General features: G+C 41.4%; 48 protein-coding genes and 2 pseudogenes (1 of these 50 only partly in view). 28 read left to right on the forward strand and 22 right to left on the reverse strand.

Annotated features, from left to right (window positions below):
- Nucleotides 1-102 precede the first annotated feature (102 nt).
- The 3 genes from IQ274_RS21815 to IQ274_RS21825 form a co-directional block, all read right to left on the reverse strand.
- Complete coding sequence (locus tag IQ274_RS21815) at nucleotides 103-897, reverse strand: RICIN domain-containing protein (protein ID WP_194143392.1); 795 nt, start codon at nucleotides 895-897, stop codon at nucleotides 103-105.
- 362 nt (nucleotides 898-1,259) lie between these two features.
- A complete protein-coding gene (gene glgP, locus IQ274_RS21820) occupies nucleotides 1,260-3,824 on the reverse strand; it encodes an alpha-glucan family phosphorylase (protein ID WP_194143393.1) in 2,565 nt (854 codons plus the stop codon).
- Nucleotides 3,825-4,394: 570 nt separating this feature from the next.
- Entirely contained in the window at nucleotides 4,395-4,718 is a 324-nt protein-coding gene (locus tag IQ274_RS21825) for a hypothetical protein (protein WP_163927665.1), read from the reverse strand.
- 542 nt (nucleotides 4,719-5,260) lie between these two features.
- On the opposite strand from IQ274_RS21825, the gene IQ274_RS21830 reads away from it, so the two are divergent.
- The 4 genes from IQ274_RS21830 to IQ274_RS21845 all read left to right on the forward strand — a co-directional run bounded on the left by IQ274_RS21830 (nucleotide 5,261) and on the right by IQ274_RS21845 (nucleotide 10,458).
- Nucleotides 5,261-5,425: a hypothetical protein gene (locus IQ274_RS21830; protein WP_159402498.1), complete on the forward strand. Its 165-nt coding sequence runs from the start codon at nucleotides 5,261-5,263 to the stop codon at nucleotides 5,423-5,425.
- Between the two features lie 649 nt (nucleotides 5,426-6,074).
- Nucleotides 6,075-6,776, forward strand: a complete 702-nt coding sequence (locus IQ274_RS21835) for an acyltransferase (protein WP_163927666.1) — start codon at nucleotides 6,075-6,077, stop codon at nucleotides 6,774-6,776.
- A 502-nt stretch (nucleotides 6,777-7,278) separates the two neighbouring features.
- Nucleotides 7,279-7,395: a photosystem II reaction center protein I gene (locus tag IQ274_RS21840; protein ID WP_041566417.1), complete on the forward strand. Its 117-nt coding sequence runs from the start codon at nucleotides 7,279-7,281 to the stop codon at nucleotides 7,393-7,395.
- A 195-nt stretch (nucleotides 7,396-7,590) separates the two neighbouring features.
- Nucleotides 7,591-10,458, forward strand: a complete 2,868-nt coding sequence (locus IQ274_RS21845) for a DUF3769 domain-containing protein (protein ID WP_194143394.1) — start codon at nucleotides 7,591-7,593, stop codon at nucleotides 10,456-10,458.
- A gap of 107 nt (nucleotides 10,459-10,565) precedes the next feature.
- On the opposite strand, the gene IQ274_RS21850 is transcribed toward IQ274_RS21845, so the two are convergent.
- The 3 genes from IQ274_RS21850 to murJ all read right to left on the reverse strand — a co-directional run bounded on the left by IQ274_RS21850 (nucleotide 10,566) and on the right by murJ (nucleotide 13,422).
- Nucleotides 10,566-10,841, reverse strand: coding sequence for a hypothetical protein (locus IQ274_RS21850; RefSeq protein WP_194143395.1), 276 nt, complete (start codon nucleotides 10,839-10,841; stop codon nucleotides 10,566-10,568).
- A 219-nt stretch (nucleotides 10,842-11,060) separates the two neighbouring features.
- On the reverse strand, nucleotides 11,061-11,573 hold the full coding sequence (locus tag IQ274_RS21855) for an outer membrane beta-barrel protein (protein ID WP_114083513.1): 513 nt from the start codon (nucleotides 11,571-11,573) through the stop codon (nucleotides 11,061-11,063).
- Nucleotides 11,574-11,817: 244 nt separating this feature from the next.
- A complete protein-coding gene (murJ, locus tag IQ274_RS21860) occupies nucleotides 11,818-13,422 on the reverse strand; it encodes a murein biosynthesis integral membrane protein MurJ (protein WP_194143396.1) in 1,605 nt (534 codons plus the stop codon).
- A 393-nt stretch (nucleotides 13,423-13,815) separates the two neighbouring features.
- Here murJ and IQ274_RS21865 point away from each other — a divergent pair, with 393 nt between their 5' ends.
- Nucleotides 13,816-16,833 (forward strand): GAF domain-containing protein, encoded by a 3,018-nt coding sequence (locus IQ274_RS21865; protein ID WP_194143397.1) that lies wholly within the window; start codon nucleotides 13,816-13,818, stop codon nucleotides 16,831-16,833.
- A gap of 72 nt (nucleotides 16,834-16,905) precedes the next feature.
- Here the strand turns inward: IQ274_RS21865 and IQ274_RS21870 are convergent, their stop codons facing one another.
- Both IQ274_RS21870 and IQ274_RS21875 read right to left on the reverse strand, forming a co-directional pair.
- A complete protein-coding gene (locus tag IQ274_RS21870; protein WP_163927672.1) occupies nucleotides 16,906-17,412 on the reverse strand; it encodes a pentapeptide repeat-containing protein in 507 nt (168 codons plus the stop codon).
- A 92-nt stretch (nucleotides 17,413-17,504) separates the two neighbouring features.
- Nucleotides 17,505-19,025: an LCP family protein gene (locus tag IQ274_RS21875; RefSeq protein WP_163927673.1), complete on the reverse strand. Its 1,521-nt coding sequence runs from the start codon at nucleotides 19,023-19,025 to the stop codon at nucleotides 17,505-17,507.
- 115 nt (nucleotides 19,026-19,140) lie between these two features.
- Between IQ274_RS21875 and IQ274_RS21880 the strand changes: the two genes are divergently transcribed.
- The 5 genes from IQ274_RS21880 to IQ274_RS21900 all read left to right on the forward strand — a co-directional run bounded on the left by IQ274_RS21880 (nucleotide 19,141) and on the right by IQ274_RS21900 (nucleotide 24,616).
- On the forward strand, nucleotides 19,141-20,262 hold the full coding sequence (locus tag IQ274_RS21880) for a mannose-1-phosphate guanylyltransferase (protein WP_163927674.1): 1,122 nt from the start codon (nucleotides 19,141-19,143) through the stop codon (nucleotides 20,260-20,262).
- Between the two features lie 78 nt (nucleotides 20,263-20,340).
- Entirely contained in the window at nucleotides 20,341-20,628 is a 288-nt protein-coding gene (gene yidD / locus IQ274_RS21885) for a membrane protein insertion efficiency factor YidD (RefSeq protein ID WP_163927675.1), read from the forward strand.
- Between the two features lie 30 nt (nucleotides 20,629-20,658).
- The gene (locus IQ274_RS21890; protein ID WP_163927676.1) at nucleotides 20,659-22,302 is read left to right on the forward strand and encodes an ABC1 kinase family protein; all 1,644 of its coding nucleotides are present in this window, start codon (nucleotides 20,659-20,661) and stop codon (nucleotides 22,300-22,302) included.
- A gap of 497 nt (nucleotides 22,303-22,799) precedes the next feature.
- Entirely contained in the window at nucleotides 22,800-23,780 is a 981-nt protein-coding gene (locus tag IQ274_RS21895; protein ID WP_194143398.1) for an ABC transporter ATP-binding protein, read from the forward strand.
- A gap of 47 nt (nucleotides 23,781-23,827) precedes the next feature.
- The gene (locus IQ274_RS21900) at nucleotides 23,828-24,616 is read left to right on the forward strand and encodes an ABC transporter permease (protein ID WP_194143399.1); all 789 of its coding nucleotides are present in this window, start codon (nucleotides 23,828-23,830) and stop codon (nucleotides 24,614-24,616) included.
- Nucleotides 24,617-24,689: 73 nt separating this feature from the next.
- Here IQ274_RS21900 and IQ274_RS21905 read toward each other — a convergent pair whose 3' ends face one another.
- The gene (locus IQ274_RS21905; RefSeq protein ID WP_194143400.1) at nucleotides 24,690-26,570 is read right to left on the reverse strand and encodes a serine/threonine-protein kinase; all 1,881 of its coding nucleotides are present in this window, start codon (nucleotides 26,568-26,570) and stop codon (nucleotides 24,690-24,692) included.
- Between the two features lie 334 nt (nucleotides 26,571-26,904).
- On the reverse strand, nucleotides 26,905-27,741 hold the full coding sequence (locus IQ274_RS21910) for an alpha/beta fold hydrolase (RefSeq protein WP_194143427.1): 837 nt from the start codon (nucleotides 27,739-27,741) through the stop codon (nucleotides 26,905-26,907).
- A 372-nt stretch (nucleotides 27,742-28,113) separates the two neighbouring features.
- On the opposite strand from IQ274_RS21910, the gene IQ274_RS21915 reads away from it, so the two are divergent.
- The gene (locus IQ274_RS21915) at nucleotides 28,114-28,761 is read left to right on the forward strand and encodes an MOSC domain-containing protein (RefSeq protein ID WP_194143401.1); all 648 of its coding nucleotides are present in this window, start codon (nucleotides 28,114-28,116) and stop codon (nucleotides 28,759-28,761) included.
- Between the two features lie 55 nt (nucleotides 28,762-28,816).
- Here IQ274_RS21915 and IQ274_RS21920 read toward each other — a convergent pair whose 3' ends face one another.
- The 5 genes from IQ274_RS21920 to IQ274_RS21940 all read right to left on the reverse strand — a co-directional run bounded on the left by IQ274_RS21920 (nucleotide 28,817) and on the right by IQ274_RS21940 (nucleotide 34,219).
- Nucleotides 28,817-29,737, reverse strand: a complete 921-nt coding sequence (locus tag IQ274_RS21920; protein ID WP_163927681.1) for a bestrophin family protein — start codon at nucleotides 29,735-29,737, stop codon at nucleotides 28,817-28,819.
- Between the two features lie 469 nt (nucleotides 29,738-30,206).
- Nucleotides 30,207-30,605 carry a VOC family protein gene (locus IQ274_RS21925; RefSeq protein WP_194143402.1) on the reverse strand — a complete coding sequence of 133 codons (399 nt, stop codon included), beginning with the start codon at nucleotides 30,603-30,605 and terminating at the stop codon, nucleotides 30,207-30,209.
- A 650-nt stretch (nucleotides 30,606-31,255) separates the two neighbouring features.
- Entirely contained in the window at nucleotides 31,256-32,158 is a 903-nt protein-coding gene (locus IQ274_RS21930; RefSeq protein ID WP_194143403.1) for an SIMPL domain-containing protein, read from the reverse strand.
- 101 nt (nucleotides 32,159-32,259) lie between these two features.
- A complete protein-coding gene (locus IQ274_RS21935; protein ID WP_163927684.1) occupies nucleotides 32,260-32,637 on the reverse strand; it encodes a hypothetical protein in 378 nt (125 codons plus the stop codon).
- 517 nt (nucleotides 32,638-33,154) lie between these two features.
- The gene (locus IQ274_RS21940) at nucleotides 33,155-34,219 is read right to left on the reverse strand and encodes an NAD(P)/FAD-dependent oxidoreductase (protein WP_194143404.1); all 1,065 of its coding nucleotides are present in this window, start codon (nucleotides 34,217-34,219) and stop codon (nucleotides 33,155-33,157) included.
- A gap of 329 nt (nucleotides 34,220-34,548) precedes the next feature.
- Here IQ274_RS21940 and IQ274_RS21945 point away from each other — a divergent pair, with 329 nt between their 5' ends.
- The gene (locus IQ274_RS21945; RefSeq protein WP_194143405.1) at nucleotides 34,549-35,391 is read left to right on the forward strand and encodes a hypothetical protein; all 843 of its coding nucleotides are present in this window, start codon (nucleotides 34,549-34,551) and stop codon (nucleotides 35,389-35,391) included.
- Nucleotides 35,373-36,701, forward strand: coding sequence for an O-antigen ligase family protein (locus IQ274_RS21950; RefSeq protein WP_194143406.1), 1,329 nt, complete (start codon nucleotides 35,373-35,375; stop codon nucleotides 36,699-36,701). The genes IQ274_RS21945 and IQ274_RS21950 overlap by 19 nt, the downstream gene beginning before the upstream one ends.
- Before the next feature lie 444 nt (nucleotides 36,702-37,145).
- Here the strand turns inward: IQ274_RS21950 and IQ274_RS21955 are convergent, their stop codons facing one another.
- A complete protein-coding gene (locus IQ274_RS21955; RefSeq protein ID WP_167306184.1) occupies nucleotides 37,146-37,310 on the reverse strand; it encodes a DUF6888 family protein in 165 nt (54 codons plus the stop codon).
- A 238-nt stretch (nucleotides 37,311-37,548) separates the two neighbouring features.
- On the opposite strand from IQ274_RS21955, the gene IQ274_RS21960 reads away from it, so the two are divergent.
- The 5 genes and pseudogenes from IQ274_RS21960 (at nucleotide 37,549) to IQ274_RS21980 (ending at nucleotide 41,754) form a co-directional block, all read left to right on the forward strand.
- The gene (locus IQ274_RS21960) at nucleotides 37,549-38,070 is read left to right on the forward strand and encodes a Ycf51 family protein (RefSeq protein ID WP_163927688.1); all 522 of its coding nucleotides are present in this window, start codon (nucleotides 37,549-37,551) and stop codon (nucleotides 38,068-38,070) included.
- A gap of 598 nt (nucleotides 38,071-38,668) precedes the next feature.
- Complete coding sequence (locus IQ274_RS21965) at nucleotides 38,669-39,859, forward strand: iron-containing alcohol dehydrogenase family protein (RefSeq protein ID WP_194143407.1); 1,191 nt, start codon at nucleotides 38,669-38,671, stop codon at nucleotides 39,857-39,859.
- On the forward strand, nucleotides 39,856-41,067 hold the full coding sequence (locus IQ274_RS21970) for an aspartate aminotransferase (RefSeq protein ID WP_163927690.1): 1,212 nt from the start codon (nucleotides 39,856-39,858) through the stop codon (nucleotides 41,065-41,067). Before IQ274_RS21965 ends, IQ274_RS21970 begins: the two co-directional genes overlap by 4 nt.
- Nucleotides 41,068-41,093: 26 nt before the next feature.
- Nucleotides 41,094-41,318: pseudogene (locus IQ274_RS21975) on the forward strand (ArsR/SmtB family transcription factor); the annotation flags it as partial.
- A 292-nt stretch (nucleotides 41,319-41,610) separates the two neighbouring features.
- Entirely contained in the window at nucleotides 41,611-41,754 is a 144-nt protein-coding gene (locus IQ274_RS21980) for a hypothetical protein (RefSeq protein ID WP_163927692.1), read from the forward strand.
- A gap of 179 nt (nucleotides 41,755-41,933) precedes the next feature.
- On the opposite strand, the gene IQ274_RS21985 is transcribed toward IQ274_RS21980, so the two are convergent.
- Together IQ274_RS21985 and IQ274_RS21990 are read right to left on the reverse strand one after the other, a co-directional pair.
- Nucleotides 41,934-45,674, reverse strand: a complete 3,741-nt coding sequence (locus IQ274_RS21985; RefSeq protein ID WP_194143409.1) for a PAS domain S-box protein — start codon at nucleotides 45,672-45,674, stop codon at nucleotides 41,934-41,936.
- A gap of 1 nt (nucleotide 45,675) precedes the next feature.
- On the reverse strand, nucleotides 45,676-45,930 hold the full coding sequence (locus IQ274_RS21990; RefSeq protein ID WP_114082362.1) for a helix-turn-helix domain-containing protein: 255 nt from the start codon (nucleotides 45,928-45,930) through the stop codon (nucleotides 45,676-45,678).
- Between the two features lie 656 nt (nucleotides 45,931-46,586).
- On the opposite strand from IQ274_RS21990, the gene IQ274_RS21995 reads away from it, so the two are divergent.
- Nucleotides 46,587-47,627, forward strand: a complete 1,041-nt coding sequence (locus IQ274_RS21995) for a 1-acyl-sn-glycerol-3-phosphate acyltransferase (RefSeq protein ID WP_194143410.1) — start codon at nucleotides 46,587-46,589, stop codon at nucleotides 47,625-47,627.
- A 112-nt stretch (nucleotides 47,628-47,739) separates the two neighbouring features.
- Here IQ274_RS21995 and IQ274_RS22000 read toward each other — a convergent pair whose 3' ends face one another.
- Nucleotides 47,740-48,201 carry a GNAT family N-acetyltransferase gene (locus IQ274_RS22000; protein WP_194143411.1) on the reverse strand — a complete coding sequence of 154 codons (462 nt, stop codon included), beginning with the start codon at nucleotides 48,199-48,201 and terminating at the stop codon, nucleotides 47,740-47,742.
- 268 nt (nucleotides 48,202-48,469) lie between these two features.
- On the opposite strand from IQ274_RS22000, the gene IQ274_RS22005 reads away from it, so the two are divergent.
- From IQ274_RS22005 to IQ274_RS22040, 8 genes are all read left to right on the forward strand, one after another.
- Complete coding sequence (locus tag IQ274_RS22005; protein WP_012411376.1) at nucleotides 48,470-48,976, forward strand: hypothetical protein; 507 nt, start codon at nucleotides 48,470-48,472, stop codon at nucleotides 48,974-48,976.
- A 225-nt stretch (nucleotides 48,977-49,201) separates the two neighbouring features.
- Nucleotides 49,202-49,528: a DUF6464 family protein gene (locus tag IQ274_RS22010; protein WP_194143412.1), complete on the forward strand. Its 327-nt coding sequence runs from the start codon at nucleotides 49,202-49,204 to the stop codon at nucleotides 49,526-49,528.
- Nucleotides 49,529-49,754: 226 nt separating this feature from the next.
- Complete coding sequence (locus IQ274_RS22015) at nucleotides 49,755-50,999, forward strand: ABC transporter substrate-binding protein (protein ID WP_194143413.1); 1,245 nt, start codon at nucleotides 49,755-49,757, stop codon at nucleotides 50,997-50,999.
- 7 nt (nucleotides 51,000-51,006) lie between these two features.
- Nucleotides 51,007-51,957 carry a branched-chain amino acid ABC transporter permease gene (locus IQ274_RS22020; protein ID WP_163927698.1) on the forward strand — a complete coding sequence of 317 codons (951 nt, stop codon included), beginning with the start codon at nucleotides 51,007-51,009 and terminating at the stop codon, nucleotides 51,955-51,957.
- Between the two features lie 14 nt (nucleotides 51,958-51,971).
- Nucleotides 51,972-52,574: a Uma2 family endonuclease gene (locus IQ274_RS22025; protein WP_194143414.1), complete on the forward strand. Its 603-nt coding sequence runs from the start codon at nucleotides 51,972-51,974 to the stop codon at nucleotides 52,572-52,574.
- A 15-nt stretch (nucleotides 52,575-52,589) separates the two neighbouring features.
- A complete protein-coding gene (locus tag IQ274_RS22030) occupies nucleotides 52,590-53,543 on the forward strand; it encodes a branched-chain amino acid ABC transporter permease (protein ID WP_194143415.1) in 954 nt (317 codons plus the stop codon).
- A 31-nt stretch (nucleotides 53,544-53,574) separates the two neighbouring features.
- Nucleotides 53,575-55,101, forward strand: a complete 1,527-nt coding sequence (locus IQ274_RS22035) for a GMC family oxidoreductase (RefSeq protein ID WP_194143416.1) — start codon at nucleotides 53,575-53,577, stop codon at nucleotides 55,099-55,101.
- Nucleotides 55,098-55,868 (forward strand): ABC transporter ATP-binding protein, encoded by a 771-nt coding sequence (locus IQ274_RS22040; protein WP_194143417.1) that lies wholly within the window; start codon nucleotides 55,098-55,100, stop codon nucleotides 55,866-55,868. Before IQ274_RS22035 ends, IQ274_RS22040 begins: the two co-directional genes overlap by 4 nt.
- Nucleotides 55,869-55,883: 15 nt before the next feature.
- On the opposite strand, the pseudogene IQ274_RS22045 reads toward IQ274_RS22040, so the two are convergent.
- The 3 genes and pseudogenes from IQ274_RS22045 to IQ274_RS22055 form a co-directional block, all read right to left on the reverse strand.
- A pseudogene (locus IQ274_RS22045) lies at nucleotides 55,884-56,222 on the reverse strand (transposase); the annotation flags it as partial.
- A complete protein-coding gene (locus IQ274_RS22050; RefSeq protein ID WP_194143419.1) occupies nucleotides 56,128-56,475 on the reverse strand; it encodes a hypothetical protein in 348 nt (115 codons plus the stop codon). The pseudogene IQ274_RS22045 and the gene IQ274_RS22050, both read right to left, overlap by 95 nt.
- 93 nt (nucleotides 56,476-56,568) lie before the next feature.
- Nucleotides 56,569-57,408, reverse strand: a complete 840-nt coding sequence (locus IQ274_RS22055) for a DUF4351 domain-containing protein (protein WP_194143428.1) — start codon at nucleotides 57,406-57,408, stop codon at nucleotides 56,569-56,571.
- 219 nt (nucleotides 57,409-57,627) lie between these two features.
- Between IQ274_RS22055 and IQ274_RS22060 the strand changes: the two genes are divergently transcribed.
- A protein-coding gene (locus IQ274_RS22060) for an ABC transporter ATP-binding protein (protein WP_194143429.1) crosses the window boundary here: on the forward strand, nucleotides 57,628-57,671 show its beginning. 688 nt of this gene lie beyond the right edge of the window; only the first 44 of its 732 coding nucleotides appear in the window; the start codon lies at nucleotides 57,628-57,630; its stop codon lies beyond the right edge, outside the window.

The following is a 57,671-nucleotide window of genomic DNA, read 5'->3' on the forward strand; positions in this document are numbered from 1 at the left end:
CTAAAATTTAGGACTCAACATCAGTAAGTAGGTTTATGCCGTCGTAGACATCACTCTATATCCTCATCAGGCTATTAAGCAACGCTTTAATTCAAGACTTAACTACACAGCCTCAAATTTCCATTTGTGGTGATCGACGTTTTGTTTTGTCCATTGATCGACATTTGCTCCATCTTCATGCTTGCCACCATTCACCTGTAGAGCTTTGCCACTATGCTTGGCAATTATGTAGAAATAACCATTACCGGCATCTTCTAGCAGCCATTTGTGGTGATCGACGTTTTGTTTTGTCCATTGATCGACATTTGCTCCATCTTGTTGATTGCCACCATTTACCTGTAGAGCTTTGCCACTATGTTTGGCGATAAGATAGAAAGAGCCATCACCCGCAGCCTCTAACCGCCATTTGTGATTATCTTGTACTGCCTTAACCCATTGCAGGACATTGGCTCCATCGGCGGTACTAATACCAGACACAGCTAATGTTTTGCCGCTATGTTTGGCAATTAAATAGTAGTCTTTTTCTGCGGGAGGTAATGAGGATGTAGCACTTGCAGTTGAAGAAGTTGTAGAAGTTGTAGAACCAGAACCGGGATAGAATCCATAAGCAATCCAGCCAACAACTTCAGATGCATGACTGCCATCGCTTAAACTTGTATCACCAATGAGTTCATCTATACGGATTTCAAAACCTAAACGAGTCACATTTCGGATTCTTAAATTAGGTGTAGTAGTACCGTTGTAGGTTTGGGTCTTGGGGATAATTACCACTTTCTTATCTTCAGAAAACGGCACATCAAATATTACTTGATGCCAAGTATTGCTGGCGCGATCTGCATCCAAAGAGGTAATTATTCCAACACGTTGATCTAAAAACAGAGAGCTTTGTAAATCCATTGTTTTGCTTCCTAAATAATGATGTTGTTTGTGAAAAATGTTTAGAAACACGCCCTATCAATCCACAGTCTTTATCAGCACAATAGCTGACACAAGATATTAATCTGTGACAAAATACTATTGCAGAGATGTATAGATACTAAGTGAAAGTATCTTATTTGATAAAGCTGGGATGGATTGGTTTTAAAAGTGTTAATAATAAATTCTCACTTTTGTCAGAAAAATGCAAGGACACTTAAGACATTTAAGAAACAAATATTTAAGACATTTAAGACATTTAAGACATTTAAACTAAAAAAAGGCGTTGCTAAACTGAAATCAGCAACGCCTAATATTTTGTATTCAAAAACTATTCAGTAGTTTTATTCTGCCCAAGCAATCAACCTTGGTTCATAAGGATTAGCCAGATTTGGATTTTTCGGCAATACACGCAAAGACAAGCCCTGTAAACCAGAAGCGGTATAAGTAATATTACCCGTGTAAATGCTCAATTGCTGTGAATCTTCACCTTGGTAATCCATCACCACTGTTACAGCGTTGACAATCTCACCATTGGCATCGATCGCACCTTGATATAACTCCACCTGCACATCGTCATTGGTCAAGGTTGCTAAGTCAACTTTGGCTTTGACGGCAACAGTTTGGTTAACTTCAATGTCTGAAGCTGCCGATACATCAACATCTTTGATTTTGATGTTGAACCACTGTTCGCCCAGTTTTTCTTTCCAAGCAGCTAGTTCTTTGGCTGGGGCATAGTTATCCACAGTCAGGGTATGATAGCGATCGCTGGCCGGAAAATAAGCCCTTTGTGCATATTCTCCTACCATCCGCGCTGTATTAAAGAAGGGACAATTCAACCGAATTGCATCCTTCATTTTGGCAACCCACGGACGGGGCAAACCATCAGTATCCCGGTGTTCATAAAATAGTGGTACAACTTCCTTCTCTAACAACTCGTAGAGAGCATTTGCTTCCACTTCATCTTGGTAGTTAGGATCGTCGTAATTCTCTCCATGTCCAATCGCCCAACCTGTGCGGACGTAATCAGCTTCATCCCACCAGCCATCTAGTACACTTAAATTCGGTAATCCATTCATTGCCGCTTTCATACCACTGGTACCAGAGGCTTCCCGTGGACGACGCGGTGTATTTAACCAGATATCGCAACCCGCAACCATCAATCGGGAGATGTGAATGTCGTAATTGGGAACAAACACTACCTGTTTTTCTAAATGCTGTTCGCGGATAAAGTGATTGATCTCGCGGATCAGTTCTTTACCGGGAATATCCTTAGGATGTGCCTTACCAGCAATTACGAATTGCACTTTCCGGTCTTTGTTAGCCAGCAGAAGCCGCTTAATCCGATCCAAATCACGCATCCAGAGGGTGGCGCGTTTGTAGGTGGCAAAGCGACGGGCAAAGCCGATGGTGAAAGCGTAAGGATCTAAAACTTCTTGGGCTTGGATAATTTCGGAAGCGGAAGCGCCGCGATCTGTTAAATGCTTAACCAAATGCTCCCGTACATACAAAATCATATCCAAGCGGCAGCGTTCGTGATTGCGCCACAATTCTTCATCGGGTATAGCATCCATCCGATCCCACAATGGGCTATCTGGTGGTGCTGATGACCAATTTGGCCCGAGGTAGCGATCGTACAATTCTTGAGTCGATTTCGCCACACAACTCCGAGCATGGACACCATTAGTAATTGCTGCGATCGGCACTTCTTCTACTGGTACTTTCTGCCACAAGCCCTGGAACATTTGCCGCGACACTACCCCGTGGAGTTGTGCAACACCGTTAGAAAATGTTGCCATTTTCAAAGCCAGCACCGCCATACTGAAAGGCCCAGATAAATCACCTGTATTCTCGCGCCCCAGTCCTAAAAATTGCTCTTTGGGCAACCCAAATATCTCTGCATAGTACCCCAAATAGTGCAGCATTTTGTCGGGAGCGAATAAGTCAATCCCTGCTGGTACTGGCGTGTGGGTAGTAAAGATATTACTGGAAGCCACCACCTGTTTAGCTTGGGCATAACTCAGCCCTTCTTCCTGAATCAGCAAGCGGATGCGTTCTAGGGCAGAGAAGGCGGCGTGGCCTTCATTCATGTGGTAAGCGGTGACTTTCAGCCCCAAAGCTTTGAGCATTTGCACACCACCGATCCCCAGCATGATTTCCTGGTGGATACGCATATCAATGTCGCCACCATACAGCTGATCTGTAATGTCGTGGTCGTAAGTGTTGTTGGGTTCAATATTGGTGTCAAGCAGATACAAGGGAACAGTTCCCACCTGTACGCGCCAAACTCTAGCGTATACCTTGCGTCCTGGATAATCTACCGCAATCCGTAGCTCTGAACCATCGGCATTACGCTCTAGATGCAAGGGCATATTATAAAAATCATTGAGCAAGTAGCGTTCTTGCTGCCAGCCATCAGCATTCAGATACTGAGCAAAGTAGCCTTGCTGATACAGCAAACCTACACCGACAAGCGGTAGCCCCAAGTCACTAGCAGATTTGAGGTGATCTCCCGCCAGAACTCCCAAGCCCCCAGAATAGACGGGTAAACAATCGACAAGTCCAAATTCCGCCGAAAAATAGGCGTAGCATTCTTTTGGTTTTTGCTCCCGTTGTTTTTGATACCAGGTGCGCTCTTGTAAATAATCGTCTAACTGACGGTCAGCTCGATCCATTTGCGCTAGAAAGCCTTCATCTTCGACAACTTCCAAAAGCCGCGATTGCGAGATAGTACCGAGCATCAACACTGGATTGTGATGGCTAGACTCCCATAGGTCAGAGTCTAAGCGACGAAATAAATCTTTGCTCTCAACATTCCAATCCCAGTGCAAGTTATATGCTAACCGCCGCAGTGGTTCGAGTCGCGGTGGTAGTGAAGGGGATACGTTAAATGTGCGAATTGGCTGCATAGGTTGGCAAAACTCCAAGTTTAGTTATGGTTATTGTTTACTGTCTTTACCAATGTTGCCAATTCTTTATACTGTAGTTTGTGAAGAAGCGATGACTTTGTTAAGCATTGAGAATTCTTTTTAACATCGTTGCTAAAGTTTACACCAAGGTGTTTCTAATTCTATGCATTACTCTCAGCCATATACTTGGTATATTAAGATTTAATCATTGAGTGGTATGTATCACTGAAAAAAATCTAGTTTTGAATAAATAATTTATATTTTTTTTAGTATTGCTTCCGGGGATCAGTTCTACTGTCTTGGCTAAGGGTGAAATTTCCTCGTAGCTGTTTCCACAAAGGTTAAATTTTTAATTATTTTTTAATAAAATTGTGCTAAAAAATAAGCAGCTATGATTCTTAGGTTAGGGATTAGTTTGAAAAGATGTGATCCAAAGTAACCCATGTAGACATCACTTAAAAGAGGAATGCGTAAAAATAATACCAAGGAGTTAACTAGGAAAAGCGTCGCAAACTACTTGGTATAAATTTTGGATACTAAATCAGGAAAATAAATTCTTAGCGTGTTATCTTATGAACCTAGTGAAGGCTGATCTTTGGTATTTTTTGTCATTGACAAAGCTACAGCAGCTGCATAAGCAATCTCCGCTGCCATTTGATAAGCAAGTTTGATACTTGATGAAGCGTCCTTGGCTTTAGGAGAAAGAGAAGCTTTTTTTCGGCGCGACTCTTGTTTGATATCACCCGCTACAATAGCTCGCTGTAAAATGATCCAGGCATCTAGGTCTTCTGAGTCATAATTACTTTGAAGTTGCGATCGCAGTTGTTCTTCGGCTACAACACTCAGATAGCCGCTATTTAGAGCTTCTTGGACAATTTCTTTAATTAAAGCCATAATTTGAACCAAGTGTGTGAGTTAAAACCGATACCTCAATGTGGTCAATTTGATGTTGTTTTGTGGACTTCTCCTGGAAACTAAGCTAAATTTTAGCTTTCTTTACAATAAAATTTATAATGAGTAACACCAAGCACGCATCACCCGCTTGGCTCACCCGAATGGGTGATTTACAAATTTTTAGATATAAGTAATAAGGAAGAGGAAAATTTTCAGCTTTTTAACGAAGAGGGTGTCATCAGTATAGTAGATATCATTCTGAGTTGAACGCCCAATTATTAAATTAATTGGACAAGCAAAGGTAGAAATGTAGACTAAAAGACAATTAACATCTGTGATCATTTTTAAAATGACCGTCCTCCAGGAATTTTATCTAAGTGTATAAAATTATTTAAGAGTAGCGATAGCTCCATAAAAAAAGTTAGCTAATTTACAATATTCTCATCACCAATCAACTTATTTATTAAGAGTGTTCCACTAAAAATAAAATGTGTTATTGTTAAAAACAACTGTTATTAAAAACGATTCATGTAATTACAAGCATGAATTTGCTAGTCTGTAAATCATCTGTGTGCAACATGATTGGAGCAGCATACTCTAGAAATTCGTTGCAAGAAAGCCGTCATAGCAGTCGGGGAAGCGCTTACTTGTTTGCACCGATGGTCAACTTCAATGTGATGGCTGATGTAGGGGATAATCCACCCTAATTGGGTTTTTTGGGGCAATAATACCCAATTAGACCCAACAATAATTACATTGTTATGCTAGGCAGAAATTTTATCTAAATTTTTGAATATAGTCTAGTTAAATGTATTTTTTGTTGCAACATAGCTTGTGGAACTGAGTTGTTTTAAAAGACTAAAACCGCCTGATAGGAAGTAGCCTCAAGGCAAACAACTCAATCCCTAGTTGCGTAACAAGCTTTGCAAATTTGCCAGATAACCAAAACAGTATCCTATCTAAACCAACCAATTTACCCATCAGATAATTTCATAGTCTGGGGTTTGACCCTGTAATGCACTAAGATTTTTTGTTAATTGCTCTGGTGAAAAAGAAGCAAAGTTTTTACATGCCTTAACTGCTACAAAAGCTTCTATAGATCCAAGGTAGTTGTGTATATCAAGTGGGTAATTCTAACACACCTAATTTCAAGAATTGCTCACATAGTTAAAGCCAGACTGGAGGTTTTCCAAATTATGGAAAACCATCTAAAAATATGGGTAAATTCAGGTAATACTGCCAACTAAGTTTAACGTATTAAGAAATACGATATCTCTTAGTATTGGCAGAAGATTAGGATACAGGCAAAAAACTTTCAATACTGTCAACAACAATTAATTGAAGAGATATGTAGCCATGCCTAACGAGCAAGACTTTTCCAAATTGCAGCGTGTGCAAGAACTTGTAGTAACTACTGTGTTAGGGGATCTTCCTACACTTATTCTGGGGCCAAAGTTGCGTAGTTTAGGATATCGGAGTATTTTTGCCCAAATAGGCAGCCCAGTTTATATTCAAAATGGTGTTGAATTCAACGGTGCTTCTTGTATTGAGATAGGCAGTGGAGTCTATATTTTCAAGGGTGTACGCATGGATGCTAGAGGACACAAAAATAATAAAATTCATCTAGGCAATAGAGTAGCTATTGAGCGTAACGTTGATATAGGGTGTTTGGAAGATACGTGTATACATATTGATGAAGACACCTTCATTGCTCCAAACGTATGTATTGAGGGGCCAGGAGACATTAAAATTGGCAAACACTGCATGATTGCTGCCCACTCCGGAATATATGCCAATAATCATAATTTTGCCGATCCGATGGAGCCAATTAAATACCAAGGTGTTACTCGCAAGGGAATTGTGATTGAAGATGACTGTTGGCTAGGTCATGGAGTAACGGTATTAGATGGCGTTACCATTGGCAAAGGTAGTGTTATTGGTGCGGGAGCAGTTGTCAATAAAGATATTCCTCCTTTCTCTGTTGCTGTAGGTATACCTGCACGAGTAGTCAAAAACCGAATTGGCAAAGACCTAGTAAAAGTTCAAACTGAGAAATAGGGAATGGGACAGGGGGCATGGTAGCTATCAATACGGTTCGGATAAGCATTTTTTACTTTCATTCTGGTCTGGGGAATGGGAAAGTGGGATACCCTTTGGGGATAAGGGGCGGGGGTAAAGGATAAAGGATGTATTCAAAACCTTTCCCCTTTTCCCTTTCCCCTTTAACCGAACCGTATTGTGGCAACTATTTCCCATAACCTTTATTTAATATGTTGCCTTTGGGAAGAAACTTTTGCTGTCAGTTAACGTCACGAACTGGAGTAAGCAGTTTCTGAGTTATTTTTAAGGGCATCTAAAAGTCAGACAACTGACATTTTGCACTATTCTCAATAACTGTAGAGTAGGTACTGCTAGTCCCTAGTCTCTAAGTGCCCAGTCCCATGTCCCCACAGTCCTCTAAAAAAGGGACGAGATTTGGGTAATATAAAGTAGCTATCTTTTCTGCATGGCAGATCCTCAAAGAAAAGCTTTCTTTGTTTTACCCGTTGGAGATATTTCTATGCTGACTTTAAAAATCGCTGTTTATATTGTTGTTGCCTTCTTCGTAACTATCTTCATCTTCGGATTTTTGTCGAACGATCCTGCTCGTAACCCCGGCCGTCGGGACTTAGAGTAAAAGGGCGATAAATCATCCGCGACTTTGGAAGGCGGAAAATACTAAACGCCACAGAAACTTACTAAGCGAAATTTAGTAAGTTTCTTCCTCCAGGTAGCTTGCTGTAGGTAGCAGAAGGCGACAGTCGGAAGGCAGAATGTATGTTTATCCTTCCGTCCGTCATTTGGCTGTTTGTTAGCCCGATTTTGCTCAAATATGCTTCATCCAGTTCTGCCACCCAATCCGCCTCCTATCCTCGAATCTTTACAACCTGTAAATCCCACCTCATCTGCTAGTCATACAAAGTTTCTTTCAGTTGTAGAAACTGGAATGCAGGAAAAGACAGACAAATCCAAGCAGTCCAAGGATTTGGCTGAGTTGTCGATTTCGGGTGACACCAAAAGTAATTCGCCATTGCCAACTCCCATCAATTCAAATCAGGATGACTCAGTAGTTGCCGAAACTTCCTCTGTCCCCCATCCACCAGAAACCTTCCCACCAGAAATTTCCCCCATTACCGACTCTGGAAGTGCTGAACTTTTGGGGAAATCGCTGATGCTTGGTTATCCAACGCAGGAGATTAAAACCTCTAATGGCCAAAGTCCGAGCGTCGAACGCCGCCGCTCAGAGCTTCTCCTAAGAGCGGCGTTACGCAAACGGGAGACGCAAACAGAAGCCACTACATTGCCAAAAAAAGTTGGAGCGGAGCCTTCCCGAAGTGCAAAACTTGAATCTTCTCAAAAACTCGGTGAGCGAGGTCTAACGACAAGCCGCTTTGCGTCTACGCTAAATCCCAATTCTATTGCTAGAGAAAAACAAACCTTTTTGGACTCTCTACGATTTAACTATAGGGTCTCTCCAAGTCCCCTTATCGCCCAATCTCCGCCTTCTATTCCAGTTGTCCCAAAGGTTACAACCAGCAATAAGTTAGTTGAATCCAAGGCGGAAATTTTAGCTAAGAAGTTAGCCCAGCAAAAACAGCTAAGTGACATTACTGCGCCACAGTCTTCACAAAAAGACAATATCTCTCTATCTGCTGCCGATCTTGCACCAAGTTCTCAATCAGTACAAAATTTTATAAAATTCCAGTCTCGTAATCCGACAAAGCAACTCCCAACGCCCATCACTGTAGAATTCAGTTCCCAAGTCCAACAACAAACTCAAGCGCCAACATCTACACCACCAGTAAATACCACCAATCAGCCACAAGCACCAGCTAGCAAACCGCCAGCCCAACCGAGAATTGTAGAAGTCACTTCAGATCGGCAAGAGTATGACGAGCAACGGCGAATTATTACAGCTGTTGGAAATGTAGTTGTGCGATTTGATGGGGCGGTGGTGGATGCCGATCGCTTGCAAGTTAATTTAGACAACTTAATTGCTGCGGGGGAAGGCAACGTAACTTTAACCAGGGGCGATCAGATACTGCGTGGACAACGCTTTACCTATAACTTTGTTCAAGATAATGGAGAACTCTTAAATGGTAGAGGAGAAATTTATGTGCCCTCAGCACAAACAGATTTTGCTTTCTCACCCATAGATGCAACTACTGGTGGAGTAACAAAACGTCCGCCTAGCGATCGCATTAGAGCCAATCAGCCCCTTTCTGGTGTAAGCAGCCCTGGACAACTTGATTTTACCGTTGGGGGTCAGGCTGATGCTAGCAACCTTTCACCCCCGAAAACAGGAGGTGTAGTCAATCGGCTCAGATTTGAAGCTGAACACATTGACTTCTATCCGCAAGGCTGGCAAGCAAGGGATGTCCGCATCACCAACGATCCGTTTTCGCCTCCAGAACTAGAGTTACGCGCAGATACAGTAACTCTGACACGAGAAACACCCTTGGTAGACCGCATTAGAACACAGCGACAGCGTTTGGTATTGGATCAAAGAATCTCCTTACCAATTCCGGTGAATCAGCAGACGATTGACCGCCGGGAGCGGGACGTTACACCTGCAATAGTTTCTCCCGGCTATGATGGAGATAAGCGGGGTGGTTTGTATATTGAGCGTGGCTTTCCAGTGATCGATACAGAGAAGACAAGTTGGACTATCACGCCTCAGTTACTAGTACAGAGAGGTGTGCAAGAAGGTATAGGTAACTTAGGCTCACTGTTTGCTGTCAAGACAAAGGTAAATTCTGTTTTGAGTCCACGAGCAGTAATTGAAGGAACTGGGGAGTTAACCAGTTTTGACTTAGACAAGGTGGAAGACAATTTGCGGGTGAATTTGGGATTGCGTCAGATAATAGGCACTTCCCTTCCCCATCTCTTGAATGTGCAATATAATTACCGCGATCGCCTCTACAACGGTACTCTCGGTTTTCAAACTGTCCAGAGCAGTTTTGGGGGCATTATTACCTCTCCTGTGATTCCTTTAGGAAAAAGTGGCATCAACCTCACCTATCAGGGAAGCGCTCAGTATATCGATGCCAATACCGATCGCCAAGACTTACTAGAACCCATACGCGAAAACGATCGCATTTCACTAGGTCGTTTCCAAGCTAGTGCTGATCTCAGTACTGGGGTGTTACTGTGGCAGGGAAAACCATTACCGCCCACTGCCACCGAGGGATTACGATACACGGCTAACCCTGTAGTTCCTTACTTGCAAGCGATCGGTGGGCTTACTGGCACTACGAGTTATTACAGCAATGGTGATAACCAAAGCACCCTAACTGCGAGAATTGGTTTACAAGGACAAGTGGGTCATTTTTCTCGCCCTTTTTTCGACTATACCGCCTTTAATATTAGTTTCTCTCAAGGCTTAAATAACGGATTATCACCCTTTTTGTTCGATCGCTCCGTTGATAACAAAGTTTTGACTGCTGGGATATCACAGCAAATCTACGGCCCTTTTCGCTTAGGCTTTCAAACATCTGTTAACTTGGATACTGGTAGAGAAACCAGTACTGACTACATTTTAGAATATAGCCGTCGCACCTATGGCATCACCTTGCGTTACAATCCAGTCTTGGAATTAGGCGGCTTTAGCATCCGAATTAGTGATTTTAACTGGGGTGGCGGCACTGATCCATTTTCTGAAGTTAAACCAGTAGTAAATGGTGTGCAACAGAGTTATTAATAAGAAGGATTCAGAATTCTGAATTCAGAATTCTGAATAACCATCATCAAGTTGTTAAAATTTATGTTTGTGGAAGAATAAATCCGCATCGGGTTGAAAGTGCAGCCTCACATAGAATCGGTATAAGGAATCGCACAGGTTGATGCACCACCAGGTATTCTCAGGTTGGCATAGTCGCCGCTTAATTGAACACGTGAAGGTGGTTGGTGTAGGACTGCACAGCATCTTTGAACTGCGGCTTGATATTCTCGCCATTGCTGACGGATGGCAATACTGGCAGCATCGTTACCTAAGTCTGAAAATCTTAGCCCAGCCCGAATTAGCCAAGATTCTACATCAGTTGTTTCACCCAGTATTTCGGGAATGGCATTAATCTTTTCCATGAGTAATATCTTTTATGCATATTTAAAATTGGCCATTTAACTTTAAGAGAAACTATTGATAATAACCAATATAATTGGTTATCAAAATCATAAATAAAAATGATTAAAAATATGTCATATCTGAGTATGGATGCTCAGATATGACAGAATAAATTCTATTACGGCTGGTAAACATCATTCCTTTAGCTTGCGAATAGGCTGTCTCCTAGCTCGTAATCACTAGAAGCGATAGCCTAATCCAGCTTGGAAGCTGACAGCATCAGCATCACTGTTTCTGTAGGCATCAATGCCCCATTTAGTATCGCCATAAGCAATGACATTATTGCTAACTTCTGATTCAATACCAAGGGTAACTACAGGTGCATTCTGATTCCCCAATGGGGTTTTTTGACCTTCGTCAGTTACAAAAGAATAACCACCACCGAAGTAAACGTTAGTGTTTCTGGCGATCGGCGCATCGTAAGTCACGATGGGCATAATTGCAGCAGCATCACCACCATACAGTACAGAACCCCGCAGTGAAACAGGTGCATTGGGAAGGGCGTAACGTCCTTGAATATTACCGCCAATTTGTGATTCATCGTTTCCTTGTCCGCCACTGGTTGCACCAACTGCAACACCAGCACCAATATAATTACCGTTTGTACCGGCTGTTTGAGCAGAAGCAATTCCTGCCGAGAGGACAATGGAAGCAACAGCAAGTGCAGAGGCAGCTAATTTTGTAAGTTTCATAGAATTTTTCTCACTAGAGTTAGGTAAAATCAATGTTCTCTAGTACTAGAATCTCTTTTTTTACAAAATGTAACCTCGCACACCTGGTTCACCCAAGTGGCTGAATTATTTCTCACCCACTTGGGTGTAACAACTGAAATAACGCGATTCTTAGAACCCCGCTTCCATTCCTCTCTCCGTTTCGGGGAGAGGCTTTGATTGTTGCTCCCTAGGGGTTAGGTTTGAAAGAAAGTTGCACACGGCGTTATTTCTTCAAAAAGCGTTGACGTAGACGAGATATAAAACTATTCACCTCTGGTATTCTCATCCAGGAAGCGATCGCAGCAAACACTGCAATCCCCACAAAGCCAGATACACACAACTGCAACACTAAAATCAATAAACCCGTTTTACCTAGTAATTGCTGAGAACCAACCAATGTCCCATAGCTTGCTACCCCAGCTACCACGCTCCCAGCAGCCAAACCCAAAATCGGCAAACCCCACTCACGCCAAGGTAAACCATTGAGTTTGCGATCGAGCAACCACAACAGCATTAACATTGAGCTACAATTTACACCCACTGTTGCTAACACCAAACCGGGAGCGCCAAAAGGTTTAACGAAAAACCAATCTAATAAGATATTGAGCAAGATGTTAAAAATACTAATGCGAAATGGTGTCTGTCCATCGCCTAAAGCGTAGAACACCCGCACCAAAACATCACGTCCCAAATAGACAAACATCCCAATTCCATAAGCGACTAGCAAGGATGAAACTAGCTCTGTGGCTTCTGGCTTGAAAGCACCGCGTTCATATACCACCTGCACAATGGGTACAGATAATGCCACCATCAGCGCCCCTAGCGGTAGCATCGTAAAGGCAGTAAGTAGCAGTCCTTGGCGAATGCGTAATTTTAAATCTGGCCAATTTTCGGGGCCGGCAAGTTTGGCAAATATCGGTAACAGGGGCAGTAAAATGATATTAGAAATAATCCCTAACGGAGTTTGAACTAATAAATTCGCATAGTTAAATCCTGCCGCCGCACCAGGAATAGGACTAGCAAAATAAAGGTCAGTGGCAACATTAATTGGCATCATCCCAGAGGAAACTGTTGCCGGAGTCATGATTTTAATCACTTCTTGAACGCCTGGGGATTTAAAATCAAACCGCAGGCGTAATGTGCCTAATCCTAACCGCCACTGGACAATTAACTGCACTAACCACTGGAGAATTGCTCCTGCCAAGGTTCCCCAAGCTAAAACCATTCCCCCGATTAAAGCGTACTCCGGCTTAATAATATCCTTGCCCAGTTGCATCGCTAAGATAGCAAGACCGCCAACAACGGTAATACTGGATAATAAAGGGCTAATGGAGAGTAACCAATATTGATTGGCTGCATTCAGAGTACCGAAGCCGATGCCAATTAAACCAGCAAATAAAGCCATTGGTGCCATAATGCGGAGTTGCTGAATAGCGATCGCTCTGGTTGTCTCTTCCAAACCATGACCGACTATATCAACGATCGCATCCGCAAATAAAACTTGAGCAACTGTCACCAGCAACAGTACTCCAGCCACCAGTGTTGTCACGGTTTCCACTAAAGGAGCCGCTTCTTCTCGCCGCCGCTTGGCTAAAACGCTGACAACTGCACTGTGTAATGGCCCATTTACACCACCGAGTAAGATCAATAGAAAGCCAGGGATAATATAGGCGTAGCTATAGGCGGTAGCAGCAGCACCAACACCAAAAGCCGCAGCGATCGCTTGCTGCCGCACTAAACCGAAGACTTTACTAATTAATGTGGCTGCGGCAACAATGCCAGCAATTCCAGCGAAAGAACGAGAGGGTTTTTGGTCTTGTTGTGTCACGAATAATACCCGACAACTCTTACAGAGTGCATACTTTAAAACATTTAACCTGAAATTCCGCAGTCTGTCAGGTAAATTTTGGCAAATCAGTCATTAGTTTATAGTCATTTTAAGTGCGATGCCTGCGGGGGGCAGAGCGAAATTAATCGAATTAGCTCTTAGTAAGGGCTAGAGCCGCTTACTACAAACCTTGAATTATTCATGTCTTTTGTTGTACACAAGCCAAAATTATTTTTTAAACCATTACGAGGATAGATCAAGAAAGGGGAACTATAACAATAGCCAGCTTCTGGGAAATAGTTGAAAACTGTAAAAATTTGCAGTTTGTCATATTTTTGACTCATGAAGTTTGGTATTAGGAACCCTTGTATAAAAACGATATAATCCAGAGCAATGGAACCCAATTCAAATTTCACAGAAAATCAACTTCTATTGTCAAGCGCTCAACTTCAAGAGCAACTAGATCAACAAAAGGCTCTGGCGAGTGTAATTGTGCGAATTCGGGAGTCTCTTGACTTAGAAACGATTTTTCAAACTACCGCTAAAGAAGTGCGTTTACTGCTAAATGCTGACCGTGTAGCTGTTTTCCAGTTTGACCTAGAAAAAGACTGGGAAGGAGAATTTGTTTCTGAAAATGTTGCACCTGGTTGGACTTCGGCGTTAAAAGTAAAAGTTTACGACCATTGCTTTGGAGAACAATTTGCTTCCAGTTATCAACAAGGTCGAGTCCAAGCAGTAGCGGATATTTACAATGCCGGACTAAGTGATTGCCATGCCGCAATTTTGAGTAAATTTCAGGTCAAGGCCAATCTCGTTGTCCCTTTATCGCGCCAGAAGGAACTGTGGGGATTACTTTGCATTCATCAGTGCAGTGAGGCTCGTAACTGGAAAGAATCGGAAATTGAATTTACTCGTCAAATTGCTGACCATCTGGCGGTTGCGATTCAACAAGCAAAACATCTTCACGAAGTGCAATTACAAGCTGCAAAATTGGCTCAAGCGGCTCAACGCGACCAAGTAATTGCTCAGATTGTTGATAAAATTCGCTCACCCCTTGATATTGAAACTATCTTTAAAACCACAACTCAAGTAATACGCAAGCTACTGCAAGCTGACCGAGTTGCCATATTTAGCTTTAATGCCGATTGGAGTGGTAACTTTGTTGCTGAATCATTTGCTGAAGGTTGGACTCCCTTAATTGGCGTTGAGCCTGCGATCGCTGATACTTATTTACAACAGACACAAGGCGGACGTTATGTTGACAACGAGACATTTACAGTCAATGACATTTACCAAGCTGGATTAACAGACTGTCATGTAACCCTGTTGGAACAATTCCAGGCAAAAGCCTTTGCAACTGCCCCCATTCTCCAAGGAGATCAACTTTGGGGAGTCATTGCTGCTTACCAAAATTCCTCACCCAGGCAGTGGCAATCTTATGAAGTCGAATCACTGACCAAAATCGGCACACAAATTGGTGTAGCTCTACGACACTATAAGTTGTTGGCACACGCTCAGTACCAAGCAGAGCAACAAAAGACATTAACTAGCGTGATTACTCGAATTCGAGAGTCCCTAGATTTAGATACAATCTTCCAAACTACTGTCACCGAGGCACGGAAAATGCTGCAAGCAGACCGAGTGGCAGTCTTTCGGTTTGACCCACAAAAAGATTGGGAAGGAGAATTTATTTCTGAGGATGTTGTACCTGAGTGTAACTCGGTAATAGCAGAAAAAGTTTATGACTATTGTTTCGGTGAAAACTTTGTATCCCTTTATGCACAGGGTCGAGTAAATGCGATCGCTGATATTTATCAAGCAAAGTTTCCAGGTTGCTACATCCAAATTCTAGAAAAATTTCAAGTGCGGGCAAATTTGGTCGCACCTCTATTGAAAAAAGGTGAACTTTGGGGATTGCTGTGTATTCATCAATGCACCGCTTCTCGTTACTGGCAACCCTCTGAAATTGAATTTGCCAGTCAAATAGTCGAGCAATTGGGAGTCGCATTAAAACAGGATTCTTATTTAAAGCAAGTTCAAATGCAGGTTGTCCAGTTAGCAGAAGCCACTGAACGCGAGAAAGCAATGGAAAGACAAGAATTGCTGGCTGCAACCATTGATAAAATCCGCCAGTCACTTGATATTAAAACTATTTTTAGAACCACTACTCAAGCAGTGCGAGAATTGCTCGAAGTCGAGCGAGTTGCAATCTACCGCTTCAACGCAGATTGGAGCGGTAAATTTGTGGCAGATTCCTTTAAAGATGGTTGGAAACCTGTTGCACAAGCCCAACCAATGATTATAAAAACCTTTGAGGGCACAGACGATGATAATGAACTGCCGCGCAACGAAACTTTTGTTCCCATTCGACAAGGCGAAAAATTATGGGGATTATTAGTTGCTTATCAAAATTCGCAACCGCGCTATTGGAAAGAGGAAGAAATAAATTTACTAGCTCAAGTAGCTGTGCAATTTGGAATTGCGATTCAGCAAGCGGAATTACTCGAACAAACTAAACGTCAAACCTTAGAACTGACTCAAGCCCTGCAAGAATTAAAACAAACTCAGACCAGGTTAATTCAGGGTGAAAAAATGGCAGGTTTAGGACAACTACTTGCAGGAGTCGCTCATGAAATCAACAATCCTGTGAGTTTTATTTTTGGCAATCTTATACATTTAAATGAATATATTCAAGAACTACTGAATGCAGTAAAAATTTACCGTCAAAACTCCTCTCTACCGCCAACTGTCCAAGAAAAAATTGACAATAATGATTTGGATTTTATCATCGAAGATTTACCCAAAACTCTTGATTCAATGAAAATAGGAACAGAGCGAATTCATGATATTGTACTATCACTGCGAAACTTCTCTCGTACAGATGAAGCTGAATTGAAGGCAGTAGATATTCATGAGGGATTAGATAGTACTTTGCTGATTTTAGGGCATCGGCTCAAAAACAATAATGAACGCCCAGCTATTGAGATTGTTAAAGAATATGCTACTTTACCTTTACTCGAATGCTATCCCTCACAATTAAATCAAGTGTTTATGAATCTGTTGAGTAACAGTATTGATGCATTAGAGGAAAAGTTTAAAGCTATACAGCAAAGGTATTTGAAGTTATCTCAACGGTGTCCGATGATACCTTTGACTATCTGGATTAGTACGCAAACCGTTAATAACCAGATTGTAATTAGAATAGCTGATAATGGTCTGGGAATTCCAGAAGAAGTGCGATCGCACATGTTTGATCCCTTCTTCACTACTAAAGCACCAGGTAAAGGTACTGGGTTAGGATTGTCTATCAGCTATCAAATAGTAGTTGAAAAACATCATGGTCAAATTAAATGTTATTCTAAACCGGGAGAAGGAACTGAGTTTTTGATTGAAATTCCTAGCAGTAATTAGAGGCGACTGGTTTTTGACAATTCTCAGTCAATCGGTAAAATATCTCTTTTTTATACTCAACGCTGAGATTCTTTACTTACAACCCAAACTATCTCGCGTTGACACACCCGTAACTGGATTTACGCCATCGGCTCTTTCACACATTAGTGACACTTGATAACGGTCAATCAAAGCGTCGGTAAAATCAGCACCTGTAATTTCGGCATCGAAAAAACGGCTGCGGGTCAAAGTTGCTTCTGTAAAAATGGCACTTTTTAGGTTAGCACCATCCATAGTGGCGCGATCGACTAAAGCGCCGCTCAAGTTCGCGCCTTCCAAATTTGCTTTTAACAAAACTCCTTTAGTGAGAATTGCGTTGGTTAAATTCGCTCCTTGGAAATTCGTCCCCCGCATTTCTGCTGCTACAAAAGTCACACCTGCCAAATCAGCATTAGAAAAATCACGATTTTCTAAATTTATATTGTTGTAGTTAATTGTGTTGAGTTGAGCAAAAGCCGGTTTGGGATTAAGTATTATCCAGCAAAATGCTAGTATCAAAATTACAATCCAACCCAAAAAGCGTAGTAAAATCTTTTTCATAACTTTATTATTTGTCCTTTGTCCTTTGTCATTAGTCCTTTGTCATTTAACTAATGACTAATGACTAATGACTAATGACTAATGACCAATGACTATTTCCAATCTTTACCAATCCGAATTGTGAGGTCAGATTCTAAATCACCAATCGCTGACACCTCAATTTGACCCAAGCCTAAGACTTTTTGCAAATCAACACCAACTCGCCGATTGCCTTTTTGGACAATAATCTGAGTTTGACGTTGGGTATCTGGCCAATCAGGTACTTTGTAAATATTAGTAAAGCCTTTCTGTTTCAGATAAGCAATAACTTTTTCAGTTAGCTGAGGTTGATTGGAGGCATTTTGAATAGCAATTTTGAGGTTAGGAACCTGACGCATATCTGGTTTCAGACCAGGTACATTTACCCCAACATAATCATTCAACAGGCTCTGTTGTCCAGTCATATTTAGCCAATAGCTATCAGGGTCTTTGCTAAAGCGGCTAAACGTACCAGGCAATACCGTCATTTGGAAATTATCTCGATCTAGGTTGAGACCAAAGTTCACCAACGCCATCATTTCTTCCATCTTCAGGTTGGTGTCAAAGTATTTTCGCATTAAGCGAGTTAATTGAGGCAACCTCGGTAAGATGGTAGGACTATTTAAGCGTTGCAACAATGCTGCTGTTAGTGCTTGCTGACGCTGCACTCTTGGCAAATCTCCCAAACCTGGTTCGCGGAACCGCACAAACTGTTCTGCTTGTTCGCCGTTGAGGGTTTGCCAGCCACTGACTAAATTAATCGACAGGCGACTGCTGGAGTCCTTATACGTCATTGATTGGGGAACAAAGACCTCTACCCCACCTAACTGATCGACTAACTGCCGTAAGCCGCTAGTAGAAATACGGATGTAGCGATCAATTGGGGCGTTGTTTAAGGTACGGCTAACTACCCGTGCTGCCAAGACTGGGCCGCCTTTAGCATTGGCATCAGATACCTTAGTTAATCCCTTCTCTCCCTTTTCGGGGATGGCAATCATCGTATCTTTAGGAATGGAAAGCACCCTTACAGATTTTTCACCAGGGTTAAGCCGTACTAACAGCATGGAGTCGCTTTTGCCAGCAAAGCTTTCTGGTGAACCATCAACAGTACTGTTAACTGGTTCAATCCCCATAATTAAGATATTCATGGGTCGTGAAAGCTGATACTGGGAAAGTTTGCTCCACAACTCCCCTGGTAGAGGTATTTTTAACTCGTCTTTAATATTGGTTCCTAAATCTTCATCTGTTCGATCGAGATTGCTCCACAAGGGAGTCCACAGTGCTAACGTCGAGACTAGCAGCCCAGATAAGATGATGCCGATGACAACCGTCATGATCCACAACAACCAACGAGGCATGGTTAAGCCCAGTCTCTCGTAAAGCTGATTGGGAATCGCGCCCACAGATTCGACGACGCTACGATTCGGATTGGCTGGCTGGTTTAGTTCGACATCCTCCTCCTCTGAGTCGGCTACTGGTGCAGGCGTTACCTGATTTTCCGTGCGTTGAATTTGCTGCGATCGCATCTCCGTTTCGAATTCTATTACTTGCTGAGATGTAACCGGATTTTCCGACCATTCGACTTGTTTTATCACAATTATCTCCCCACTCAACCACTCCCTAAAAGTATGTTAATCCAAGCTACAGATATTGCCAGTGGAAAGGCTCACTGTAAACTTATAATGTTCTTCGGTAGGCGTGTATGACAACATGAATACTTTATTGTTCCCCGTAATCCTGGCTGGTGGTAAAGGTGAACGTTTTTGGCCCCTGAGCCGCAAAGACCGACCTAAGCAATTTTTAAGTCTTGATGGTAGCTCTAGAAGTTTATTACAAGCAACCGCCGATCGATTGATAAAACTCGGTGGCGGTGAGTCCAGCGCGGTCTTGGGGGTTTCCCCCATGAGCGACTGGCGAACCCGAACGGGGTGGGATTCCTTGTGGGTGATCACTTCTAGTCAGATAGCTGAAGGGGTACGACAACAATTACCTGATCTACCAGTTGAAAACTTACTGATTGAGTCGGAAGGCAGAGACACAGCCGCAGCCGTTGCTTGGGCAAGTTTAGAAATCAAACAGCGCTATGGAGAAGACGCTGTTATTGGCTTTTTCCCTGCTGACCACTGGATTGCTAACGAAGAAGCGTTTGCACACACATTAAGCGCGGCTACGCAACTGGCAGCAAGCACAGCAGCGATCGTTACACTGGGGATCAAGCCTACTTTTCCATCAACCGGTTACGGCTACATTGAACAAGGTGAAAAGATAGGTAGCTTTAATGAGTTGCCAGCTTATCACGTGAACCGCTTTACTGAAAAGCCCAACCGCGAAACGGCAGAGACTTTTTTATCTACGGAGCGCTTTAGCTGGAATAGTGGAATGTTCGTTTTTCGGGCAGGGGTTGTTCTCAAGGAACTACATACCCATGCTCCAGAAATTATCGAACCTTTAGAACAACAGGGTCCTGATATCTATCCCCAGTTGCCTAAGAAGAGTATAGACTATGCCCTAATGGAAAAGACAACTCTAGCATACGTTTTGCCAGTTGATTTTGGTTGGGATGATTTAGGAGATTGGAATGCGATCGAGCGGTTACTCAAAACAGAAGAGAATCCCAATGTAGAACTCGCTACCCACGTAGGTCTAGATACGCAGGGGGCGATTATTTATGCCTCAAATCCAGAGGATGTAGTTGTTACAATTGGTTTAGAGGACGTGGTGATTGTGCGCGATCGCAATGTCACCCTCGTTGTTAAAAAAGAACGTACCCAGGAAATTAAGCAGATCCTTAAAATTCTCCAAAGCGATTCTCGATTTACTGACCTGCTGTAAAAGTTAGAACCCTTGGCAGAGGCTAAAAAGTCTGTTTTCCTATTATAACTTGACTGTCTGTTATTTTATCTGACAGTTATGAACATTATTAGCTTTGAGCCTCTCGCCAAGACAATGGCAATCGAGTCTATTACAGCCTATCAAAAATATATTTCTCCTTCCAAAGGATTTAGTTGTTCCCATCGCTTATTACACGGTGGGGATTCCTGCTCTAATTACGTCAAACGAATGCTGAGTGAACAGAAACTCCACGAAGCCGTACAATCATCCATAAAAAGATTCCAAGACTGTGGCGCAGCTAGCAAAACTTTAAAAGCTAAAGCCAACTTCCGTTGTATTGTCATCCCCTGTTGTTTACCTCTTTAACTCCCTGCGTCTTTGCAGTTATTTACAAAAATGTTCCTCACCCAAACTGTTCCCCGTCAACGAGAAATTCTTGAAGTATTCCTTCGCAATGGCTGGGACTATATGCGAAGGTTACTTACTGGTGGCAAAGCTGATGAACCACAGTTACCTACACCTGCGGTTTTAAAAAATATCTTGGTAGACTTGGGGCCAGTTTACGTCAAACTTGGCCAGCTAATGTCTACACGTCCAGATTTACTGAACGCTGCCTACATTGAGGAACTATCAACCCTACAAGACGAAGTACCACCAGTTCCTTGGTCAGAAATAGAAATAATCCTTCGCAAAGAATTAAAACGTCCACTAGCAGAAACCTTCAAGACAGTTAACCCGATCCCCGTAGCGGCGGGATCAATTGCCCAGACACATCGCGCTACATTAGCAGACGGTCGAGAAGTCGCTCTAAAAGTACAACGTCCGGGAATCGATCTGACTATTGCCCAAGATATTGCTTTAATTCAAGGTATTGCCGATTTAGTGGCGCGGACTGAATTTGGGCAAACCTACGAAATCAAATCTATCGCTGAAGAATTCACCAAAGCCCTAGAAGCCGAGTTAGATTTTACACGGGAAGCGGGTTTTACAGACCAACTGCGGCGCAACTTATCTAAAAGTCGCTGGTTTGATCCCACGCAAATAGTGGTTGCAGAGATTAACTGGGAATTGACCACAGAAAAATTACTGGTGATGGAATGGTTAGATGGAGTACCATTCTTGTCGGCAGATTTAAACAATAATAATGGTAAAGACCCTGCCGTAGAGCGTAAAGAAATAACTACTTTGTTATTTCGGGTATTTTTTCAGCAACTATATATTGATGGCTTTTTTCATGCCGATCCCCATCCCGGAAACTTGTTTTATCTCACAGATGGGCGTGTTGCTCTCTTAGACTGTGGCATGGTGGGAAGACTTGATCCCCGCACACAGCAGATATTAACAGAGATGTTGTTAGCGATCGTTGATTTAGATGCTCAAAGGTGCGCTCAGTTAACTTTGCAGCTATCAGATTCTGCTCAACCAGTTATTTTGTCGCGGTTAGAAAATGATTACGATCGCATGTTGCGAAAGTATCACAATGTCAGCTTAACGCAAATCAACTTCAGTCAGATAATTTATGAAGTTTTACAAGTAGCCCGTAACAATAAAATTAGATTACCTAGCAATATGGGTTTGTATGCCAAAACCCTAGCAAATTTAGAGGGTGTAGCGCGGACATTCAACCCAGAGCTTAATTTTTTCGATGAAGTTAAACCATTAATTACAGACTTGTTTCGTCGGCAATTATTGGGCGATAATCCAGTGCGATCGCTACTACGAACAGCCTTAGATATTAAAAGTCTCTCTCTCCAGTCTCCTCGCCAAATAGAACTGTTATTAGACCGAGTTACCTCAGAAACCTTACAGTGGAATCTATCGCTGCGGGGTTTAGATGGCGTGCGGCGCACGATGGACGATGCGGCTAACCGACTATCTTTTAGTATATTAGTAGGTTCGCTGATTATGGGTGCAGCAATTATTTCCACCAGAGCGCAGACAACTCAGCTATCTTTTTTAAGCACTATCCTGTTTGCCGTTGCTAGTTTATTGGGTTTGTGGTTAATTATCAGTACATTGCGATCGGGACGTTTGCGGTAAAGTCTATGTGTTGTGCATAATACCCACCAAGAAGGGGAAAAGGGGAAGGGGAAAGGGCAATACACTAATGTTCTTTTCCCCAAAAGGTATGAAGCCCCTATTTTTAAATATGGAGAATAAAAAAACAAGATTTTTAAGGCACGTAGTGCGATAACTTAGCAGTGTCTATATTTGAAACCCCTGCTTTTAAGTATGGGGTTCCCTTTCCTCTTTTCCCCTTTCCCTTTCTTCATCACAGTCAATCATGATATGTCACTGCCGAAAATCTCTACTTTCCTATTTGGAACCACAGTAGAAGAATCCAGAAGTCAGAATCAAAAAAACTCTCACTCGCTATCACTTTATTGGTCAAAATTCAATCCTGTTAGCGGATAGCTAGGGTTTAGCCCATTCTGACCGGAGACGCTCCGCCTCCGGCTCCACTCCTGAATTCTGTTTAGTTAAACACCGATGATTTACGTCTGTCTGTATACATCCGTGGTTCTAATATAAAAAATATGTCAATCATCGTTGCTAAAAATCTAAGTAAATCTTATCCAGTCGCAGTTAAAAGCCCAGGTATTAAAGGAACAATCACCCATCTTTTCCGCCGTACCTACCGTTCAATTAAAGCAGTGCAGGATGTTTCCTTTGAAATTGCCCCCGGTGAAGTAGTGGGGTTTTTGGGCCCAAATGGTGCTGGGAAAACCACCACACTAAAAATGCTCACGGGGCTGATTCATCCCTCTAGCGGTACAGTTCAAGTAGCTGGACAAATTCCGTTTCAACGTAAAGAAGCATTTTTGCAAAAAATTACCTTGGTAATGGGGCAAAAGCAGCAGCTAATTTGGGACTTACCAGCGCTGGATTCTTTGAGAATTAATGCTGCTGTATACAACATTTCTGATAAAGAGTTCCAACGGCGGGTAGGTGAATTAACAGAGATGCTTTCCCTAGAAGGCAAACTTACTCAACCAGTACGGAAGCTATCTTTAGGTGAGCGGATGAAGGCAGAATTGCTAGCAGCACTTTTGCACCGTCCCCACGTATTGTTCCTAGATGAACCGACTCTGGGACTAGATGTAAATGCTCAGGTGGCGGTACGCGATTTTTTGCGCGACTACAATCAGCGTTATCAGGCTACAGTGCTGTTGACGAGTCATTACATGGCTGATATTACAGCTTTGTGTCAACGAGTGCTGTTGATTCACCAAGGAAGCCTGATGTATGACGGTAGTTTAGATGGACTACTAGAACGTTTTGCTCCTTACCGAGAAGTCCATATAGAGTTAGCCCAACCTCTACCAATGGAAAAACTTATGACTTATGGGGATGTGCAACTCTTAGAAGGGCGATCGGTGCATTTTATGGTATCTAGAGAGGTGCTTACCCGCACGGTATCTAAGATTTTGACGGATTTGGAGGTAATTGATTTAACTGTCACTGAACCACCTGTAGAAGAAGTAATTGGGCGAGTTTTTCAGGCAGGTGTTGTGTAGCGATCGCTGCCAGAATATAGAGTTGCCAAGGGGAGAATGCACTATAAATGAAAAAGATGATTAGAAAAGCCCTAACTTTGCTGTCAGTATACTACGCCTATATGGTTGAGTATCGAGCAGAACTAATTTTATGGGTTTTGGCTGGGTCTTTGCCGATTATCCTCATGGGTATCTGGATACAGGCAGCACAAGGCGGTCAGTTTGGGCTATCACCTGTAGATTTTGCCCGTTACTTTATCACGGTTTTCGTTGTTAGACAATTAACAGTTGCTTGGGTAATTTGGGACTTTGAAAAAGAGGTTGTTGAAGGCAAGCTTTCGCCCAAGTTGCTACAACCACTCGACCCAGTATGGCATCATGTTGCAGGGCATATTTCTGAAAGATTTGCTAGGCTATCGTTTGCTTTTTTATTAGTGGCATTATTTTTTATTCTTTATCCCCAAGCTTTTTGGGTACCAAGTTTGAGTAGATTTTTGCTGTTTACATTGGCGGTGGCGCTAGCTTTTACTTTGCGGTTTACAATTCAGTACACTTTTGCCATGTTCGCTTTTTGGACAGAACGGGCTAGTGCTTTAGAAAATTTTTGGTTGTTGTTTTATCTATTTTTATCTGGTTTGATAGCACCTTTAGAGGTTTTTCCAGAGCCTGTGCGGGCAATAGTAATGTTTACGCCTTTTCCGTATTTGATTGATTTTCCTGCGAGTCTTTTGGTAGGGCTACCTGTGGATATAGGGCGAGGATTTTGGTCAATGTTTGGTTGGATATTAGTGTTTTTGGGTCTGAATCGCTTCCTTTGGCGTGCGGGTTTGAAGAGGTATTCTGGGATGGGAGCATAAACGATTCATAATTACTAAAGTGGCAATATATTATGATTGATCAAACCTATACACTGATATACTTTGCTATATTTTATAAATTACTTGGTATCGTCTTAAAGTTTTCTGCCGTCCCCAAGGAATAATCTTCTAACTTAAAATCAGCAAAAGGTTTCTTTTCTAACCTATCCCGTAGTGCTTCATCAAGAATTACACCTACGGATTTATTTTTCACACCAATAATTATAATACTTCTCTGATATGTAGTTAAATCCTGATTTGCCTGACAATTACTCCGTTGAAATTGTCCTAAATTTAATATCCTATAACCTTTGACGCTTGGTGTATTAATAAATAATTTTTTGACTAAAAATTGAATTTGTTTAGAACGTTCTAGAGCCATTCGCTGTTGAACTGCTATATTACCCTTACAAGCAACTGTACCTACAGAGATAATTTCCCTAGGTTCATCCATTATCTTTTGTATCCCTTCTTGTTCTAAGTTCAACTTTAAAAGGTCTATACTAATAATTTCATCATTATATTTAATTTGAAAATTGCTACCTAAAAGCCATTTATATTCTAGTGATAAAACAGCTATATTAAATTCGGCTCTCCTCCCCTGGCTATCTCTACCTTCTTGATAAGAAAAATAGTCAATCTTACCTCTCTTTTCAGGAGATTGCCCATAATTTGAATTCACAATAAATTTTGAGTTTCGCATTGCTAAAGCCACTATACTAAGTAATCCTAATATCACTAGCAAACCTGCAAAAAATTTCAGTAGTGGTACTTCTTCTGGCTCTTTCTGTGGCGATGATAAAGTTTTAGGAATTGGCGGGGACAACTCTTCTGTGTTCAAATCAATTACTAAATTAATATTTTCAGGAGTAATTTCTGTTAGCTGCGTTTCAACAACAGAGGCAGGAGGAATACTTTTTTCTGGTTCCTGCTCCGACAACAGCGAGATTGGCTCTGAATCCTCAACTTCTACAAATGGCTCTTCTACTTTGCGGGAACCTGGCGCAACAGGTGGGGTTGAATCCTCATCTGAGCAGAACTTTTTGCCTTCTTCAATGTGTTCTAGGCGCTGCAAAATTTCTTGGGCATTAGCAGGACGCTTTTCTATATCTGCTGCTATGAGCCAATCAATTAAATTTAATAGTAAGGGTGAGATATCGATGGCATGATTTTGCCAGCGCAATACATTTTGCTGGATATCATACATATCTAAGGGATGATGTCCCGTTAGCAAAAATATAAAGGTGCGTCCCAAAGCAAAGAAATCTGATTGCGGTACTGCTTGACCATTCATTTGTTCTGGAGCGCTGTAGCCAGATGACATAAGTGCTGTCATCCCGTCACTATTGCTAAGTTGGTCTGGGTCGGTTCTGTCAATTTCAGTGGCTGTGCCAAAATCAATCAGTACCAATTCCCCCCAATCCTTTCCAAGGGGGGATCTAATCATGATATTAGATGGCTTAATATCTCGATGCAGATATTCTTTACCATGCACTAAATCCAAAATTTCCACTAATTGCTTTAGCCAAGCTACAGCTTGGTCTTCGGAAATGGGGCGATTCTGCTGTAGCCACTGTACTAAGTTGTACCCGTCGATTTTTTCCATTGCAATGCAATGCAACACTAAACCATTTCGGGTTTGATACTGGAAGTAACTATCTTGTTTGGGAATGCCGGGATGATTCAGTTGTTCCAGCACTGTTACTTCTTGCTGAAATAGTTCTACTGCTTTGGCGTTACCTGATAAATCCTCTTTAAGTATTTTGAGGATTTTGGGAGTATCTTGTTCGTATGCTTCATAAACTTTACTAAACCCTGTTTTGTCACTCAACAGGCGCGTCACCCGATAACGCCCTAGCAATTCCAAATGGGAACCACAACTTTGACAAAAGCGGTTTTGTTCATTATTTGGGTGATTTGGTGTAGGGCAAACGGGATTGATACAAAGGCTCATGAGTGGCTTAACCGTACTTTAACAGTTATCAGTTATTAGCAGGACTTACGCAAACAACAGCCAAAACCCTTATTTTCAGGTAGGGGCAATTCATGTAGACGCAAAGCGGCTAATCTACGAATTTTCCAACGGAGTACCCGCAGGATATTACCCCTACAGCATTGTAGTTTGGTGTAAGTCCTAATTAGTTATCAATAATCACTGAATGCTGATGACTGATAACTAATAACTGATTTAAGGGAAGCGCAGATGCGTAGCCGCTTATCGCTAAACATCCTTCCTATTCATTCTTCTGTTGCCGGATGATAATCCCGTCTAATAATAATGAGATTTTCTATCTGTGTTCTGCCAAAAAAGCTGCAACAGTTTGGTTAAATGCCTTTGGTTGTGTCAAAAATGGCCAGTGATTGCCAGGAACTTGGCAGATGCGTAGTTTTTTGAGATAGGTTTTGTAGGGCTGGATTTGCCAATCTTGGCGATTAAGTCCTTGTTCTGGTTGGACAAAGAACGCTTGGGTATCAAGGGGGATTGTAAAACCAGGCACTTGCATAACTGCTTCAAAAATCCCGTCGCGGGCGGCGATGGTAAATTTGCTACCCCAACTACCATCGGGTTTTTGTTCTATTCCTGCTTGGAAAACTTGCTGCTGCAAGGAACTCCATCCTTGATATTGCTTTAACTGCCGTGCTTGCTGTTCGGCTTCTTGATGACTGGCAAAGGGGCCCATGCTTTTGAGAAAAGGTAAGAAGCGATACAACATCGGAAAAGTTAGCCTGAGAAGGCTGGGCATTTTCCAGATGAAAATGGGATCGACGAGAATTATACTCCGCAAACGCTTTGGGTTTTGTCTTGCCCAGATAGCGGCTAATTTACCTGTCCACGAATGACTTACAATCTGGGCAGATGTCCATCCTAGATGATCCATGAGTGCTTCAAGGTCTGCGATCGCACTTTCAAAAGTATAATCTCTCTCAGGCTTGGTACTTTCGCCATGTCCGCGCATATCTGGTGCGACTATGTGGTAGTCTGCTGCTAAATAATCTCCTAAGCTAGACCACACTAAAGCATGGTCGCCTAAACCATGTAACAGCAGTAAGGGTTCTTGACCCTGGTTCCACTCTAAGTAAGAAAGTTGGATATCAGGCTTTGATAAAGTTTGACGTACAGGCATCATTGCACATCCACCAATGAAGAGATAGTTTCGCGTTTATATAGTACTGCGAAACATGATGGAGGGCAGGGAGGAATGAGCCTATGCGATGTGCTACACCCCAATACTTTTCGGTTAAACCAATAATCTCTCTTTTGGTCTGGGGAAAGGTTAAAGGGCAATGGGGAAAGGGAAATTCAAACCCTTTCCCCATTGCCCCTTAACCGAAAAGTATTGTGCTACACCTACGACTGGGCGTAGCGCCACTTATAAGATTATTAACTCTTTGCCAACAATTCCTAGCCTCAAAGTGGAAAATGAAGAGTGCTGAATTTTGTAAAGTTTGCTTTATATAATTAAAAATCCAATTTTTGCAACAGGGGATATTAACTTATGCAAGTTATCTCAGTCAATGTAGGACTTCCTCGTGAAGTACTTTGGAAGGGTAAAACAGTTACAACGGGGATTTTTAAAGAACCAGTTGAGGGACGGGTAATGATGCAAGCGCTCAACTTAGATGGAGATAGACAAGCTGATTTGAGTGTCCACGGAGGCAAAGACAAAGCAGTTTATGCTTATCCATTCGAGCATTACGACTATTGGCGGCGCAAGTTACCTGATATAGATTTACCCTGGGGAATGTTTGGTGAAAACTTGACTACAGTTGGACTGTTAGAAGATGACGTTAATATTGGCGATTGCTTCCAGATTGGTAGCGCAGAGGTAATGGTGACTCAACCTCGAATGCCTTGTTATAAACTAGGAATCAAGTTTGGACGTGCTGATATAGTTAAACAGTTTTTAGATAGCCGCCTAACAGGGTTCTACTTTTCGGTGCTACAAGAGGGCCAAGTAGGGAATGGTGATACTTTTGAGTTAATCAGTCGAGACTCAAATAATGTCACTATTGCCGATATTACCCGATTGTATGCACGCGAAACAGACGACCTAGAACTGTTACACCGCGCCGTAAAGCTTGATGCTTTACCCATAGATTGGCGAGACTATTTTCAGCAACAAATCAAAAAGCTTAATAGATGAATTTCATGAATGTCAAAATTCCTTAGAAAACGTTTTAATTGTTTTATAAACAGTTTCAACTTTTCTCATAAGTCAAATTACCTGGTTGCGATCGCGCATTTGGAGTCAGAGTAATTAAATCGTCTATATTCCGTTTCATTGTGGCGCAAATCGTATCTAGAGGTAAGTCGTTAGGATCATAACCAAAGGGGTTTTCTATCTCCAAGCCGATTGCTTCAATCCCAAATACTGTAAAACCAACTAAAGCCGAAATTAAACCTGTCCACCAACCCAGAGTTGCTACTATTTGAAAGGGTAGTAGTAAACAATATAGTAACAATAATTGCTTCAAATGAATGGCATAGGCTAATGGCATAGGTGTTTTTAAAATCCGTTCACAAGCACCTAAATTATCTACAAGATTGTTTAATAATTCTTGCATAGATGTTAGCTGGTAACTGTTAAGGCATTTGCGATGATATTGTTCCTGTAAATAATCGCCTATCCAAAAGGCAACCTCTATAGGAGGATTATTCATAATCTTCAATTTGATATATTTACTAGATGGCATTAAATCTTCTAACTCACTATTGACTTTTTCTTCTCGCAAATGTAATTTAGTTGTCACAGCAAAAGCTACCAATAAATTTAATGCTGTAATTTTATTGTTTTTATCTTCTGGAGCTATTTCGTCAATAGATACCCAAATTTGCCGGGCCAGATTTCGGATGTTATTTACTAGAGAACCCCAGCATTTTCTCCCTTCCCAAAATCGCTCATAAGCAGTATTGGTGCGAAATACCAGTAATAAACCTAAAACAATACTAGGAATAACACTTCCTAAAATCGGTTGAGATACAGGTAGTTCAAAATGGTAAAGAATAGAAATCAAAAATCCGAAAGCTCCACAGAATAAAATATGTTTGTAGATTGCTTTCATGACCGAACCTTTAAATTGCAATGTTGTACGTAGCCATGTAATTTTTTTGGTTGTCATGCAGTCACCCCAAGAGAATATTTAGCGAATCGATATATTAAATATCGATACTTTAAAAATAATAACTATATAAATAGCAAAATTGGCAAACAGGATACTTTAAAAAGTAATCTTGCTAAAAAACATGATACATTTGCGATAATGATTGTATTTTAGCTTCTGTTATACAATATGAGTCCGGTTAAATACCTATTATTAGGACTAATACAAATAGTTTTTTGTCAGCGATTAAGCAGCCATTATATAAAAATCAACAGTGCTTGTGGTTAATTGTAAAGAAATGTAAATATTTTTCGATGGCTGCATAAATCCTGCGCCTCACTCTGATAAATCGATAGAAGAAAAGGTAGATGGCTCAGGGTAATGGTCATACCGCATTAGTCGGTGTCATATACCCTAGTAAATCCAAAAGTTCTAATCTGTAAAAATCCTGCCCTGTAAATTGAATATTTAGACATAACTTATTTAGTTATGTCTTTTTTTTATGGTTAGTCTCAAAACGTTGAATTTCAATCAAATAACCACTGGGATCGCGAAAAAAACAGTGGTAAATATTGTACTTTTCATTTAGTGTAGGTGGCTTTTTAAATTTGACACCACGTTCTTTGAGATATTCAAACCACTCATCCACCTGCGGCGTTACTAGGGTAAAAATGACACTTGATTGTTTGTCGGTTGGAGGAGTCGATGTTTTGCTTGCTTGACAAAATCCTAAGTATCCAGAGTTACTAACAGTATAAATCCGACAGGTTCCTTGATCAAGCCATAGCTCCAAACCCAGCATTTGCTCGTAGAATTCTGTAGAGGCATTGAGATTATGGGTGTAAAAGAAGGTAATTTGCTGTTCTATTTGCGGATGAGTAGACATAATTAGATTTGAGTATATACCCTAACGACATCAGGCGATCGCAGATGTAAAAATTGATTGATGTTAGAAACCTGTTACTACTCCAGAATGCCTTAAGTGCATCTGGAGTTTCTTTTTGAAAAAGCGATGTCTACGACAGGCTGCGCCTACGCAATTTTTCAAATCATCCTGATAAGCCAAAAGACGGCTGAATAGGGATGCATACTGAATTATTTATATTTAACATAGGGCATCACTTTGTTGATGTACCCCCCTCCTAGCAAACAACTCTCGCAAAGCAGCCTCAGATTTACTGGGGCTGTTTTGCGTTACTTCAACTCTCATTTCTCTGTGTCCTCTGCGCCTCTGTGGTTCCTTATTCCGTAACTCGTGCGTAAGTCCTATTCAAACAGAAAATTTGTGTAAACAAAGCAGTTAATCCTCAGACATTCTTTACTGTATTTGAGTGTATACCCTGATGACGTAGGATACTCTCACGGTGAAAATTTGGTATAGGTAAATGCGTATCTTTCCTGACTCCAGATTTGTCACAAACATTTCTGGAGTTTTTTCATTATTGGAGTTATTGATTCGGCTCAGAAGAAAATAGTTAAGCGATCGCACTTATCATCTTAATTAAATTAAAGTGCGACACACTTAAATATAAATGCTTATTTTGTTGTATATGTCACAAAAATATCCTTTTTCATCTCAACTTCTGCTGGAGCATCTGGATTATAAGTCGGTGATAATAAAAAACTAGCAAATGATGGTAAAGGAACTCCAGTTTTAGAACTACATGAGGGATAAAATAATGTGTAAAATGGTTCAGCTACAGAAGGAACATCAAGCTTAACACTCATAGCAGTTGCTAAAGCCTGAGCGCGGCTTTGAGCATCTTTCATAGCTGATTGATACACTGAACTCTGCAAAGCCTGACAGTCATTTACTGCGTACTCAACACCCACACTCTTAACGGAAATATTTTCAAGTTGGCTTGTCGCTTTGTTCGCTGTAGCAACAATTTCCTGGACGCGATCGCGTGTTGGTTTTTCTAACCTTACCAGTATTTTGGCGTTATTTTCGCTGGAATTCGGGTTAATTTGTACTTGAATTTTATCAGCACTAATTCCTTTGGCAACTAGGCTATTAACTACAGGCTGGAGAGTTGCTTTAGTTAGTGATTTTTTGCTTGGTGAAGATTCTGCTACTGTTTTGTAATTTAAGAATAGAGTTGGTGAGGCAGCCCGGTCTTGTTGTTCCAACAAAGAGGGACTGGAGGGTGAGGAAATGCGACGGGTTTGCGGTAGAGATGATGGTTGCGTTTCTGACTCACCATTGCTACTTTCGCTACTGAATACCAGTTCAATATCAGCTGTATCTGCTGGCACTTTCACTACTCCTTGACCGATTACCATTAATGAATGGCGATCGCTTGCTGGTGGATAAAATAATTGGGCATTAGTAACTTTGGGCGTTAATACTCCCACGCCGACAGTCACGGTAATACTTACCAACATTAGAGCAGTTATTTTTCTCATGTCCTGGAAATGTCCTTTGAATCTAATTGTCAAAGTTTACACCTCAAGAGCAGGATACTTACCAAAATATTGAGCTAACCCCACGACTAAACACCGTTAGATTAGCTCAAAAATTAAAAATTCACTGTGAACTATTAACCAAACCAGTGAGAGGCTTCACAAGCTGGCTGAACTATTTCACAAACATGATCGTTAATCCAATCTGACTTTTCTTGAACGATTAAACAAATGCCTTGGTGAATCAAATTCTGTAGGTGGAGCTGCTGCTCTAAGGGTTTACGAGGCAATTTGTAATAAGCCAACCTTCCTTGTTCAGCCTCCGCTAGGGAAATATGTCCCTCAGAGATAGCGCCGTCAAAAGAGGGAAGACGGGTGAGGACGAAAGCAATAAGCTCTTGACGTAAGTCAGGAATCGCAAAGGCTTTTTGATATGGATGGTATGGATATGTATCCAAAACGCTTTCAATTTCCCCTACTACTGATTGCTGTGTTAAATTAACTACCGTTTTCATAATTTTTAAACTCCTTTTTTTATCAAGTCAATGATTGGTGGATAAAACAAATTTTTTAGATGAGAATCAGTTAAAAGTAATTCAACTGATAGATGCAATAGACCCTGTAACTAGCCTTTTGTCTTGGTTGAATTTGAGACATTTGGATTTGCTTATTTTAGTTAGAGTTTATACTGATTAGCAGCATGACTTCTTAAAACAGCATCCAATATGCGGGGAGTTTAGCGACATTTTATATTTATAATCCTAATTGTTTCAAATTTTTGCCAAAAAGGCAGAAATCTATATAAAATGCAGCATTAAGGATAGGGGATCAAAATTAACGGCAATAAAAATCTTGAATTAGGAACAAGTTTTTAATGAAGTTAAGGTTTGTTAGTAATTTAGATCACATTTGACGCTTGCTACAAAATTTGCTGTTTCATCTAAAAAGCTTATTTGTTGCATATTGATTTAGTAAGTCAGATAAATAGCGACTCACTAGAGCGCAAAATCAGTCTAACTACTGATGAAATGATCAGACAAAAACGTTGAAAAAGTTCACATTATCTAAAGGTTGATGACGCAGCTGATGATTAATTTCATCTGCCGCTGCTAATCCAGAAAGCATCGCACCTTCTGCAAGATTGCCGCCACACCAATCACCACAGCAAACTAAGGGTAAGGGAGTTTCGGTAGACAAAAAAGCCTCGTGCCAAGGACGGCTAGGAAAGGCATAACGCCAACGATGTACCTGCATCCATTCGGGAGTATTCAGCCAAGGAAGGGACAACGATTCAGCTGCTCGTTGCAGCATTAGCTTTCCAGCAGGTTCTAAATCTTGAGATTCTAGATGGCGTTGGGCGAAATCAGCGCTACTTTGCACTACAAAATGTGGTTGTTGAGGGTTAGGACGCTTGCTACTGTCCAAACCAATCCATGCTAAATCAGCATCATCTACAAAAGTTAGAGCTTTCCACTGAGGGAGTGATTCGGATGTGAGAGGATATCCCGCGATCGCACTAATGGAAGGATAAAATTCTACAGAACGCAAGTTATCAAGAAAGGCTGTATCTAATACACCTTCACCCAAAGATTCCAACAGCATCACCGCTTGGGGTGCAGGAATGGCGACAACTATAGCTTTTGCAGTTAATTCTTCGTTGCTAGATTCAAGAGTGATCCGCCAACTCTTTTCGGGAGTTGGGGTAATAGCAATGACACGCTGATTCAGTAATATTTCTAAACCTGGAGCTAGGGATTTAGCGATCGCACTCATTCCCCCAGGTGCAACATATCGCGGACTACGGTTTTTCGGTTCAGATAAAGGAGCGCCTGCTGTGAGTTCGTAAACCTCCTCCGTCCAGACTTCGAGGATATGGCGCGATCGCAATATCTCCACAAAACGTCTAAATAATTCACCCTTTGGCTTCAGGTAACAAGCCCCATGATCGGCCGAAGTTCCATGCAAGCGGCGTGTAGCTAATCTTCCTCCCAAACCACGGGACTTGTCCACCACCAGCACAGAATATCCAGCTTGACTTAATTGCTGGGCGCAGACTAAACCGGCCATTCCGGCACCAATCACTGCAATATCAGTCATGAGTCAATAGTCCTTTAAGAGAAGGCAGGAGGCAGAGGGCAGGAGGCAGGAGGCAAAAGGAAAGAAGTATCATTGATTACTTTAATTTTGAGTCATTACCCAGTTTAAAAAGAAGATACTGTCTACAACCTAAGTCCAATGCTGTTGCGCGTGGGTTACTCCTGCCTTCTATACGTAGGATTATATTAAATGAGATTGAGTTACTTCTGCCCCCTGCCTCCTGCCTCCTGCCTCCTGTTATTATCAAAGGACAAAATTACTACTAATGACTGCTGAAAGCTAATAGTAGAATAAGGTACAGAAAGCTGCACGGAAGGGAGGAAGGGAAATTGGATGAAATGAGGGCGGCGCTAGAGTTAGCGACCGAAGAAGAATTGCAAGATTTAACGGCAATTTTATTTAGTCGTAAGTTCAATCCCCTAGACTATGTACACACACCCGAACCCATTGAAGTGCAAAGCCAAGACCGTAAAGCTTGGTTAGATGCACTAGAGGGGCGCTTTCGCTTTTTGGCGGCAGATGGGATGACGGTATTACGCGGACGCACAGGCCAGGTAACTTACCGACAAGCCTTAGTTCAAGTATGTAAGTATCTAAAAATTCCCTATTCTCATCATCTGCCAACTATTGATTTAGAAGCAGAAGTATTTTTGCATCTCTTAGGACAGGTATGGAAAAAATTACCTGAACAGGAAAAGCAAAAATTGACTCTCAGAGTGCAGCGTCACCTTGTGCAATCAGAACTAAAAGAACCGCTACCACTTTTATTACAACCTGACCCCTTGGGGTTGCTTTTCAAAGGCGGTGGTGCGATCGCGGTTACTTCTCTTCTCCAACCACTTGTACTTAAGCAAATTGCCCGTCAATTTGCCATCCACTTTGCTACTTATGAAGTAGCAAAACAAGCGGCGATTACAGGCACAGAAGCAGCTGCGACGCAATTTCAAAGCTATGTAGCTATGCAAATGGCGCAACGGGGTATGACAGTGAGTGCAGCTCGTTATGGGGCAGCACGCACTATGTTTGCCGTGATTGGTCCAATGATGTGGACTTGGTTTTTTGCAGATTTAGGGTGGAGAGCGATCGCCACTAACTATGGTCGGATCATTCCTACTATTTTCGCCTTAGCCCAAATTCGCCTCACTCGTGAGGAATGTTGGGAGCCAGCTTGAACAAGGTTTCTGATTATTTCAAGTCTCGCTGGCGATCTTCTTGGAATTACTCTCTATGGGCATTGTTAATCTTCCCATTGAGTCCATTGTTGGGGGCTGTGACTATTGGTTTTGTCTCATTAATAACTTGGCTAAAACAATCACACAAAATTAATCGCCGCCCCCTCAACTGGGGATTTGCCCTTTTGAGTCTGTTGCTGATCGTAAGTGCTGGATTTGCCGATGACAAAACAGCAGCTTTCCTTGGCTTATTTAATTTATTACCATTCTTTTTACTTTTCGTTGCCCATAGCGCTCTCATTCAAACCTTTGTCCAATTGCGGCAAATGGCTTGGGTTATAGTGATCGGTTCCATGCCGGTAATAATTCTTGGCTTGGGGCAGTTATTTTTAGGCTGGAGTTTGAAATTAGAGATTTTGTGGGTTGTATTGAGTTGGACGATCGCACCAGGAGGAAATCCACCAGGTCGCATAGCCTCACTTTTCTTGCACGCTAACACCTTTGCCGCTTATCTAACAATAATTTTCATCCTTAGCTTAGGGTTGTGGCTAGAACAATGGCGATTGTATCAAGGATTGGGTATTAGGAAGAATTCACTCCCCTTGATCTTCCTAACCGTAGCGGTGATTACAAATTTCATTACCTTGATTTTCACTAACTCGCGCAATGGCTGGGCGATCGCTATTTTTGCCTGTTTAGCTTATGCACTTTACCAAGGCTGGCACATTCTTGTAGGTGGTGTTGCTGCGATCGTCTCTAGCGTGCTTTTGGCAGCTTTTGCTCCCTCGCCAGTCGCTCAAATTTTTCGCCGGGTAGTTCCTGCCTTTTTTTGGGCAAGGTTAAATGACGATATGTATCCAGATAGACCAGTCGCTTTAATGCGAAAAACTCAATGGGAGTTTGCCTGGTCTTTAGCCAAGGAACATCCTTGGACTGGTTGGGGATTACGCAGTTTTAGTGGACTTTACAAAGCGCAGATGCACACTCCATTGGGTCATCCCCATAACTTGTTTTTGATGTTATCTGCTGAAACTGGTTTTCCTAGTACTTTTTTGTTTTGTGGCTTACTTGCTTGGATTTTGATTACAGGCGTGCAATTATTACGAAAGTCTAAATATATAAATACAGAAGATAGATTGATATTTTTCAGTTATCTTCTGGCCTTTATTGGTTGGGTTTTATTGAATACAGTAGATGTAACCCTCTTCGATTTTCGTTTGAATGCGCTCTCATGGTTAATTTTGGCTGCCATTTCTGGAGTAGTACATCGTTATAAGCAACAATACAGACTTGAATCTCATCCAAATTAGTTAGACGTGGATAATAGCTATTAGTTCTTTTTCAGTGTATGCACTGGGGACACTTCGAGTTTTTAGTTAATAAGATTACTATGTGAGTGTGACTAACACTTAATTAGTCACACTCGATGTTGCTGATTGTTGGGAAGGTGTAAGGACAACCCTTTGGGGTTTTCTTGCATGACGGGCATCTCTTGTAGATGCCCTTTTGTATATTTGTTATTTTTCTTCAGTTAAGCACAACTAAAAACCTATTGATTTGACGGAATATCTGAAATAATTTGAGCTTTTATAAAGGAATGTAAAACATGGTTACTGAAATGAAATTAGGTCTTTGTAACCTGCCAGAACCTCTTTATTTGTAAGTGAAAAGCGGAGAATTGAACGGGGAATCTTACTTGTGATATAACTACGATATCAATAATGTCATTTCTCTAAAGTTAGACTTATTCATAATCAACCTCTCTGTAGATTAATTACTACAACTGTTTCTTCACCTGCTATTACTACGATGTTATCTGTTCGCTCATCTAAGGTAACTAGGTAAATCGGGAGATACATTTGCGTTAGCCAAGTCAAGACTCTGTATAACTGTTTCAATTGTTCTGAGGTTGGCTCCATTTCATCACTAAACTTAGGCTAAAAGCAAGTTTAAACTTTATTAAAACTACGATGTCTGACAATAAGCTGCATACAAATCTTGAAGATGCTTTGTGTAGCTTGCTTTGACCTAGAAGTACGCGTCTACGCACCCAATATTCTGATTGCCATCAAAGACTACAATAACCCTTATGGTGTAAGCTCTCAGTAAAATGGGTATGTCGGTGACGAAAAAAAAGACGCATCCATAACCTACCTTATGCTCACAACAGCTAACTTTCTTCAGTACACCCAATGGTCAGGTATAGCTACCTTGGCATTCGCTGCCTTAGCAGTTTTGGCTTTTATTTTCAAATGGGGCATCCGCTTTCGGCTGGTGGGTACGACTGGCTTTATGCTGGTGCTGACAGGTGGTTTATTTGCACTGTCGATAGTCCCCTTGAGTCGGGCTGTGATTCCAGGAGCAACGAAGTACACTCTAGTTTATGACAATGGCTCAACACAAGCGGTTATTACTACATCACCTCAAATTACACCTACGCAATTAGAAGCAACTTTACGTCAAGCAGCTAGTAATCTATTTTCTTATGGTCGTTCAGGTACACGGGAAGACGACAAGTTGACAGTTCGCGCCCGCGTGATTATCCATCCGGAAACAGGGGTTTCTGTACCAATTTACTTGGGTGAGGCCAAGCGATCGCTAGTTTCTCATCAAAATTCACCAGTCACAGTGGAAATTTACACAGACAAATTCGCCCAATTGCCAAAATCTAACGCTTAAGGGAATGGGGAATGGGGAATGGGAAAGAGTTTTCCAATGCCCCATTCCCAATGCTTGTTATCAGAATGACATAATTTATTTTGTATTTACCGATACATTAATAGTTATTATTAGATTAAGATATTCACACTTTCGTGATTCTACTGTGGAAAAAGCTCGATCAGCCTGCGGGTAATGGATACTACACAGTTGTGATTTGTCAGTTGTTATTGTAATTGCCACTATTGACATTTTTACAATTTTTTGCGGCCAAAGGAAACGGTGTGGGAGCGGACATCGATCTGTAAACCCTAACGCATCTATCCATAGCTGAAATGACCATCGACAGACGATTCAGTTCTCAATCACTTTTCTTGAGAATCTGAGAGTGGTAATGTTAGTTAATCATACGGTTATTCAAAACTTTGATAGTTCGGAATTTCAGGCTAATGGACATCACAGATTCAAGCAACGTCGTTAAATGGCTTAACCAGTTAGCGATTAGATCGGTTAAAACCTAGTTGATTCAGATGCAAGTTTGTTGCCATCTGGCAACAAGTATCTTTGGTTGCAAGTCTATTAGATTAAGAAATATCAAGGTTTTGGCAAACTAGATTATATGTCTAATCAACTTTCTACTCAACCTTCTTTGTCTACTCAAACCTCTAGTTTATTATTTACGCTCACAGTTGCCCCGGCAAAAGTCATCCGTGGTTCTGGGGTATTGCAATCAGCCGCAGCAGAGATTGCCTCTTTGGGAAGTCGTCCCTTGATTGTGGCAGGTGAATCGACTCTCGCCATTAGTCGAAAGAATTTGCAACCAGTTTTAGAAACGCAACAGTTACATCCTGTTCAAGCTTCTTATGGTGCAGATTGCTGCGAAGCTAGCCTGAAATCTTTACAGAAGAAGGCAAAAGAACATAAAGCTGATGTGATTATTGGTGTTGGTGGCGGCAAAGCCTTAGATACAGCGAAATTACTCGCGCAGCAGTTACAGTTACCAGTGGTGACAATTCCGACATCAGGGGCTACCTGTGCAGCTTGGAGTGCCTTGTCGAATGTTTATTCGGAAAATGGGGCATTTCTCTACGATGTGGGGCTGTCTCGTTGTCCCGATTTACTGATACTCGATTATGACTTGATTAAAACTGCACCACAACGGACATTAGTAGCTGGAATTGGTGATGCGATCGCTAAATGGTATGAAGCCTCTGTTAGCAGTGGGCATTTGCAAGACACCTTAATTATTGCTGCGGTGCAACAAGCAAGAGTTTTGCGAGATATCCTCTTGCAAAAGTCCGCCGCCGCCTTGAAGGAACCAGGTAGTGAAGTTTGGCGAGAAGTCGTAGATGCAAGTGTTTTATTAGCTGGGGTAGTTGGAGGACTTGGAGGGGCGCAGTGTCGCACAGTTGCTGCCCATGCCGTGCATAATGGTTTAACTCATATTTCAGGACATGGCAGTATTCATGGCGAAAAAGTTGCTTTTGGAATTTTGGTGCAACTGCGTTTAGAAGAAATGCTACAAGGCAATCAACTAGCAGCATCAGCACGACAACAGTTGTTAAAGTTCTACACAGAAATTGGACTACCCCAAAAATTAAGTGATTTGGGATTGGGCAATATTACATTAGGTGAGTTACAAACAGCCGCCGAAATTGCTCTAGTTCCTAATTCTGACATCCATCGACTACCATTTAAAGTCGCGCCAGAACAGTTGATGGCAGCAATGGTTTCCACCACTGCACCTATAGATAGTAAAGACATGAATCGAGTTTCGCCCAAGGGAATCAGTGACGAGGTTGAAGAATGAGTTTAAATTGGATTGTCCCAGCAGAACGCATACAAAAACTGCCACCTTATGTATTTGCCCGTTTAGATGAACTAAAAGCGAAAGCACGGGAACAAGGGTTAGATTTAATTGATTTGGGTATGGGAAACCCCGACGGTGCAACGCCAGCACCAGTTGTTGAAGCGGCGATCGCAGCCTTGAAAGATCCCGCCAATCACGGTTATCCGCCCTTTGAAGGCACTGCTAGTTTTCGTCGTGCCATCACTAATTGGTATCATCGCCGTTATGGTGTGGTTCTCGATCCTGATAGCGAAGCTTTGCCATTGCTGGGTTCTAAAGAAGGATTAACCCATTTAGCGATCGCCTACGTTAACCCTGGCGATTTAGTTCTGGTTCCTTCCCCAGCTTATCCTGCACATTTTCGCGGCCCGGCGATCGCTGGCGGCAAAATCCACAGTTTGATTCTCAAACCCGAAAATGACTGGTTAATTGATTTAGCTGCCATTCCTGACGAAGTTGCAAGACAAGCTAAAATTCTCTATTTCAACTATCCCAGTAATCCCACTGCTGCCACTGCCCCCCGCGAATTCTTTGAAGAAATCGTCGCCTTTGCCCGCAAATATGAAATTTTGCTGGTGCATGATTTGTGTTATGCCGAGTTAGCATTTGATGGTTATCAACCCACTAGCTTGCTAGAAATTCCCGGCGCGAAAGATATTGGTGTGGAATTTCACACCTTATCTAAAACCTACAATATGGCTGGTTGGCGCGTTGGGTTTGTGGTGGGGAACCGCCATGTAATTCAAGGTTTACGGACACTAAAAACTAACTTAGATTACGGTATTTTTTCCGCCTTGCAAAAAGCAGCCGAAACCGCCTTGCAACTACCAGATGTTTATTTGCACGAAGTACAACAACGCTACCGTACCCGCCGCGATTTCCTGATTGATGGGTTAGGAGAGTTGGGTTGGGATATCCCCAGAACCAAGGCGACAATGTATCTTTGGGTGAAGTGTCCCGTTGGTATGGGTTCCACAGATTTCGCCTTGAATGTGTTGCAGCAAACTGGCGTTGTTGTTACCCCTGGTAATGCCTTTGGGGTTGCAGGTGAAGGGTATGTCAGGATTAGTTTGATTGCAGACTGCGATCGCTTGGGTGAAGCTTTACACCGCTTTAAGCAAGCTGGTATTCGCTATCAACCTGAAAGTGTAGTCTCAGCTTCAGGTTGATAGCATTTCTTCTCGAAATTTAATTCATGCAAACCTCTGCTACCACTATTCCTCATTTAATTGCTGCTGGCTTTTATGCTCTTTCCGATCCACTCATAATTAGTATGCTGGAACTGCTACGACAGCAAGAATTATGTGTATGTGATTTGTGCAAAGCCTTGGGGGTAAATCAGTCGAAACTATCTTTTCACCTGAAAACCCTCAAGGAAACTGCTTTAGTTCACTCCCGTCAGGAAGGACGATGGATTTATTAAAGTTTGAATTTGCCCCCATTTAGCCTTTAAAAGGCATATTTGTCATAATTTCACCATAATGATGTCATCTCATCAGCACATCTCTGCTGCGATTAGCGACAAAGTGTAAGTAGTCAGAAAAATTTATCAGCAGAGATTCTTTGTCAGGACTTATAAAGAAGGTGTCGAGTTTTTAAACTTTGGCGTAAGTTGCTCTACTAACAATTACGCAAATAAAAGCCTCAAGTAATTAATTACTGAGGCAGTTCAAATAAATCTTAGCTCAATTATACCCATGAACAAGTTATTTATGAACAGTGCCCTCATTTTGTTGGCAATGTTTCCTGTTGGCTTATCTGCAATAGACTCTGTTTACGTCCCTCTTGCTTCGACAATTACGCCCGCAGCTTTAAAAGTCCTTTCTGATTTAAATTCACCAAAAGATAACCGATAAGCTATGTAGAAGGGGAGATTGCTCCCCTCCCAAACTAAAATTTAAAAACTTATGGAGCAACTAAAGATTCTTATTCTGTCAACAAATTAAGAAATAACAAGATGGTGAAAAAAGTAATGTTTGTTTGTAAGCATAAATCGCGGTGTCCAGATCCCCTACTTCTCTAAGAATTTGGGGATCTAAGGCAGGTTGCTACGACTATAAATCAAGTTTGCGATCGCTCGAACTAATTTAGCTGGCTCTACAGGTTTGGTGATATGCTGCCCAAATCCGGCGGCGATTGCCTGTTGGTAGTCAGCCTCACCAGCATAAGCTGTAAGAGCGATCGCTGGAATTGTCCCTCCTTGTTCTGGTGACATCGCTCTGATTTGACGCATCAGCATATAGCCGTCTATTTCTGGCATTCCAATGTCGCTTAACAGCAGATTTGGTTGGAACTGAGGCATAGTTTGTAATGCTTCCATAGCCGATGCTACTTGATTTACCACCGCGCCAGATTGCTCCAAAATGAAAGCAATTAACTCTCGCGTATCACGCTCATCATCCACAAGCAGAACTTTCACCCCATTTAGATTGGGTAAATCATCAGGTTGTATACAAATCTGGTGGCTATCTGGGTGAATCTTGATTATCGGTAGCATGACTGTAAAAGTTGCTCCCTGTTCTTCGCCTAAACTTTCTGCCTTAACTGTGCCTCCATGTAGCTCGACGATGTGACGAACAATAGCTAATCCTAATCCCAATCCCCCAAATTTTCTGGTAGTTGCACCATCAGCTTGTCGGAAGTAGTCAAATACGAATGGTAAAAAATCTGGGCTAATTCCCTTACCTGTATCACTGACTCGAAGTTGAACCTGAGAACCAACAGACTGTAAACTAATTTCTACCTCTCCACCTTGGGGTGTAAACTTAATCGCATTGGAAAGTAAATTCCAGATAACTTGCTGCAAGCGACCAGAATCACCAGTTACTAGGAATTTTGCATCGCACCTTTGGGATGCTGGAAGCGTAACTTGGATTTGGGATTTGAGACCGTCAGATTGGTTGTCAAAATCGATAGATTCTAAATTTCTGTGAGAATTTTCTAATCCAAAATCTAAAATCGTAAATTGCAAATTGATAGATTTGGCTTGGGCGGCTAGACGCACAGTTTCTATTGCAGATGCGATCGCAGTTTCCAGATTTACAGGAGCAATATTCAAACTCAGTTTACCTTGTAAAATGCGAGAGACATCTAGCAAGTCTTCAATTAGTTGAGTCTGAAGCTTGGCATTGCGCTCAATGGTTTCGAGAGCGCGAGTGGTGGTTGCTTCATCATACTTTTTAGTTTGCAGTAACTTTGACCATCCCAAAATCGGGTTTAGCGGCGTGCGAAGTTCGTGGGAAAGAACCGCCAAAAATTCATCTTTAATCCGGTTCGCTTGGATCAATTCTTCTTTGCGTCGCTGTAACGAAGTCATTAACTCAGCGCGTTCCAAAGCAACCGCTATCTGATCGGAGGTTGCTTGTAGTAGGGCAATCTCCCCAGAGGTAAAGTGGGTGCGGGTGCGACTGGCAAAAGAAAGGACACCAAGCAGCTTTCCCTGAGCAATTAACGGTTGACCGGCGTATGCTGTGATTTCTAAAGACTTGAGGATCTGAGCATTTGGATGAGTATAGTTCAGCACATTGTTGACGACAATTTGACGGCGTTCTTGCGCTATTAGTCCGCACATCCCTTGATTAAATTCCAGGTATTCAATTGCTTGAAATACTTCATCAGTAATGCCATTCCAAGCAACTAACCGAAGTTTCTGCTGATTTTCGTGTGTCTCAATTAGATAGTGGAAGTAAAAATGTAAATCCATTTGCGCCGAAAGTTTACCAAACAAACTGTTCATTAAATCCAACGGACGCTCTGTTGAAAGCAAATCACTGGTGGTTTCAGAGAGCAGTTTGAGTCTTTCACTGCGCTCTTGCAAAGCAAGTTCTGCAAGCTGGCGTTCACGAAGGATGCGTTCGCGTTCGGTGATGTCAACTGCAACCCCTCCTACTAGACGTTGCCCTGTCGCATTTGCAATGGGAAATTTATATACCAAAAATTCCCCTAGAGTGCCATCTGTGCGTGGGGCAGACTCAATAGTTTCGACAACCTGATTCGTCTGGGCAACTATTCTAATGTTATCAAGTAAGGGTTGAGCGATTTGGGCTGGATATAGGTCAAAAATGTTTTTATTAATCGCTTTTTTGGTTGCTACATCAAATATGCTCAGGTAAGTTGGGCTGAGGTAGAGTATACGCCCGTCTGCATTCGTAATCCATGCGGCGGCAGGAATATTGTCCATAAAAGCTTGAAATTGCTCTTGACTCTGACTCAGCGCTTTTTTAGCTTGCTTGAGGTCACTAATATCAAGAATAAATGCAACTGATTTCTGCCCAGATTCTCCTAAAAGGGAGTAGCCAACGACAACTGGGACAATAGAACCATCTTTGCGAATACATTCCTTCTCATAAGGTGTACAGGTTCCCTTTACTGTTGCCTCAGCAATAGCCAGTTCATCTAAATATTGATACTCAGGAAGCGTAATATCACTCCAGCGTAGTCTGCCTGCCTGGATATCTGCTTGGGTATAGCCTACAATTCTCAAGAACTCGTCGTTGGCTTCAGTGATACTACCATTCACATCACCAAAGATAATGCCAACTATATTTGCTTTGACAAAACTCCTGAGTCGTTCTTCACTTTCTTGGACTGCTTTCTCTGCTTGCTTGCGTAAACGAAGCTCGTCATAGACATCGCTAATATCTGTAGTGCTGCCAATAATGCGTAATGGTTTTCCATCAGCATCCCGTTGCACCACTATTCCTTGATCCAGTACATAGACGTACTGGTTATCTTGGTTGCGAATGCGATACTCAGCAGTATAGCGATCGCTATTTGCCAAAGCAATCGCCGACTCCTCTTGTACGCGTTGCAAATCCTCTGGATGGACAAGTTCTCGCCACCAATTACCTGTTGGTTCTGCAATATCGAGAGAATAGCCCAAAATCCGGGTTAACCCATCGGTTCTTTCAACAGTATCCTGTTCTACATTCCAGTCATAAATAAGACAATTGACTGCCGATGCTGCTAACTGAAAACGCTCGTTAGCTAACCTCAGACGTTCTTCCTTCTCTCGCAAGATTTGCTCGGCTTGTTTGCGTTCGCTCAAATCAACAACAAAGCCAATGACAGTTTCTTCTGTTTCTTGCACAAGGACAGAACCGAGCAAAACGGGAACTCTTGTGCCATCTTTGCAGATATATTCCTTCTCAAAGGGTTTACATACTCCGGTCGTTCTTACTTCTTCTACTGAACGCTCACTCGATAGAAGATACTCAGGTGGGGTAATTTCACGCCACTTTATTTGGTTAGCCGCCAAATCTTCTCGCGTATAGCCGACCATTTTTAGAAAAGCATCATTTGCTTCTATGATGGAGCCGTTCTTAATATCAGTAACAATGACTCCAATGATGTTGGATTTTGCCAGGCGACTAAACCGCATTTCGCTATTTTGCAACAATTTCAGGCTTGTCTCGGCCTTGCGTCTGGCATTTCGCAACTCTGAAGAGAGGGCGGTAATTAAGAAGGATACTAGTGAGAATGTGGTTAATTGTACTAAAACGTTTAGGCTGAGAAAATCGAACGAGTAGACTGGCTCCAGCAAAAAATACAGCGCAGTTGTAACAGATAATGCGATCGCTAATACTCCAAGTCTCATGCCGCCGTACCAAGCGCTGACTGCCACAGCAGCATAAAATAATGTAAATACGCTCGGATCAAAAACTGGTAGCAATAGTTGTGTCAGCAGCAGTGCCGCTATGACTGCCAGAATCATCACGCCATAAGTTAGTAACCAAGAGCGAATCATCAAAAATTTTTCGGATACTTTCAGCATCATCTTAAGAGTCCTCCCGTTGCTCCGCTTTCAGGAGATACTCGTTCAGTAGTCTTTTGCCTGGTTCGCCCATCTTCTGTAACATTTCTTCAATCAGCTTTAGTGCCATCTGCGAAGGCACTGTAGATCCGTTCTCCCAGCGATTGACTGTTCGTAGGGAAACTCCCAACTTGGCTGCAAATTTTTCCTGAGAAAGATCCAGTTGCTGCCGAAGTTCACGGATTAAATCTGAAATTTTTAGTGGCTTTTTTAGTTCCATAATAGGAAGATTAGGACAAGTGTCTTGCCATCTGGCTCCAACTTGAGGAAGAATTTAAATAATCATTAGTTATTATCAATTTCATCTTTTGGCGAAACAGCAATATCATTTATTAGTCTTAATTGCTTGTTATTCACTGATTTAACTCCTCTGCCACAGTTCTGATGAATACTCACTGTTGTAAGGTTGTGCGACCTAAGAAGCTAACTATAAAATAAATATTAAATTTTCTTGCTGTGTGATGCCAAAATAGTATAATTGCCAAGCAATTTGATGATTTTCAAGCATTACGCATTCTTGCAAATTTATGGAACGTTAAATTGCTATGCTTCATACAGAACTTAATTTTTTATATTATAAATATTCTCTTGAGCGCAATAAGAGAATAAAGAAACGAACCGCATTAGCACAACGCCTTGCAGAGAAGAACGCAAAGGGAAGACAGTTATAAAGGGTTTGTGCCTTAGTTCCGTGGATTTTTGAAAAATGGGGATGCTCCCAACGTAATCGTTGCGTGCTTATTCCAACAGGATAATTTCTCTAAACCTTCTTGTCATTAGTGTTTGAGATGCCCTTACCCTGAGTCAGATACCAATGGCAAAACTATAAAGCTATAATGCACTTTTAATCAAATGTTTGCCTGAACTTTAACCGTTTTGATTAATCAACACTCCCAAAACCTCCTCGATACTCAACTGGAAAATGCACCAGGTGAAGGCTATATATTTAGCTGGTTTGATTGGTTTTGTCTTTGGTATCCTCCAGGCTGGCTAATTTTATTTAACCGCCATTGGCAGCACTATCATACCGATACAGACGGTTGGAATTGGCTAGAATATGGACTATTTTTAATTCCTGGCGGATTTTATCTAGCGATGCTGATTCGCTGGTTGCGTCTTGGTTTCCGTTCACCCCGAAAAGAACTTGGTGAATTTGATCCCAAATATCAACAAGCCTTTCGCAAAGAAGTTCTCGGCCCCATCGTTAAATACTATTTTCGGGGAGAATTAAAACAAGTCGAAAACTTGCCGCAAACAGGGCCATTGATTGTGGCAATGAATCACGCAGGGATGAGTTTCCCTTGGGATTTTTTGACTTTGGGTTATTTATTAAGTGAAGCTAGAGGATGGGTGGTACAACCCGTAGCAAGTCCAGCATTATTTGATCATCCTTGGGTTATTTGGTGGCTACCGCCTAAATGGTCGCAGGTTTTGGGTGGTGTGCGAGCCGAATTAGATGATTTTGAGGCAACTATGGCCCAAGATAAAATCATCTTATATGCACCCGAAGGTATCCGTGGCCCTCTGAAAGGTTGGAAAAGACGCTATCAACTAGAAAAGTTTGATGTGAGTTTTGTTAAGTTGAGCGATCGCTATCATATTCCCATTCTCCCATTAGTTTGCATCGGGAGTGAGTTTTTACATCCTTGGGCTGTTAATTTCCAGAAATTGCAACGACTAGTCAAATTACCATTCTTACCTGTATCGCCTTTGATGTTTGCCTTAATTCTGTTTCCTTCAATGGGAATTTGGGCAATGAGAACTCGCTTACGTTACTATATTCAGTCTTTGGAACCAGCAGAATTACACAATTCAAACAAAGGGCGGACAGTAGCTTATCAGCAAGCACAAAAATTACGAGAAAAACTGCAATTTAAAATTAATTCAGAGACTATCGATCGAGTAAGCAAATCTTAAGTAGGGTGTGTTATGGCTTTAGCCTAACGCACCGCGACATAACCTACAAAAGTTTTATTATCATTATTGAAATAAATTTAAGTCAATCTTTTAGAAATCATTTACTTAATTATTAAATTGATTTTTCCATAATAAAATTTGTCAGCTTTTGCCCTCTCCGTTCTACCTCTTGCTGTTTCACAACAATAAAATTCTGGCTTTCAAAAAACGGTTTAGCTGTAATACTAGCTTCTGTAAATAACCTTTCAATTCCTAAAGTTCTTGCTTTGGATTCAAGCTGTTCTAAGATTTTTTTACCAATCCCTTTTCTTTGAAAATCTTTATGACAGTAAAAACGGTCAATATGCCCATTAGCCTCTAATTCCCCAAAACCGATAATTTTACCATTTTCCTCTGCTACATAAGTAAACTTACTTCCTAAACCTTTAATCCAAAGGTCAATATCCATATTTGCTGGTGCCCAAGCATCTACTTGTTCTTGTGTGTAATCATGAATGTTCACTTCATGAATAGTGTCGTAGAACAATTTCATAATTTTTTCGGTATCAGCTATTTGGTATATTCTTAATCTCATTTTTTAAAAAATTAAATATGAGTTCTATAAAAATATTATCAGCGCTAGCAAGTCTTTTGCCCTTATACAGTAGCAGAACTTACGCAAATAACACAGGTAGCAGCAAGACTATTTTAAGTCTACGTAAATCTCCCCGGAGTGCGTGTAGTTTTGCGTAAGTCCTAATCATAATTCCTCAGATTAAATCTCGTATAAAAAATTTATAGTACAAATATACTAATTTGCTGCTAAGATGCCTTAAAAGTCAGCTAGCCTTACTTGAGGTAGTATGAAAAAAATCTTAGACACGGACAAAAAACCCATTTTGCTGAAAGTCTCGCTGTTGCAGCCTACACCTGTAACTACTGCAATAGTGCCACTGCAACCCCAACAGGAAAAAATCATCAGTGAACGAGAGCGTTTGATAACACAAGTAGAGCGTATCAATCAGATGGCGGGAGAGTTGGAAGCAGCGATATTGGAGTTGAAAGCGATCGCTAACACACTGAATAGTCAAAAACGTTACCCACTCTTGAAGAAGGAGCTAGGTAAACAAATTTGTCAGTATTTCGCAATTAGTGTCCCTTGGGTGAAACGAAAACCTGACGAATCATTTATTTTGACAACGCGAAAAGTTGATTTATTCCGAGCCGAAAGGGAAGCCGCACTGCTAGCACAGCAACTTCGTCAGCAAACCAAAAAAAGATTAGCATCGCAGCGACACAGAAAAAACAAGAATGGGGCGGAGACTGACACAAGACACTTTTGCAAAAAGGCATTAGTCAACAAATCTTAAAATTATCAACATTCAACGGCAGTTCACGCCTGGGTTGTAACAGTTATGCTGATTGAAGTGGCAGAAGGAACTTCTTCGTTAAAATTGCTAGATACTACACTGCCATTGCTAATCGCCACCAACTATGGTTGCAATTAGGCAAAACTGCCCTAATATTTGCACTTCCGTAAACCAGAGTGCAACATCAGGGACAATCAATCAGCGCACAGAAGAGGTAAAAAGAAGGTGTTAAAGACACTTTTAGTAATTGCCGTTGGTTTTTTACCGTCCCTGATTTCTCTGTGGGCGATCCGCAAAACCCATGAGCGATCGCGCCTACGGATGAGGCAAGCAGCCATGAATTTTTCAGTAGTGCAGGGACGGCAAAACCTTAGACCGATTGAAAGCGATCGCTATTATTTAGAAGGGGTAGGTTATTTAATTGGCGACATCAGCTGCAAATTTAATGCCCGCTCTGGTTATATGCGTTGTGCTGTCAATCCCGACGGCCCATGTAACGGTTGCCGTCACTACGAACCTAAAGGATTACCTGGTAGCGAAAAAGAGGTTTAAAAGTACTTACTTAGGATTCAACTAAACTGATGGGGAATGATAAAATCATTACTAATTATAATAATTTGTATTTAGCAGCACTTTGAATATTTGTCTTTGCATGGTGAAATAAGAATGATTTAATAGAATTCGTGCAAAAGTATAAATCTGCGTCATTTTGTTTGTAGATTATGAAAATTACTGTGAGCTTTTGCCGAATATCTAATAACTACATGATTATTTAACGATGAACAACGCGATCGCTCAGACAACAGCATTATTATCAACTTGCGCTTTGCTACTAACAGGCTGTGGTGGCGGTAGCTCTGTGACAAATCCTCCAAATAGTACTCCAAATAACACTACAACTAACACCGCCCAGACAACGACTACATCGGGTGCGATTCCCATCGGTATTGCTTTAGCACAAACCAGTAATGTAGCATTACTCGGTCAAGAGGGCTTTGTGGGAGCCAGAATTGCCGAGAAGTATTTCAATAGTAAAGGTGGTATTAATGGCACTCCGATTAAATTAATAGCCCAAGATACTAGCGGTGATGAAGCTGGAGCAATTAACGCTTTTCAAACTTTAATTAACAAGGATAAAGTTGTCGGTATTGTTGGCCCTACTTTGTCACAACAAGCGTTTAGTGCTGACCCCATTGCCGAACGTGCTAAAGTTCCAGTTATTGGAGCATCAAATACCGCAAACGGAATTCCCGAAATTGGTGATTATGTAGCTCGTGTATCTGCCCCCGTCTCGATAGTTGCCCCTAATTCTGTGAAAGCTGCACTAAAGCAGAATCCTCAAATCAAAAAAGTGGCAGTTTTTTACGCCCAAAATGACGCATTTAATAAATCAGAAACAGAGATTTTTCAAAAAGCAGTTAAAGAACAAGGGCTAGAATTAGTAACAGTTCAAAAGTTCCAAACTACTGATACAGACTTTCAAGCCCAAGCTACCAATGCAATTAACTTAAAACCAGATTTAGTAATTATTTCGGGTCTAGCTGCTGATGGTGGTAACTTAGTGCGGCAACTGCGAGAGTTGGGTTATAAAGGCATAATTATTGGTGGTAATGGTCTAAATACACCCAATGTTTTATCAGTCTGTAAAGCCCTTTGCGATGGTGTGTTGATTGCTCAAGCTTACAGTCCTGAATATCCTGGTGAGATTAATAAGGTATTTCGCCAAACCTATATTGAGCAATATAAGAAAGAACCAGCCCAATTTACCGGTCAATCTTTTGCGGCGGTACAGGTGTATGTTGAAGCTCTGAAAGAGTTGGATAAAAAAACCAAAATCAGCACCTTACCTCTTGATAAACTGCGGACAGAATTGAACAAGCAAATACTAGCTGGAAAGTATGATACTCCTTTAGGTGAGATTGCTTTTACACCAGTAGGTGATGTGATTCAAAAAGAATTTTACGTTGCCAAGATCAAGATGGATAAAGATGGGAACAGTGGAAAATTCGTATTTATAAAATAGTTGCAACATGGATATAACTCTATTTCTGCAACAATTTTTGAACGGATTATCTATTGGTAGTATCTATGCAATTTTTGCATTGGGATATACCTTAGTTTATTCAATTTTGGGCATCATTAATTTAGCTCATGGCGCGATTTTTACCTTGGGTGCATATTTCACTTATGCCCTGATGGGTGGTAACTTTGGATTTAATGGCTTGCTAGCTAATGCAGCCTTGCCAATAAAATTGCCATTTGCTATAGCCTTAATTTTAGGAAGTACCTTGGCAGGATTGATTGGGGTAGTAATGGAACGGGTTGCTTTTCAACCTTTGCGCCGTCAAGGATCTGATCCCTTATTAACTGTTGTTTCCAGCTTGGGGGTAGCAGTGGTAATTGTGAACTTAATCCAGTATTTAGTAGGCGCAGAAAGTTACACATACCCCGCAGATACTTATGGGAATTTACCACCTTCAATTAATTTTGGTACTCCAGAAAAGGAAATTCCTATTCGCACCGTTCAGATAATAATTTTTGCTGTATCAGTTGCGATTGTGGCAATTATTACCTATTTTATAAATCGGACTAAGTATGGTAAAGCAATGCAGGCGATCGCAGAAGATCCGACTACAGCTAGTTTGTTAGGCATTAATAGCGATCGCTTTATCATCCTCACATTCTTCATCAGCAGTTTCTTAGCAGGATTAGCAGGAACCTTAGTCGCCTCTAGTGTTAGTATTGCTGGCCCATATTTCGGCATCGCTTTTGGGTTGCGGGGTTTAGCGGTAATTGTCTTAGGTGGTTTAGGTAGTATTCCTGGCGCAGTTTTAGGAGGATTACTCATTGGATTAGTTGAAGCTTTTGTACCGGCAGAATATTCCGGTTACAAAGAAGCTGTAGCCTACGGAATATTATTTATCATGTTGTTAGTTAGACCCCAAGGCTTGCTAGGTCGTCGGTTTATTCAAAAAGTTTAAAGAGACGCAGCGCGATGAAAACATACACCAAACAAAAATTAACTTTCGATCAATTTTTGGAACAGTGTCCAGAAGAAGGTTTATATGAACTTGTGGATGGGGAAATTGTAGAAGTGCGTGCAACGAGAAATCATGATGATATCGCTGATTTTATATTGTTGAGTTTCAATGATAAAATTAAACGTCTAAATCTGAATTACGTAGTAAAAAACACAGCAGTTTTAAAAACCATAACTGCCAATGGAATAGAACAAGGACGCAAGCCTGATGTCAGTGTGATAGATAAAGATGTATGGCGCTCAAATCGTTCTGCTTATTCTGCACTTGAAGAACCCATCCAGCTAGCGATCGAAGTAACATCAACTAATTGGGAAGATGACTACATTGATAAATTAGATGAATATCAACGGTTAGGTATTACAGAATATTGGATTATAGATTATCTGGCAATTGGTTCTAGAGAGTATTTGGGAAATCCCAAAGTTCCGACTGTGTTTGTTTTTTTATTAGATGCTGAGGGTAAATATCAACGCACGTATTTTAGAGGTTCCGAACGAATTGTGTCACGAACTTTTTCTGAACTGGCGTTAACAGCAGAGCAAATATTAACAGCTTAATCAAAACATTTTACAATGGCTGAATTTTTCTCTACTTATGAATCACCAATAGTCTACATGGTATTGGAGGCTTTATTAGGATTATCGCTTTATTTACCACTGATGGCTGGACAATTATCTTTGGCTAGTCCTGGATTTTATGCTTTAGGTGGATATATTGCAGCAATTTTATCTACAAAAGTTTTTCCATCTAGTAATAATTTATTTCCCATTCCATTACTTTTATTAGAAATGTTAATTGCTGGTTTAATCTCCGGTATATTAGCTGTAATAGTGGGAATTCCGGCATTAAGGTTACGGGGAATTTATTTAGCGATCGCAACTATTGCTTTTGTAGAAGTATTGCGAGTTGTATCCTTAAATTTAGATATTACAGGCGGTGCTGTAGGAATTTTTGGTATTCCTCAACCATTCCAAAGCCAAATTGAATATTTGTGGATTGCTGTACCATTACTGTTAGTTAGTATGGTATTATTTTACCGTTTAGAACGCATTCGCACAGGTAGAGCATTCATTGCCATCCGCGAAGATGAATTAGCTGCCAGTGCAATGGGAATCAACCCCACCTACTACAAAGTTTTAGCCTTTACTCTCGGAGCAATGCTTGCTGGAATTGTAGGTGTCATCAGCGCTCATTTTCTCAATACCTGGAATGCTCGACAAGGTACTTTTGATGCTAGCATCACTTATTTGACGATTGTGTTAATTGGTGGTTCTAGAACTTTTTTAGGTTCGGTAGTAGGTGCGATTGTATTAAAAGTTTTATTAGAAATTGTTTTACGAAGAATCGCCGATATACCAGGATTACCCAATTGGTTAGCCCAATTTTTACGAGATAGTAGATTAATTATTTATGGTATATTAATAGTATTAGGCACTATATTTTTTCCCCAAGGATTTGTAACTCCAGATATTTTGAAAAAATGTAAAAAGCAGTTGAGAAAGCTAATTTTCAAAACATCAAAATAGACAAGTTAATAAATAGAATACAGATAATATTATGAAGGATAAATATGATTATATTGTAATTGGTGCAGGTTCGGCTGGTTGTGTCGTCGCAAATCGGTTGACAGAAGATGCCGAAACGACTGTATTGTTGCTAGAGGCAGGCAATCCGCCTAACTTGCCAGAACACGAAATTCCTCTAGCCTGGACAAAACTTTGGGGTACAGAGGCGGACTGGGCATATTTTACAGAAGAAGAACCGTATATCAATAACCGGAAAATTTATTGTCCGCGCGGGAAAGTCTTAGGTGGCACTAGTGCGATCAATGCCATGATCTATATTCGAGGCAGTCGGGTTGATTATGACCATTGGGAGAAATTAGGCAATGTTGGTTGGAGTTATGAAGATGTGTTGCCCTATTTCCAGAAATCTGAAAATCAGCAACGAGGAGCATCTGAATTTCACGGAGTTGATGGATTGCTGAGTGTGACAGATCCTTTAGCTCCTAGCGTCATGTCACAAAAATTTCTGGAAGCCGCTATTGGACTTGGCTATGAGCGCAATCCTGATTTTAATGGCGCACAACAGCACGGAGCCGGATTTTATCAGTTGACAATTAAAGATGGTAAGCGCCACAGTACGGCGACTGCGTTTCTACTACCGATTTTGGAGCGTCCCAACTTAACCGTCACAACTGGCGCGTTAGTTACTAGATTATTGTTTGAGGGAACGCAGACTGTAGGCGTAGAATATATCCATGAGGGAACGATACACCAAGTTCGGGTAGAACAGGAAGTGATTCTAAGTGCTGGTGCGATCGATTCGCCCAAGCTGTTGATGCTCTCTGGGATTGGCAATGCAGAACATCTACAGAATTTCGACATTCCTGTAGTCCTTGATTTACCTGGTGTCGGTCAGAACCTCCAAGATCACATTCTAGTCGGCGTAGCACACGAAGCAACCCAGGATTTGCAACCCGATTTAACCAGCAATATTGCAGAAGTTGGATTGTTCCTGCATACTGAAGGTCGTTTAGATGCTGTGCCCGATTTACAGTTTTTCTCTGGCCCTGTTTTATGGACACATCCTACTTATGCACGTTCTGCGCCAGGATTCACAGCTACAGTTTGTGTGACTAATCCCGAAAGTCGTGGTAGTGTCAGTCTGAGTTCTGCTTTTTCCAAAGACCCAGCTATAATTCGGATGAATTATCTCCAAAGTGAATCTGATTTGCAAAAGCTGCTGGCAGGGGTCAAAATTATTCGGCAGATATTCCACTCAAGTGTATTTGATGAGTTGGGAGGAGAAGAAGCAGCCCCTGGTGCTGATAATAAGAGTGATGAAACACTCCTAGCTTACATCCGAGAAACTTGTGACAGTGTATACCACCCAGTTGGCACTTGTAAAATGGGAACTGACGCTGATTCAGTAGTAAACCCCGAACTAAGAGTTCATGGTGTTGCTGGATTACGTGTAGTAGATGCATCAATTATGCCAACTATTACCACGGGAAACACAAATGCACCCACAATTATGATTGGTGAAAAAGCAGCCGATTTGATTAAAGCCGCAGCGCAATGACAAATAACATTGTTTTAGAAGCCAAATCACTGACTCGCCGTTTTGGGGGTTTAGTGGCGGTGAATAATGTATCTTTTACAGTCAATCAACATGAGATTTTTGGATTAATTGGCCCTAACGGCGCTGGGAAAACAACACTGTTTAATTTGATTACAGCTTTTATTCCCCTTTCAAGTGGAGAGTTGCGCTATCAAGGTACTAATATTTCCCAACTACGCCCCCATCAAATTGCAGGTTTAGGCATTGCTCGGACTTTTCAAAATATTCGCTTATTTGGTGAATTGTCAGCGCTAGAAAATGTAATAATTGCCCGACATTTAGATAATAAAAGTAATCTATTAACAGGAGTTTTGGGATTACCACCAGCGCGTCGGGAAGAGAAAAAAAGCAGGCGAAAAGCTTTACAATTATTAGAAATGGTGGGATTGAGCGATCGCGCTGAGGAAAAAGCCAAAAACTTTGCTTACGGCGATCAGCGTCGGCTAGAAATTGCCCGTGCTTTAGCCTTAGAACCGCAAATCTTACTCCTCGACGAACCTGCGGCGGGGATGAACCCCAACGAAAAGCAGCAACTAAGTGAATTTATCCGTAGTCTGCGAGAACAGTTTAATTTGACAATTGTGCTGATTGAACACCATGTACCCTTGGTTATGGGTTTGTGCGATCGCATTGCCGTGTTAGATTTTGGGCAGTTGATTGCTTTGGGTGAACCATCTATAGTTAGAAACGACCCGGCTGTAATTGAAGCTTATTTGGGAAATGAATGATCACTAACTTGAGAATTACAAAATCTGTTGCAATTCCTCAACAATATTTGCAGTGACAATATTTCGTAAAATTGTCTTCAAACGCTCCAAATCCTGAATCTGGTTAATTTCTGGCATTAATTGTAAACCGCGATCGCTAAATTTCAACTCTAAATTAATTTCAATCGCAGAAAGTATTCCTCGTCGTTCTCCGCTTGTTTTCCCGCGTTCTTCTCCACGTGCTTCCCCTTCGCGCAAAATTTCTTGATACCAAGGTGACTCACGTAATACAGACATATCCCACCTCATGATTTCTTGAACGAGCGTATTCTCTAAAACAAACGTAGCAAAAAAAGCTAGAACTGTTTCCAGTTGTTGCGTTCGCCCTTGGCGTTAGCAAAGCCATCGCTTTCGTGTTTAATAAAAGCAAATTTGCTAAGTTTTTATATTGAAGTTGGGGAGTCGTTGATTTAATTTGGGCAGTCGTTGATTTAATTCGGGCAGTCGTTAATTGAATTCGGGCAATCGTTGATTGAATTCGGGCAGCCGTTGATTGAATTTGGGCAGCCGTTGATTGAATTCGGGCAGTCGTTGATTGAATTCGGGTAGCTGCAAAGGGCTTACGCACTCTTAAACGTGGTTTTCAGCGCTACTGTATTTTCCTCGTAGAGGAGTCGCACAGAAGCCCACACTCACCGTCGATAGCAGTGTGTAGAGTGTGTCACGCAGATATAATTGTGAGAAATTCGTCTAAAGAATTCACTGCGATCGCGCTATCCATTAAAATTTCTAATTGTTCTACATTTTTGCCCTCAAGCCTTACTTCTACTTCATGGGGAATTTCGCCAAAGCGTTGTTCCAATACTCGGATTAACTGCCGTCGCGCACCCTCTTGAATACCTCTTTGCTCAATCTCGTGATACCAAGGCGATTCTCGCAATATTGCCATATCCCACCTCATCATTTGTTGCACTAAAGGCGTTTCTAAAACAAAGCTAGCAAAAAATGCCAGCAATGATTCTAATTGGTTCAACTGTGCATCTGCTCGTAGCGCCTGTAATGCGCGTTGCACAACTGATACCTCTCCTCCTCCTCGCAGGATTGGCACAAAGGGTAACAACGATGGTAATGGTTGCTCAAACACTATTTCAGCATCGATTTCCCACAAATTAATCACGCGATAATCTTGGATGGCACGTAATCCCAAAAATTCCTGTTTGTAACTATTGACAATAGTTAAGGCGGATGGAGGCGGCAAAATATTGATCAGTACTGGATAAGTTGGCAATCGGTAGCGTTCTTGTGCCAAGGCAGCATAAGCTCTCATGCGTAGAGGCATCTGTGCTGTATAACGCAGTTGTAGTTCATTTAATACTAAAAAATCCCCGTGAGTGGCACTGTATGCCTTCACCAATACATCTGTTTCACGGCTAATCCACTGAAACTCAGAACCGAAAATTTCTTTCGCCACAACTTCAGGACGCTGTGTCACCCATTGTAACCATGCATCGGGAGCTAAATTAATTAGTCGTTTGCTACCAATATCTACTGCTTTTGCCACAGGACGCTTGATATCTTTATCAGTAATTAATAGTACATCATAAAGATTGCAGTATTCTGGCATTGGTTTTTAGGGTCAAACAAAAAGATTTTTGTTTTACTTTTAGTCGCCAGGGCTTTTCAAATATACTTTTAGACGGGCTTTTCTGCATCGCACTGTTTTAATAAATGTATGATTAATGTATGTTAGGTTTTGAATCAATATTTCTGTAAACCGCCGATGAAAGCCGATAGTAAACCAAATTATACAATTTTAGAAGTTCA

This window comes from Nostoc sp. LEGE 12447, assembly GCF_015206985.1.
Classification (GTDB): Bacteria; Cyanobacteriota; Cyanobacteriia; order Cyanobacteriales; family Nostocaceae; genus Nostoc.

Bases quoted from the DNA above. Each gene is read 5' to 3' on its own strand.
- IQ274_RS21980 (WP_163927692.1), top strand. From the start codon at position 41,611: ATGAACAGTGCCCTCATTTTGTTGGCAATGTTTCCTGTTGGCTTATCT.
- yidD (WP_163927675.1), top strand. From the start codon at position 20,341: ATGAACATTATTAGCTTTGAGCCTCTCGCCAAGACAATGGCAATCGAG.
- IQ274_RS21960 (WP_163927688.1), top strand. From the start codon at position 37,549: ATGCTCACAACAGCTAACTTTCTTCAGTACACCCAATGGTCAGGTATA.
- IQ274_RS22005 (WP_012411376.1), top strand. From the start codon at position 48,470: ATGAAAAAAATCTTAGACACGGACAAAAAACCCATTTTGCTGAAAGTC.
- IQ274_RS21950 (WP_194143406.1), top strand. From the start codon at position 35,373: ATGTTGGGAGCCAGCTTGAACAAGGTTTCTGATTATTTCAAGTCTCGC.
- IQ274_RS22000 (WP_194143411.1), bottom strand. From the start codon at position 48,201: ATGAGATTAAGAATATACCAAATAGCTGATACCGAAAAAATTATGAAA.
- IQ274_RS21850 (WP_194143395.1), bottom strand. From the start codon at position 10,841: ATGGAAAAGATTAATGCCATTCCCGAAATACTGGGTGAAACAACTGAT.
- IQ274_RS21895 (WP_194143398.1), top strand. From the start codon at position 22,800: ATGTCAATCATCGTTGCTAAAAATCTAAGTAAATCTTATCCAGTCGCA.
- IQ274_RS22040 (WP_194143417.1), top strand. From the start codon at position 55,098: ATGACAAATAACATTGTTTTAGAAGCCAAATCACTGACTCGCCGTTTT.
- glgP (WP_194143393.1), bottom strand. From the start codon at position 3,824: ATGCAGCCAATTCGCACATTTAACGTATCCCCTTCACTACCACCGCGA.
- IQ274_RS21915 (WP_194143401.1), top strand. From the start codon at position 28,114: ATGCAAGTTATCTCAGTCAATGTAGGACTTCCTCGTGAAGTACTTTGG.
- IQ274_RS21890 (WP_163927676.1), top strand. From the start codon at position 20,659: ATGTTCCTCACCCAAACTGTTCCCCGTCAACGAGAAATTCTTGAAGTA.
- IQ274_RS21840 (WP_041566417.1), top strand. From the start codon at position 7,279: ATGCTGACTTTAAAAATCGCTGTTTATATTGTTGTTGCCTTCTTCGTA.
- IQ274_RS22020 (WP_163927698.1), top strand. From the start codon at position 51,007: ATGGATATAACTCTATTTCTGCAACAATTTTTGAACGGATTATCTATT.
- IQ274_RS21905 (WP_194143400.1), bottom strand. From the start codon at position 26,570: ATGAGCCTTTGTATCAATCCCGTTTGCCCTACACCAAATCACCCAAAT.
- IQ274_RS21855 (WP_114083513.1), bottom strand. From the start codon at position 11,573: ATGAAACTTACAAAATTAGCTGCCTCTGCACTTGCTGTTGCTTCCATT.
- IQ274_RS22015 (WP_194143413.1), top strand. From the start codon at position 49,755: ATGAACAACGCGATCGCTCAGACAACAGCATTATTATCAACTTGCGCT.
- IQ274_RS21830 (WP_159402498.1), top strand. From the start codon at position 5,261: ATGAATTTGCTAGTCTGTAAATCATCTGTGTGCAACATGATTGGAGCA.
- IQ274_RS21920 (WP_163927681.1), bottom strand. From the start codon at position 29,737: ATGACAACCAAAAAAATTACATGGCTACGTACAACATTGCAATTTAAA.
- IQ274_RS21990 (WP_114082362.1), bottom strand. From the start codon at position 45,930: ATGGAACTAAAAAAGCCACTAAAAATTTCAGATTTAATCCGTGAACTT.
- IQ274_RS22030 (WP_194143415.1), top strand. From the start codon at position 52,590: ATGGCTGAATTTTTCTCTACTTATGAATCACCAATAGTCTACATGGTA.
- IQ274_RS21865 (WP_194143397.1), top strand. From the start codon at position 13,816: ATGGAACCCAATTCAAATTTCACAGAAAATCAACTTCTATTGTCAAGC.
- IQ274_RS21970 (WP_163927690.1), top strand. From the start codon at position 39,856: ATGAGTTTAAATTGGATTGTCCCAGCAGAACGCATACAAAAACTGCCA.
- IQ274_RS21835 (WP_163927666.1), top strand. From the start codon at position 6,075: ATGCCTAACGAGCAAGACTTTTCCAAATTGCAGCGTGTGCAAGAACTT.
- IQ274_RS21825 (WP_163927665.1), bottom strand. From the start codon at position 4,718: ATGGCTTTAATTAAAGAAATTGTCCAAGAAGCTCTAAATAGCGGCTAT.
- IQ274_RS21910 (WP_194143427.1), bottom strand. From the start codon at position 27,741: ATGCCTGTACGTCAAACTTTATCAAAGCCTGATATCCAACTTTCTTAC.
- IQ274_RS21940 (WP_194143404.1), bottom strand. From the start codon at position 34,219: ATGACTGATATTGCAGTGATTGGTGCCGGAATGGCCGGTTTAGTCTGC.
- IQ274_RS21870 (WP_163927672.1), bottom strand. From the start codon at position 17,412: ATGAAAAAGATTTTACTACGCTTTTTGGGTTGGATTGTAATTTTGATA.
- IQ274_RS21815 (WP_194143392.1), bottom strand. From the start codon at position 897: ATGGATTTACAAAGCTCTCTGTTTTTAGATCAACGTGTTGGAATAATT.
- IQ274_RS21880 (WP_163927674.1), top strand. From the start codon at position 19,141: ATGAATACTTTATTGTTCCCCGTAATCCTGGCTGGTGGTAAAGGTGAA.
- IQ274_RS21935 (WP_163927684.1), bottom strand. From the start codon at position 32,637: ATGAAAACGGTAGTTAATTTAACACAGCAATCAGTAGTAGGGGAAATT.
- IQ274_RS22035 (WP_194143416.1), top strand. From the start codon at position 53,575: ATGAAGGATAAATATGATTATATTGTAATTGGTGCAGGTTCGGCTGGT.
- IQ274_RS22025 (WP_194143414.1), top strand. From the start codon at position 51,972: ATGAAAACATACACCAAACAAAAATTAACTTTCGATCAATTTTTGGAA.
- IQ274_RS21955 (WP_167306184.1), bottom strand. From the start codon at position 37,310: ATGGAGCCAACCTCAGAACAATTGAAACAGTTATACAGAGTCTTGACT.
- IQ274_RS21900 (WP_194143399.1), top strand. From the start codon at position 23,828: ATGAAAAAGATGATTAGAAAAGCCCTAACTTTGCTGTCAGTATACTAC.
- IQ274_RS21965 (WP_194143407.1), top strand. From the start codon at position 38,669: ATGTCTAATCAACTTTCTACTCAACCTTCTTTGTCTACTCAAACCTCT.
- IQ274_RS21845 (WP_194143394.1), top strand. From the start codon at position 7,591: ATGCTTCATCCAGTTCTGCCACCCAATCCGCCTCCTATCCTCGAATCT.
- IQ274_RS21985 (WP_194143409.1), bottom strand. From the start codon at position 45,674: ATGATGCTGAAAGTATCCGAAAAATTTTTGATGATTCGCTCTTGGTTA.
- IQ274_RS21925 (WP_194143402.1), bottom strand. From the start codon at position 30,605: ATGTCTACTCATCCGCAAATAGAACAGCAAATTACCTTCTTTTACACC.